41 protein-coding genes and 4 pseudogenes (2 of these 45 cut by a window edge) are annotated in these 57,671 nt (G+C 33.8%); 31 read left to right on the top strand and 14 right to left on the bottom strand.

What is annotated here, in order from left to right:
• A protein-coding gene (locus EKM05_RS06220; protein ID WP_126462455.1) for a DUF421 domain-containing protein crosses the window boundary here: on the top strand, positions 1-71 show its 3' end. It extends 445 nt beyond the left edge of the window; only the last 71 of its 516 coding nucleotides appear in the window; its start codon lies beyond the left edge, outside the window; the stop codon is at positions 69-71.
• Between the two features lie 229 nt (positions 72-300).
• Here the strand turns inward: EKM05_RS06220 and EKM05_RS06215 are convergent, their stop codons facing one another.
• The 3 genes from EKM05_RS06215 to hutH are packed head-to-tail and all read right to left on the bottom strand — an operon-like array spanning position 301 to position 3,825.
• A complete protein-coding gene (locus tag EKM05_RS06215) occupies positions 301-1,587 on the bottom strand; it encodes an inorganic phosphate transporter (RefSeq protein WP_126462458.1) in 1,287 nt (428 codons plus the stop codon).
• Between the two features lie 29 nt (positions 1,588-1,616).
• Positions 1,617-2,261: a DUF47 domain-containing protein gene (locus EKM05_RS06210; protein WP_126554173.1), complete on the bottom strand. Its 645-nt coding sequence runs from the start codon at positions 2,259-2,261 to the stop codon at positions 1,617-1,619.
• A 49-nt stretch (positions 2,262-2,310) separates the two neighbouring features.
• Positions 2,311-3,825: a histidine ammonia-lyase gene (gene hutH, locus EKM05_RS06205; RefSeq protein ID WP_126554171.1), complete on the bottom strand. Its 1,515-nt coding sequence runs from the start codon at positions 3,823-3,825 to the stop codon at positions 2,311-2,313.
• Between the two features lie 918 nt (positions 3,826-4,743).
• Here hutH and thrA point away from each other — a divergent pair.
• The 4 genes from thrA to EKM05_RS06185 all read left to right on the top strand — a co-directional run bounded on the left by thrA (position 4,744) and on the right by EKM05_RS06185 (position 11,713).
• Positions 4,744-7,191, top strand: coding sequence for a bifunctional aspartate kinase/homoserine dehydrogenase I (gene thrA / locus EKM05_RS06200; protein WP_126554169.1), 2,448 nt, complete (start codon positions 4,744-4,746; stop codon positions 7,189-7,191).
• A gap of 107 nt (positions 7,192-7,298) precedes the next feature.
• Positions 7,299-8,225, top strand: a complete 927-nt coding sequence (locus EKM05_RS06195; RefSeq protein WP_126462470.1) for a homoserine kinase — start codon at positions 7,299-7,301, stop codon at positions 8,223-8,225.
• Positions 8,226-8,349: 124 nt separating this feature from the next.
• A complete protein-coding gene (gene thrC, locus EKM05_RS06190) occupies positions 8,350-9,639 on the top strand; it encodes a threonine synthase (RefSeq protein WP_126554167.1) in 1,290 nt (429 codons plus the stop codon).
• A gap of 664 nt (positions 9,640-10,303) precedes the next feature.
• The gene (locus tag EKM05_RS06185) at positions 10,304-11,713 is read left to right on the top strand and encodes a hypothetical protein (RefSeq protein WP_126554165.1); all 1,410 of its coding nucleotides are present in this window, start codon (positions 10,304-10,306) and stop codon (positions 11,711-11,713) included.
• A 102-nt stretch (positions 11,714-11,815) separates the two neighbouring features.
• Here the strand turns inward: EKM05_RS06185 and EKM05_RS06180 are convergent, their stop codons facing one another.
• Complete coding sequence (locus EKM05_RS06180; RefSeq protein ID WP_126462479.1) at positions 11,816-12,724, bottom strand: SH3 domain-containing protein; 909 nt, start codon at positions 12,722-12,724, stop codon at positions 11,816-11,818.
• Between the two features lie 217 nt (positions 12,725-12,941).
• Here EKM05_RS06180 and EKM05_RS06175 point away from each other — a divergent pair, with 217 nt between their 5' ends.
• The 7 genes from EKM05_RS06175 (at position 12,942) to EKM05_RS06145 (ending at position 23,619) form a co-directional block, all read left to right on the top strand.
• Positions 12,942-13,241, top strand: coding sequence for a transposase (locus EKM05_RS06175; RefSeq protein ID WP_126554163.1), 300 nt, complete (start codon positions 12,942-12,944; stop codon positions 13,239-13,241).
• Between the two features lie 510 nt (positions 13,242-13,751).
• Positions 13,752-14,360: an RNA polymerase sigma factor gene (locus EKM05_RS06170; protein ID WP_126462483.1), complete on the top strand. Its 609-nt coding sequence runs from the start codon at positions 13,752-13,754 to the stop codon at positions 14,358-14,360.
• Positions 14,361-14,439: 79 nt separating this feature from the next.
• Positions 14,440-15,546, top strand: coding sequence for a FecR family protein (locus EKM05_RS06165; RefSeq protein WP_126462486.1), 1,107 nt, complete (start codon positions 14,440-14,442; stop codon positions 15,544-15,546).
• Positions 15,547-15,689: 143 nt separating this feature from the next.
• Entirely contained in the window at positions 15,690-19,256 is a 3,567-nt protein-coding gene (locus EKM05_RS06160) for a SusC/RagA family TonB-linked outer membrane protein (protein WP_233590886.1), read from the top strand.
• Positions 19,257-19,266: 10 nt separating this feature from the next.
• On the top strand, positions 19,267-20,697 hold the full coding sequence (locus EKM05_RS06155) for a SusD/RagB family nutrient-binding outer membrane lipoprotein (protein WP_126554161.1): 1,431 nt from the start codon (positions 19,267-19,269) through the stop codon (positions 20,695-20,697).
• A 16-nt stretch (positions 20,698-20,713) separates the two neighbouring features.
• On the top strand, positions 20,714-22,396 hold the full coding sequence (ggt, locus tag EKM05_RS06150) for a gamma-glutamyltransferase (protein ID WP_126554159.1): 1,683 nt from the start codon (positions 20,714-20,716) through the stop codon (positions 22,394-22,396).
• Between the two features lie 131 nt (positions 22,397-22,527).
• Positions 22,528-23,619 carry an alpha/beta fold hydrolase gene (locus tag EKM05_RS06145; RefSeq protein WP_126462497.1) on the top strand — a complete coding sequence of 364 codons (1,092 nt, stop codon included), beginning with the start codon at positions 22,528-22,530 and terminating at the stop codon, positions 23,617-23,619.
• Between the two features lie 231 nt (positions 23,620-23,850).
• On the opposite strand, the gene EKM05_RS06140 is transcribed toward EKM05_RS06145, so the two are convergent.
• Both EKM05_RS06140 and EKM05_RS06135 read right to left on the bottom strand, forming a co-directional pair.
• Positions 23,851-23,991, bottom strand: coding sequence for a transposase (locus EKM05_RS06140; protein WP_126554157.1), 141 nt, complete (start codon positions 23,989-23,991; stop codon positions 23,851-23,853).
• Positions 23,992-24,257: 266 nt separating this feature from the next.
• Positions 24,258-25,301, bottom strand: coding sequence for an NAD(P)-dependent alcohol dehydrogenase (locus EKM05_RS06135; protein ID WP_126462502.1), 1,044 nt, complete (start codon positions 25,299-25,301; stop codon positions 24,258-24,260).
• 183 nt (positions 25,302-25,484) lie between these two features.
• On the opposite strand from EKM05_RS06135, the pseudogene EKM05_RS14820 reads away from it, so the two are divergent.
• Positions 25,485-25,917 (top strand): annotated as a pseudogene (locus EKM05_RS14820) (DUF6526 family protein).
• 101 nt (positions 25,918-26,018) lie between these two features.
• Positions 26,019-26,588: a pentapeptide repeat-containing protein gene (locus tag EKM05_RS06125; protein WP_126462505.1), complete on the top strand. Its 570-nt coding sequence runs from the start codon at positions 26,019-26,021 to the stop codon at positions 26,586-26,588.
• Here the strand turns inward: EKM05_RS06125 and EKM05_RS14815 are convergent.
• Together EKM05_RS14815 and EKM05_RS06115 are read right to left on the bottom strand one after the other, a co-directional pair.
• Positions 26,538-26,714: an ATP-binding cassette domain-containing protein gene (locus EKM05_RS14815; protein WP_317125144.1), complete on the bottom strand. Its 177-nt coding sequence runs from the start codon at positions 26,712-26,714 to the stop codon at positions 26,538-26,540. The genes EKM05_RS06125 and EKM05_RS14815 overlap by 51 nt on opposite strands.
• Before the next feature lie 202 nt (positions 26,715-26,916).
• Positions 26,917-27,327 (bottom strand): OsmC family protein, encoded by a 411-nt coding sequence (locus EKM05_RS06115; protein ID WP_126462508.1) that lies wholly within the window; start codon positions 27,325-27,327, stop codon positions 26,917-26,919.
• A gap of 241 nt (positions 27,328-27,568) precedes the next feature.
• Between EKM05_RS06115 and EKM05_RS06110 the strand changes: the two genes are divergently transcribed.
• The 3 genes from EKM05_RS06110 to EKM05_RS06100 are packed head-to-tail and all read left to right on the top strand — an operon-like array spanning position 27,569 to position 29,107.
• Complete coding sequence (locus EKM05_RS06110) at positions 27,569-28,189, top strand: hypothetical protein (RefSeq protein WP_126554154.1); 621 nt, start codon at positions 27,569-27,571, stop codon at positions 28,187-28,189.
• 52 nt (positions 28,190-28,241) lie between these two features.
• Positions 28,242-28,625, top strand: coding sequence for a hypothetical protein (locus EKM05_RS06105; protein WP_126462513.1), 384 nt, complete (start codon positions 28,242-28,244; stop codon positions 28,623-28,625).
• 14 nt (positions 28,626-28,639) lie between these two features.
• On the top strand, positions 28,640-29,107 hold the full coding sequence (locus EKM05_RS06100; protein WP_126462516.1) for a PEGA domain-containing protein: 468 nt from the start codon (positions 28,640-28,642) through the stop codon (positions 29,105-29,107).
• 246 nt (positions 29,108-29,353) lie between these two features.
• Here EKM05_RS06100 and EKM05_RS06095 read toward each other — a convergent pair whose 3' ends face one another.
• Positions 29,354-30,412, bottom strand: a complete 1,059-nt coding sequence (locus EKM05_RS06095) for a sensor histidine kinase KdpD (RefSeq protein WP_126462519.1) — start codon at positions 30,410-30,412, stop codon at positions 29,354-29,356.
• Between the two features lie 634 nt (positions 30,413-31,046).
• Here EKM05_RS06095 and panB point away from each other — a divergent pair.
• From panB to EKM05_RS06045, 9 genes and pseudogenes are all read left to right on the top strand, one after another.
• Entirely contained in the window at positions 31,047-31,865 is an 819-nt protein-coding gene (panB, locus tag EKM05_RS06085; protein WP_126554152.1) for a 3-methyl-2-oxobutanoate hydroxymethyltransferase, read from the top strand.
• Between the two features lie 91 nt (positions 31,866-31,956).
• Positions 31,957-32,646: an RluA family pseudouridine synthase gene (locus EKM05_RS06080; RefSeq protein ID WP_197037243.1), complete on the top strand. Its 690-nt coding sequence runs from the start codon at positions 31,957-31,959 to the stop codon at positions 32,644-32,646.
• A 71-nt stretch (positions 32,647-32,717) separates the two neighbouring features.
• The gene (locus EKM05_RS06075; protein WP_233590885.1) at positions 32,718-34,058 is read left to right on the top strand and encodes a hypothetical protein; all 1,341 of its coding nucleotides are present in this window, start codon (positions 32,718-32,720) and stop codon (positions 34,056-34,058) included.
• A 26-nt stretch (positions 34,059-34,084) separates the two neighbouring features.
• Positions 34,085-35,413: an aldehyde dehydrogenase gene (locus EKM05_RS06070; RefSeq protein ID WP_126462528.1), complete on the top strand. Its 1,329-nt coding sequence runs from the start codon at positions 34,085-34,087 to the stop codon at positions 35,411-35,413.
• A gap of 200 nt (positions 35,414-35,613) precedes the next feature.
• Positions 35,614-35,931: a nitroreductase family protein gene (locus EKM05_RS14595; RefSeq protein WP_317125380.1), complete on the top strand. Its 318-nt coding sequence runs from the start codon at positions 35,614-35,616 to the stop codon at positions 35,929-35,931.
• Between the two features lie 32 nt (positions 35,932-35,963).
• Positions 35,964-36,746 carry a hypothetical protein gene (locus EKM05_RS06060; protein ID WP_233579304.1) on the top strand — a complete coding sequence of 261 codons (783 nt, stop codon included), beginning with the start codon at positions 35,964-35,966 and terminating at the stop codon, positions 36,744-36,746.
• 751 nt (positions 36,747-37,497) lie between these two features.
• A complete protein-coding gene (locus tag EKM05_RS06055) occupies positions 37,498-40,881 on the top strand; it encodes a PAS domain S-box protein (RefSeq protein ID WP_233590884.1) in 3,384 nt (1,127 codons plus the stop codon).
• Between the two features lie 126 nt (positions 40,882-41,007).
• Positions 41,008-41,268 (top strand): annotated as a pseudogene (locus EKM05_RS06050) (neutral zinc metallopeptidase); the annotation flags it as partial.
• Positions 41,269-41,494: 226 nt separating this feature from the next.
• Positions 41,495-42,775, top strand: coding sequence for a DEAD/DEAH box helicase (locus tag EKM05_RS06045; RefSeq protein WP_126515451.1), 1,281 nt, complete (start codon positions 41,495-41,497; stop codon positions 42,773-42,775).
• Positions 42,776-43,413: 638 nt separating this feature from the next.
• On the opposite strand, the gene EKM05_RS06040 is transcribed toward EKM05_RS06045, so the two are convergent.
• The gene (locus EKM05_RS06040; RefSeq protein ID WP_126515452.1) at positions 43,414-44,769 is read right to left on the bottom strand and encodes a RagB/SusD family nutrient uptake outer membrane protein; all 1,356 of its coding nucleotides are present in this window, start codon (positions 44,767-44,769) and stop codon (positions 43,414-43,416) included.
• An 11-nt stretch (positions 44,770-44,780) separates the two neighbouring features.
• Positions 44,781-47,801: a TonB-dependent receptor gene (locus tag EKM05_RS06035; RefSeq protein WP_126554148.1), complete on the bottom strand. Its 3,021-nt coding sequence runs from the start codon at positions 47,799-47,801 to the stop codon at positions 44,781-44,783.
• A gap of 667 nt (positions 47,802-48,468) precedes the next feature.
• On the opposite strand from EKM05_RS06035, the gene EKM05_RS06030 reads away from it, so the two are divergent.
• The 3 genes from EKM05_RS06030 (at position 48,469) to EKM05_RS06020 (ending at position 52,295) form a co-directional block, all read left to right on the top strand.
• A complete protein-coding gene (locus EKM05_RS06030; protein WP_126462544.1) occupies positions 48,469-48,684 on the top strand; it encodes a hypothetical protein in 216 nt (71 codons plus the stop codon).
• Positions 48,685-48,872: 188 nt separating this feature from the next.
• Entirely contained in the window at positions 48,873-51,401 is a 2,529-nt protein-coding gene (locus EKM05_RS06025) for a serine hydrolase (RefSeq protein WP_199749579.1), read from the top strand.
• Between the two features lie 42 nt (positions 51,402-51,443).
• Positions 51,444-52,295 carry a cyanophycinase gene (locus EKM05_RS06020; RefSeq protein ID WP_126554146.1) on the top strand — a complete coding sequence of 284 codons (852 nt, stop codon included), beginning with the start codon at positions 51,444-51,446 and terminating at the stop codon, positions 52,293-52,295.
• A 657-nt stretch (positions 52,296-52,952) separates the two neighbouring features.
• Here the strand turns inward: EKM05_RS06020 and EKM05_RS06015 are convergent.
• From EKM05_RS06015 to EKM05_RS14590, 3 genes and pseudogenes are all read right to left on the bottom strand, one after another.
• On the bottom strand, positions 52,953-53,738 hold the full coding sequence (locus tag EKM05_RS06015) for a pseudouridine synthase (RefSeq protein WP_126554144.1): 786 nt from the start codon (positions 53,736-53,738) through the stop codon (positions 52,953-52,955).
• A 128-nt stretch (positions 53,739-53,866) separates the two neighbouring features.
• Positions 53,867-54,580, bottom strand: a pseudogene (locus EKM05_RS06010) (YifB family Mg chelatase-like AAA ATPase); the annotation flags it as partial.
• Positions 54,581-55,407: 827 nt separating this feature from the next.
• Positions 55,408-56,451 (bottom strand): annotated as a pseudogene (locus EKM05_RS14590) (recombinase family protein); the annotation flags it as partial.
• A 473-nt stretch (positions 56,452-56,924) separates the two neighbouring features.
• Here EKM05_RS14590 and EKM05_RS06000 point away from each other — a divergent pair.
• A complete protein-coding gene (locus EKM05_RS06000; RefSeq protein WP_126554140.1) occupies positions 56,925-57,494 on the top strand; it encodes a hypothetical protein in 570 nt (189 codons plus the stop codon).
• 12 nt (positions 57,495-57,506) lie between these two features.
• Positions 57,507-57,671, top strand: the 5' portion of a protein-coding gene (locus EKM05_RS05995; protein ID WP_126554138.1) for a hypothetical protein. Its footprint extends 48 nt past the window's final position; 165 of the gene's 213 nt are visible here — the first part of the coding sequence; its start codon is at positions 57,507-57,509; its stop codon lies off the right edge, out of view.

Here is a 57,671-nt window from a genome sequence, read left to right as displayed (position 1 = left end):
GAGATGCTAATTTAAAACAGACCCATTACAAACGAAGACGCATTCATAAAAATTTGAGTGGAATAAATTAGACATAAAAAACTCAATATATATTCACGAAATTTATTTTCTTGAAATAAAGTGCTGTTAAAAAATTAAACACACCTATAAAATCACAAAATTTGACCTTAACGCCTTTTAATAAAAAACATATTTAACGAAAGAAAGACAAGATCTTCTGTTTTAAACAAATATATTTTTGGAGCATAAAAAAACCATTCTCAGTAAGAATGGTTTTTTATTATGATTTTTCTTTTAGTATTAAATAAAAATACTAAAAATATAGTAAATGATTGCTGCTAATATTGCTGAAATTGGAATGGTTAAAACCCAAGCCCATAATAAACTTACGGTCATTCCCCATCGCACGGCTGAAACTCTTTTAGTAAGTCCAACTCCAATTATAGATCCAGTAATAGTATGCGTTGTACTTACGGGCACTTTAAAATGCTCTGTAAAATATAAGGTCAGTGCCCCGGCAGTTTCTGCGGCAACACCTTCAAAAGAGGTCACTTTTGTTATTTTAGAACCCATTGTTTTCACGATCTTCCAACCGCCGCTTAAAGTCCCTGCTGCAATAGCAGAATAACAGGCAAGTGGAATCCAAGTTGGCATTTTAAAGGCTCCTTCGTCATTAGGAAGCACCACATCTAACCAAGCTGGAAGCGATTCCTGAGCAACACCACTGGTGTGAATATAAACCGCAACCGCTGCTGCAATAATACCCATTACTTTTTGGGAGTCATTCCCTCCATGCCCTAAACTAAAGGCTGCTGAAGACAGTAATTGCATTTTTTTTAACCAGGCCGTAGCTTGATTTAAATTTAAACTACTAAATATCAAACAGAAGGCGCTTATGGACAGAACGATGAATGCCACTAAAAACCATTTGATATTATGGGATTCAAACGCAACACTCCAAAAAGTAGACGATGGAAAACGAGGGTCTTTAATCTGGTCGTAATAGATCATTTGACTTTCTACAAACCAGATGGTCAAAATCATTAAAGAAGCTGTAAATATTTTAGGATAAATACTTTTTTTAGAGGCATTTAGCAACCAAATTGATATTAAATAAGACATTAAAGCGCCTAACAAAGGTGCCAATATAATAAATGCAATGATGATCAAAACACCCGAAGGCATTCCTCCATCTTTTCCAACATTGTACCAAGAAACTACTCCAAATCCGGCATGAGCGATAGCTGCTCCGGCAAAACCACCAATTAAGGTATGTGAAGAACTAGAAGGAATTCCTTGCCACCAAGTGAATAAATTCCAAATGATAGCGGCGATTACACCCGCTAAAATAACGACTAAATTAATATCCATCGTATTGGCTGTTTTTGCCACAGTATCTGCAACACCAAAACCAAAAACCCAATACGCCAAAAAGTTAAAAAAAGCGGCCCAAACAACTGCTTGAAAAGGAGTTAATACTTTTGTGGCAACAACGGTTGCTATAGCATTGGCAGCATCATGAAAACCATTAATGTAATCAAAAATTAAAGCCAGGACTATAATAACTATAAGTAGAGTAAATTCCATAATTATAATTTCAGAATAAAACGAATGAATTAAGAATGTTTTACAGAAATGGATTCTAAAACACTCGCTACACTTTTACATTTATCAGTAGCCGTCTCTAAAACTGACAATACTTCTTTGTACTTGATAATGTTTTTTGCATCCGTTTCATTTTCGAATAAATCAAGAACTGCTTTATCATAAACATTATCTGATTTATTTTCTAATTTGTTAATTCTGACGCAGGCATCCGTGATGTTCTTTATATTTTTTAAATCTCTCAATTCTCTTACCGCTACATCAATATTTTGACATGCTTCAAGATTGATTTCAGTCAATTTTCTAATGGATTTCGTGATTTTATCAACTTGATACAATTTCATCCTGCTCGCTGCACCATGAAGATTATCCGCTACATTATCAATTGAAGTGATTAGAGAGTGTATGTCCTCTCTGTCAAATGGAGTAATAAAATTTCTACTCAACTCTAAACTTGTTTGACGTGTTATATCCTCTCCTTTTTGTTCTAATGCATCAATTTTTCGAAAAAGATCCTCGCGCTCTTTTAAAGGAAGGTTTACAGCTTCGTGCAAATTTGTAGCAATTTCAATTAAATTACTTGATGCTTGTTCAAAAAGCGGAAAAAACTTTTTGTCTTTAGGAACCAAAAATTGGAAAAAATTATTTATGTTCATTTCATTAAAATTTAGTCCGGCAAAATTAATTCATTATTAATTGTTAATGTTAAGCCATTGTTAACAAATCATTTTCTATTTGAAAACTGTTCAAAAAAGAAACCGTCTTTTCAATATCATAATGCAAAATTCGATCTTCTTTAATCAAAGGAACTTCTTCACGATAGGCCTGTAAAAACATTTCAATAAAATCACTTGACAGCATTGGCCGTCTGTATTCAATGGCTTGCGAAGCATTCATCAATTCTATTGCTAAAATGCGTTCCAGATTATCCAAAACCCGCAATGCTTTAGTAGCAGCATTTGCCCCCATACTCACATGATCTTCCTGCCCGTTGCTGGAAACAATACTATCTACACTGGCGGGAGTTGCTAGTTGTTTATTTTGGCTGGCAATACTGGCAGCTGTATACTGAGGAATCATCAAACCAGAATTCAAACCGGGATTATCTACTAAAAATGCCGGAAGATTTCTAGTTCCGGAGATCAATTGATACGTTCTTCGTTCAGAAATACTTCCCAACTCAGCCAAAGCGATTGCCATAAAATCTAAGGCTAAAGCCAAAGGTTGTCCGTGAAAATTACCTCCGGAAATGATTTGGTCACTTTCAATAAAAATATTAGGATTATCAGTAACGGAATTGATTTCAGTCTTGAACACTTTTTTTACATAATCAATTGCATCTTTTGAAGCCCCATGCACTTGTGGCATACATCGGAACGAATATGGATCTTGGACATGATTTTTTTCCTGTTCGATAATTTCGCTCCCTTCCAAAAATCCTTTTATGCGGTTAGCAGTTACAATTTGCCCTTTGTGAGGCCTTATAAAATGGATCAATTCATTAAAAGGTTCTATTCTTCCATCAAATCCTTCAAGTGAAATAGTACCTATTAAATCTGCTAAATAAGAAAATTTGCTGACTTTCATTAAGATATGTACTCCATAAGCACTCATAAATTGTGTTCCGTTCAATAAGGCCAATCCTTCCTTAGACTGCAGTACTATTGGCTCCCAGCCAAAATGTTTTAGAACTTCGCTGGAATGCACTTTCTTACCTTCAAAATACACATCACCTTCACCTAATAAAGGCAATGATAAATGCGCCAAAGGAGCCAAATCTCCCGAAGCGCCAAGCGATCCTTGGGTATAAATTACCGGAAGAATATCATTGTTATAAAAGGCAATCAATCGTTCCACTGTTTGCAATTGAATGCCGGAATGACCATAACTCAACGATTGAATTTTTAGCAACAACATTAGTTTCACAATCTGAGTTGGTACTTCCTCTCCCGTTCCGCAGGAATGCGATTTGACTAAATTTTCCTGAAGTTTTGATAAATTTTCATTCGAAATCTTAACATTACAAAGCGACCCAAAACCTGTATTTATACCGTAAATGGGATCCGAATGTGAAGCCATTTTTTTATCTAGATAATCGCGACATTTTTGAATATTTATTTTTGCTTCATCGGACAAAGCCAATGATTTATGATGTGAGACAATTTCCTCTAGCGTTTCCAGGCTAAGTAACTCAGTACTAATGTAATGCGTATTATCCATTTTGATAGTGTTTAAAAGGTAAAATTGAATAAATCTTTATAAATACACAACATTTATTGCTAATAATTTACATTTCATAACCCGTTGGGTTCAATTAATTTTTGATGATAATTTTCGTCAGTTCGAGTGATCCCGCTTTTGGGCGGGATTATATCGAGAACTAGAAAATTAGTATTAAAAACGGTTCTCGATACATTTTTTGTTCCGTTTTTACTACACAAAAAAACACTCGAACTGACGTTTTGAATAATTACACCCAACGGGTATTTTATAGTTAAACAAAAACCAAATAATAGCTTTCAGATAACGATAACTATATGACTTTAACAGATCAAATTTTGATTGTTCCTTTCCTTTTCCTTAGAACATTAAAGCACTAATTCATAAAAACACAAACCCATTAACCTGCTTGGAATGCAAATTAAGGAGAATTAAATTCTTTAAGCACTACAAAAAATAGAACTTCAGCTGCACACAATTTTTATAAAATTTAGAGATTTATACGAATAGTTTTATCTGAGACTTGATATATAACACAATATTTCATAATCCGCAAATAGCTTCTCCTATTTTAAAATATTCGCAAAAACACTGTCAAACGCTTTGTTTTTTATAAAAAACTGTACTTTTGAAAGATCAAAATGGAAAACAACAAAGCTACATATCACGCTTCGATAACAACTCAAATCTGGGTTAGCACTGCTGTTACGTTTACTACAACAACTACAACTACCCCCTTGGGGTAAATTTTCAACATATAATCCTATTTATCATATTTTTTTCACAAGAAAGAAAGACCTTGAGTGTATAACAAACATTACATTTTTCAAAAAAAACAACACACACCATTAGATCTCCTGCAGGCAATTAATCCTGAAAATGGCGACTCCCCATTACATTAAAAACAAATAACTTGCTATGAAAGTATTAAAATTTGGCGGAACTTCGGTTGCCAATGCACAAAATATAAAACTGGTTTTAGCTATCGTTAGCGATAAAGCAAAAGAAGAAAAATTAATCGTTGTGGTTTCTGCTTTCAGTAAAGTTACTGATTTGCTTCAAATTGCCTCCCAAAAAGCGGCCGCTGGAGACGAAAATTTCAAAGTTATCCTTGCCGATATAGAAAAAAAACACTTAGATACCTTAAAAGAACTTATACCAGTAAGCGAACAAAGCAGTCTTTTGAGCCATATCAAAAGAATCATCAATCACCTGGAAACCTTATTGGATGGATGTTACCTTTTAGGCGAATTATCTCCCAGAACTTCAGATACTATTTTGAGTTTTGGTGAATTACTGTCCTCGTATATCATTGCTGAAGCATTAAAACAAGACCTAAAAAACAGCTGTTATAAAGACAGCCGAGAATTAATAAAAACCAATAACCATTTTGGAAAAGCAATTGTTAATTTTGATGCTTCCAATGAATTAATTGTTGCTTTTTTTACTTCGAATGAGAGTCAGGTAGTGGTTATGCCCGGATTTATTGCTGCCTCTTTAGACGGAATCAATACTACTTTAGGGCGCGGTGGATCTGATTATACAGGCGCTATTCTTGCAGGCGCTCTTGATGCAACTGACTTGGAGATTTGGACTGACGTCAACGGAATGTATACTGCAAATCCAAAAATTGTAAAACAAGCACAACCTATAGCTTACATTTCTTACCAAGAAGCCATGGAGTTGTCACATTTTGGTGCCAAAGTCTTATATCCGCCAACAATTCAACCGGTATTAAGAAAGAATATCCCAATTCTGATCAAAAACACTTTTGAACCTAAGGCTGAAGGAACCTATATTTCAAATCAGGTTTTTGCGCAATCCAATCCTGTAAAAGGAATCACACATATTGATGCTATTACCTTAATTACGCTTGAAGGCTCAGGAATGATTGGTGTTTCCGGTTCATCCAAAAGACTTTTTGAAGTATTATCCAATAAAAATATCAACGTAATTTTCATCACTCAAGCCTCCTCAGAGCACTCGATTTGTATTGGAATTCTAAATTCGGATGCCTATGTGGCGCAAGAGGCCATCAACAAAGCTTTTGAAGTGGAAATTTTACAAAATAAAATAGATCCATGCATTGTTGAAAATAACCTTTGCATCATTGCTTTGGTAGGCGAAAATATGAAAAACCACCAAGGATTGAGCGGTCGAATGTTCAGTACTTTGGGTAAAAACAACGTCAACATCCGAGCGATTGCTCAAGGTGCTTCCGAAAGAAATATTTCGGCAGTAATCAACGAAAGAGATGTGAAAAAAGCATTGAATTCATTGCACGAAAACTTTTTTGAAGAAAATACCAAACAGTTAAACCTATTTGTAATGGGCGTTGGAAATGTGGGGGAGAAATTCATCGAACAAATTCACCAACAAAAGAAATTCCTAAAAGAGAAGCTCAAGATAAACCTGCGCGTCATTGCGTTGTCAAATTCCCGAAAAATGCATTTTGATGAAGACGGAATCTCCTTAAAAGAATGGAAATTTGCTTTAGAAACTGGAGAACCTGCGGATAAAGAACAGTTTATTGCAAATGTAAAAGAGCTCAATTTACGCAATAGTATTTTTGTGGATATCACGGCAAATGAAAGTGTGTCTAAAACCTACGAACAGTATTTAAAAAGAAATATTGCCGTAGTAACCTGCAACAAAATTGCCTGCGCCTCCGAATACGACAATTATAAAAAACTAAAAAAATTATCCAGACAGTTCAATGCGCCTTTCCTATTTGAAACCAATGTGGGAGCTGGATTACCAATCATTGATACGGTAAAAAATCTCGTTGCCTCCGGCGATAAAGTCAATAAAATCCAAGCCGTTTTATCTGGAAGTTTGAACTTTATTTTTAATAATTTTGATGAAAATAACACTTTTCATGACGTTGTTAAAGAAGCTGGTGTACAAGGATTTACAGAACCTGACCCGAAGATTGATTTGAGCGGAATTGACGTTGCCAGAAAGATATTGATTCTGATACGAGAAAGCGGTTACAAAATGGAAATCGATGAAATCACAAACGAATCGTTCCTGCCAGCAGAATGTTTGAATACGACTTCAAATGAAGCATTTTTCGAATCTTTACAGACACATGCCGCTCATTTTGAAACTATTTATAAAGAAGCGTTAAGCAAAGAATCTCGTTTGAAATACGTAGCGCAATTCGAAAACGGGAAAGCAAATGTTGGGTTGCGATTCATTCCTAAAGACCACCCCTTTTACAATTTGGAAGGAAAGGACAACATCGTATTATTCTTCACAGATCGTTACGTAGACCAACCTTTATTAATAAAAGGTGCTGGTGCCGGAGCTGCAGTTACCGCATCAGGAATATTTGCAGATGTAATTAGAATAGGAAACGTATAAATTAGTCGTAAAGTCAAATGTCGTAAAGTCTGAAAGTTAGCCACTTGATTTTATGTTCATTCCTAAGACTTTACCACTTTATGACTTTAGACTTTAAGACTACTATTATGAATGAAATAAAAATATTTTGCCCTGCCACAATCGCCAATCTTTCTTGCGGGTTTGATGTCCTTGGTTTGTGTTTAGAAACTGCTGGTGACGAAATGATTATTCGGAAATCAGACATAAAAGGGATTCGCATCACTAAAATTGTGGGTGCCGACTTGCCTTTAGAAACCGAAAAAAATGTGGCTGGAGTATCCGCTTTGGCTATGCTGGAAGCTGTTGAAACGGAATTTGGATTCGAAATCGAAATCTACAAACACATCAAAGCCGGTAGTGGAATTGGCAGCAGTGCCGCCAGTTCAGCGGGAGCAGTTTTTGGAATCAATGAATTATTAGGGCGTCCATTTACACGCAAAGAGTTGGTTTTATTTGCCATGCAGGGCGAAAAACTAGCCAGTGGAAATGCTCATGCGGATAACGTTGCTCCTGCCCTTTTGGGTGGATTCACGCTAGTAAGAAGTTCCAATCCATTGGATATTATCAAAATAGAAAGTCCCTCTGAATTGTATGCCATCGTGGTTCATCCTCAAATTGAGTTGAAGACTTCGGATGCGCGATCGGTGTTGAAGCAAACAGTTTCCTTGAAAAGTGCGATTATGCAATGGGGAAATGTAGGCGGATTAATCGCTGGATTGTACACCAAAGATTATGACTTAATTGGTCGATCATTGCATGATGAAATCGTAGAACCGTTGCGTAGCGTTTTGATTCCGGGATTTGATTTAATCAAGCAAACTGCTTTAGAAAACGGAGCTTTAGGTTCCGGAATATCAGGTTCTGGTCCTTCTATTTTTGCTTTAAGCAAAGGAAAGGAAACTGCCGATAAAATTGCCAAAGCCATGAGTGTTATTTACGAAGAAATGTATTTACCATATGAAATTCACGTTTCTAAAGTGAATGATGAAGGAATTAAAATAATAGCCCCCTAACCCCCTAAAGAGGAATAAAAAAAAACAGCGATTTTAAAATTACAATAAATACATTCTAAATCCAGTTTCGTCTCCCTTCCCTTTGGGGAGGGTTGGGGTGGGGATTCTATAAATACTATACACAATGAAATATTACAGTTTAAACCATAACGCACCAAAAGTTTCTTTCAGAGAAGCCGTAGTACAAGGATTAGCCACAGATAAAGGATTGTATTTTCCGGAAACAATTACCCCATTAGCACCTGCTTTTTTTGATACCATCGAAAACTTAAGCCATGAGGAAATTGCTTTTGAGGCGATTAAACAATTTATAGGTGACGAAATTCCCACAGACACTTTAAAACAAATCATTGCCGAAACCCTGTGTTTTGACTTCCCCGTGGTCGAAGTCGAAAAAGATATTTATTCCCTTGAATTATTTCATGGACCAACAATGGCTTTCAAGGACGTAGGCGCGCGATTCATGTCGCGTTGTTTGGGGTATTTCAATAAAGATAACGTCGACAGTAAAAACACGGTTCTTGTTGCCACTTCCGGTGATACGGGAGGTGCTGTCGCCAGTGGTTTCCTTGATGTAAAAGGTGTGGAAGTGATTATCCTTTATCCATCAGGAAAAGTGAGCGACATCCAGGAGCGACAATTGACTACTTTAGGACAGAATATTAAAGCGCTTGAAGTGGACGGCGTTTTTGATGATTGTCAGGATATGGTAAAGAAAGCGTTCTTGGACGAAAGTCTAAAACATAAAAACTTAACATCAGCGAATTCAATAAATATTGCGCGCTGGTTGTCACAGATGTTTTATTTTTTCTTTGCGTACAAAGCATTAAAAAAACGAAACAAACCGTTAGTTTTCTCTTGCCCAAGTGGGAATTTTGGGAATATCTGTGCGGGGATCATTGCTAAGAAAATGGGCTTGCCTGTTCAACATTTTGTAGCGGCTACGAATGTAAATGATACGGTTCCTCGGTTTTTAGAAAACGGAATTTACTCCCCAAAACCTTCTATAGCTACTATTTCGAATGCGATGGATGTGGGGAATCCAAGTAATTTTATCCGAATTCAGGAAATGTATCACAATGACTTAGAGCAATTCAAAAAAGATTTCTCTTCGTTTACTTTTTCTGATAAAGAGACTTTAGAAGCCATGAATACCATCTATAATATATCCGGCTATATTGCTGAACCTCATGGAGCAGTGGGTTATTTAGGATTGAAAAAAGAATTACAAAATTACCCAAATGCTATTGGTATTTTCTTAGAAACCGCCCACCCTATTAAATTTTTGGATACGGTTGAACCAACATTAAACGTAAAACTCCCAATTCCTACCCAAATTGAAAGTGTTTTAGGAAAGGACAAAGTAAGCGTGAAAATTAAAACCTATAAGGAATTGAAAGCATTTTTGGAATAAAATTTTCTCAAAACAATTAAACTACTATGGCTTAAATATCCATAGATTTGGTTTGCCAGACTAAAGTCTGCAAGGTTAAAATGGGAACAAAAAAATCAAACCGCAGATTCGCAAATTAAACACATCAAAGCTGAATAAATAATTCGCATGTTCTTGGTGAAATTTTTAGAAGCGAAAGTGAAATGTACCAAAGTGCATAGTTTTAACTATATTCTGTATGAAATAATAAAAAACGACTTAGAATTCAATTTTAGTCATTTTTTATATCCAAATAAATCTGGTCTTAAGATGGTTCTAAACTTTTGTTTTAGAACACAAAAAAAACAATTCTACCAATTTAACGCATCAATTTTAAATATATAATTATGAGTAATTTACAGGAAAACAAAGCGATAAATTCTGTCACAGAAAAATAAAATTCAAGATCTAAAAATATAGCTTGAATATGACTTATTTAATACTTACTTTTGCAAAAAAATTGAGTTGTCTTCTTTAGGCCTTGTATGGGTATAAAAAACAACATCAACCCCATTAAAAAAACGAAGTATTTAAGAATCTGTTTCAATGTAACTAAAACAACAGATAAAAAACACTCCAAAAAAACTACCTGATAAAGTAGCTTCCCATATCAACATAATTTATTAAAAAAAGGAGAAAAAAGTGTATGACGGATCATAGCATGAATGCTGTTAGTTTTGAAATTGAATTATTGGATAAACACAAAGACTATAGAAATCATTACAGATCAAATGATTTGTATTGGGGCGTAGGAATTGAAAATGAATGCTATTTAGAGTTTGAAAACCATCGTGTGGTGGACAAAGATTTTTTGCTTACTAAAGGACTTCATGAAAAGTATAGTGTTAATCATTTTAAGAATTACAAAGAAAACATATACCAGAATTCATTGCTGAAAATATTATCCGATAAAGAATATTATTTGCCGGTACTGATGAATTCCCATTCGTTTACAAAAACGGACATTAACAACCAACATAAGACTTTTGATCCCATAGATAATGAACCAAATCCTGACTATTCAGGGGAAAGTATCTTTGAAATACTACAAAAAAACAATCCTTATTTTATAGACGAGCTTCAAAAAGAATTCATTTTTGATGGTGACACAGTTGAATTTGTTACGCAAAAATTTTACAAAACAGATGTTGACTCGGTTATTGCTGAATTAGCTACAATAAAACAAGGTTTCATACACCATTTACAAAACGCTTTTGATAAAGACAAAATCTTTACGGAATACGGCCCTGTAAAAATATGTGCTGTAAACCATCCCTTTGCCATATTTATTTCAAACGATACGAATTATTCTGTTTTTAATAATATGACCTATCACTTCAATTTAACTATTCCAACTGAGTTAAATAGTGATGGAGAAATTAAGGACAAATTAGGTTTTATAAAAAAACACCAGAGGGCTATTCGATTATTCCAATGGCTGAGCCCCTTGTTTATGATAAAATTTGGTTCTTCTGATTATTTGTCGCACAATGACAGCAGCGTCAATTTGACAAAAGCATCACAACGATGTGCTATGTCAAGGTACATTGGTGTGGGCACTTATGACACCAATGTGATGAAAACCGGGAAGATTGTCCAGATGAATTTTGATGAACATCCCATGCATGAAAATCCAATGTGGTGGGTGAACCGTTATTCTGAAATATCAGATTATGAAAAGATTGATAAAATTGGCCTAGACATCAATTTTCACAAGCACAAAAATCATGGTATTGAGTTTCGAATATTTGACTATTTCGACGAAAAACACCTACAAGAGGTTTTGAATTTTCTTGTTTTTATTCTGGATCATGCCTTATTAAACGAAATAGAAAATCCTATTTGCGATTTAGAATGGAATAACTTTGTTTATGAATCTATTATACACGGCAAAGAAACAGATGTACCAGCAAACCTTATCGCACTTTTAGAAAACATATTGTCTATTACAATTGAATCAAATGATCCTTTAGCAATTTACGAACAAATATACAACAGTTTACACGCTCGTTATTACGAAAATGGCTTTTGCAGTTCTTTACTAATTAAAAAGTAAGTACTGCAAATGCACTAGTGTCTTTATAGAAAAACCTGAAAGTATGTATACTTCTTAGTGACTTAACCCCACAAGAAGTAAACTATTTACAAGAGGTTTTAATTAATCATGATAATAAAAAATAGCAGAAGCATACCCACTTTCAGGATCATTATTACTCCACCAATCTTCTCTGATTTCTGAAAAATAATTATAATTATCAGCTCCTGCCTGAGACTGCAGCGGATAAATAACTTTGCCCTCTTTCCTGTAGGCTTTATCAGTATCTGTTTCTGGCACCACTACTACTATATGCCCGGATTTATTCAAAACAATTCTTTTGGCACAGATGATTCCTACACCACCATTAGCATTTACTTTCTCTTGAAGTTCATTAACATCAGCGATTCTTTCCCATCCAAACTCATTTCCGGATTGTAAAAACCAATCATAGATGTAATTTGAATAAAAAGGCCTTACCGTTTCATCAAAAATAACAGCCACTTCGTTCCCTTTCTCCAGTTGCTCAATTGCCTTATCCGTCCATCTCAATCTGGGAATATAGACCTTGGCAAAAAAGCAATAATCAAAAGTATAAATATTACAATAGGTATCCGATGCGTCTTTCTGATACCGAAAACTTTTTGAAACATCCAGTGCAGTGATGATATTGCGAATTGACGTCAGTTTAGACTCAAGACTAGTTAAATCCCTAAAAGGAATTGAAGGATCACCAATAGGTTTGTACGTTTCCTCTTTACTGTCCAGACTTGCTCGTGCACCCAGTTCAAAATTAGGCACTTCAATATCCGTACTTTTTTCAGTGGTTTCATCTACGAGCTCAATATCTTTTGATAATACAAAACCCTCTTTTTCAGTGTTCAAAAGCTTTACTTTCCACCAATCTGATGCAGTTTTTTCAATTAATTTAACGGTATGTCTAAACGGTATTTTTATTAAAATTTTGGAATTATCATGCGTTGCCGGAAAATCTCTTAGATTTAATGACGGGGTAGCTACTCTATATTTCATACTAATCAGTTTCTTATAAATGATTCTACTGCCAAAATACTAAAAACAACTAAGAAAGTATCACCAGAAGCCGTTAATTTAAGATTTTTTTTAGAAACTAATAGTCTCCAATAACAATAAGGAGCGCTATCTAGCCTGTAATAAAGAGTGTGCACATTCTGGACATGCTAACTTTACTAGCATAAAAAGCTAAGAATAAAAACCTTAATTTTAACTTATGAAACAAGTGCGAAAAATTTATGACCGAGTTCTTAAAGAGAAAGCAGTTCAATTGAGTTATGAGAGACATAATATCTCCGAACTTGCCAGAGAATTAGGTATAACTGCTTCACAGTTATATAAGTGGCGAAAAGAGTATGAAGAGTTCGGACAAGGAAGTTTTCCAGGTAACGGCAATTTAAAGCAAACGCCAGAACAGGAACGAATTTCTGAACTTGAAAGAAAACTAAAAGATGCGGAACTAGAGCGAGATATATTAAAAAAAGCAATTGGCATCTTTTCCAAAAACGGTCGATGATTTATACTTTCATCAGAAACAATGAAAAGATATTTCCGATTGAAAAGATGTGTAAAGTATTGCAAGTTGGTCAAAGAAGTTATTATCAATGGAAAAGTTTTATGAATGTAAAATTAAAAACAAACAATTATTCTTTTAAAACATTTTTTTAATTAAGTTATTATTAAGAGTTTTGTTAATAAAAAATTAATATTTAATAAAATTAATAAAATAATCAAACAATCTTAATAATGTAAAAGTATATGTTTTTTCTTAAAAAAATTACAACAAAAACTTATTTTTTTATTTAAAATGATACCCGTACTATTAATTAACCGTCTTGCAAAGAATATTTATAACATACAAAAAGTCATATTACAGTCATTTATAAATGTAGTTTTTAGGCAACCAATAATTAATTACGGCTTACTACTTATTAACTATCTTATTACCAAGACCTAAAAGCTGATTTAACAAAAACCTATGTTATAATTTTTATATAAAAACAATACTCTAACGCCAAAATTAATTTTGAATAGCCAAAAACTACTTGTTGATAATTTAGATGATTCTGTCCTTTGGAAAGCTTTAAAATCAGGAGACGAAAAGGCTTTTTCATCACTTTTTAAAAAGTATTACAGTCATTTAGTGCGATATGGGAATTCGTTTACTCCTTTTCCTGAAAAGGTACAAGATTGTGTGCAGGACGTATTTACAGACGTATGGGTTTACAAAAATTCCCTTAATGATAATGTTGTCGTAAAAGCTTATTTGTTATCAAGTGTCCGAAAACGTATTGCCAGACTTCACGAAAGAGACCATATTTTCAGAAAGTCCACTACTGTAGATTTGATTCCGTTTACTTTTGATTTTACCATCGAGGATATTCTTATCGCTGATGAATCTATGGCTATCAAAGTTTTAACACTCAACCAGCTCATCAATAATTTACCAGCACGACAGAAAGAGGCTTTATATCTGCGATACCATCAAGGACTAAGCGTTGAACAAATTGCAGAACTACTCGGAGTTAATTATCAGTCAGCAAACAATTTGATTCACAGGTCTTTACTAAATATTCGTAAAAATTGGAAAGAAAATAAGTCTCTTCTTTTTTTATTGTTATCTCAAGTATTTTAAATTTTTTGAAAAAATTTAGAATTAAGTGAGTATCAATTTAAAAAAATGTCCTCTTTCCTTTTATAACCCATTTTTATTCATGCAAAACCGTAATAATTATATTGAAATAGGCGAATTTTTGGCCGATGAATCCTTCAAAAGATGGGTACTACAACAAAACGACCAACAAAATTGGGAGCTTTGGACTTTGGAAAACCCCGTAAGAGCTAAATTAGTTGAAGAAGCGCGCGTATTGATTTTTGCAATGAAAGTTCCCGCAGACGATTTATCAGCTGATGCAGTTCAGACTGCTTTGGAAGCTACTTGGCATAAAATTGAGAATAAAAAGAAAACCACTCGCAAAACCAAAGTGTTGTTTTTAAGAAACAATTGGATTAAAGGCATTGCAGCAACACTTGTATTTGGGCTGATATCAACTTGGTTTTATCATAATTTTTTTAATGCCAATGATGGAGAGCTTAATTATAATGAATTAATTAAAGAGAATTCCGATGGCCTGTTAGAGCAAACAAACAACTCCAATAAGTCCCAAGTTATAATCTTGTCAGATGGCAGTTCGGTTTTATTACAACCAAAAAGTAAATTGAGTTATCCTAAAATATTTGTCGGAAACGAACGGAAAGTTTATCTGTCTGGTGAAGGTTTTTTTGAAATAAGCAAAGATGCTAAAAAACCGTTTTTGGTTTATTCAAATGAAATAATAACTAAAGTTATAGGAACAAGTTTTAGAATAAAATCCTATGAAAACGATTCTAATGTGGAGGTAATAGTTAGAACAGGTATTGTCAAAATCCATTCCAATAAATCTGCTTTTAATTCAACAAAGAAAGAAGTGATTTTATTGCCTAATCAAGCACTTCGTTATGGTAGAAAAACCCTTATATTCAATAAAATTACCAATATAACACAAGATGAATCATTAACTAGTGCTCTTGGTGACGTAGAAAAATTAAGTTTTGAATTTACCGATATTCCAGTAGTCCAAATTTTTAGAACTATAGAGCAAGCGTATTTAGTAGATATTGATTTTCCAGAAAATAAGTTGAAAGAATGTCATATTACTACTTCACTAACTGACCAGCCCTTATCTGAAAAATTAAAAATAATCTGTGAAAGTATTGGAAATAACACAACGTATCAAATGAATGGTAACCAAATTAGTATTCAATCAATTGGTTGCAACTAAATTACAATTTATATTAAATTAAAAAAAGCGCCGAAAATGCTGTAACATTTACGACGCCGTAAAAAATCAATTGATCTCCTGTAAAAGACAATTGTAATGTTTCGCTAATAACCAATTAAAGTATTAACCAAAAAACCAAAATTATGAAAAAAACTGTAGTAAAACAACGACGACGCTATCGTATCATAAAGTTAACATTATTCCAATTTGTTTTAGCTCTCATTTTTTCTAATGTAGTATTGGCAGATAGTGGTAAAGAACAAAGAAAACTTGACACTAAGGTGACAATTAGCATGACGAATGTGAGTCTGGATGATGCTTTATTTAAACTTGAGAAATCAATACACGTTAAGTTTTCTTATAATTCAAGAATGACTCAGTTAAAACAAAAAGTGGACATAGAAGCCACTAATGAATTATTATCCAGCGTACTTTCACGCATTTTAAAACCACTTAGCATTAAGTATGACGAAATAAACAATCTGATTGTACTACAAAGAGAGCGCATTTCGATGATAAATACAGCGACAGAAAGTTTGGATCAGACAGAAATTAAAGCAATAGCTGCTATTATAATAATAAAAGGAAAGGTAGTTGATGAAAAAGGATTAACGATCCCAGGAGCTAATGTTCACGTTAAAGGATCTACTATTTCGGTTCAAACAGACATTGATGGAAGTTTTGTTATTGAAGTGCCTTCTGTAAGATCCGTTTTAGTAATATCATTTATTGGGATGGAAACCAAAGAAGTTAATTTAGGAAGTGGTTTTCTTACTGTCGTTTTAAAAGAGGAAGGACAAAGCCTTAATGAAGTTGTAGTTACCGCTTTTGGTATTCGACGCAAAAAAAACACGCTTCCTTATGCGGCTCAACAAATAAGTGGTGATGATGTCAATAAAACGCAAGTAGGAAACGTTGCAAGTGGACTATCCGGAAAGATTTCAGGTTTACAAATAACTCAAGGTAACTCTGTAGGAGGATCAGTAAATGTTGTAGTTAGAGGAAATAAATCATTGACAGGAAACAATCAAGCATTATTTGTAGTAGATGGAGTTCCGGTGGATAATTCGAATACAAATTCAGCGTCGCAAAGATCAGGGGCAGGCGGTTATGATTATGGTAATGCAGCGGCTGATATTAATCCAAATGATATCTTATCGATTAACGTGTTAAAAGGAGCCGCAGCCTCAGCACTTTATGGTTCAAGAGCAGCAAATGGGGTAATAATGATTACCACCAAAAAACCAAAAAACGGGCTTGGAATTTCTGTAAATAGCGGAGTTACGGTTGGCAATATAGATAAAACAACATTTGTAAAATACCAACAAGAATATGGCGCTGGGCGTTCAATTCCTCAGGATAAAGATGGGTTTCTATTTTTTGATGCTAATGCTGATGGAATTAAAGACTTGGTAGTACCTACATTTGCGCCACGTTCGTGGGGACCACGTTATGACCCAAATTTATTAGTATATGATTGGGAAGCATTTGATCAGGCATCACCAAATTATCAAAAACCAAAACCTTGGATTGCACCTAAAAACGGACCGGACAGTTTTTATCAAACCGCTATTTCTACGAATCATAATGTTATGATTGATGGATTAGTTGCTGACAAAGGTTCTTTTAAAATTGGATATTCCAGAAATGATGAAAGAGGCGTATTACCAAATGCAAGTGTTTTAAAAAACATTGTAAATCTTAGTGCTAGTTATAATATAACAAACAAACTGGTGGTAAGTGGATTAGTAAATTATTCCCAAGTTGATGGCAAAGGAAGATATGGAACAGGTTATGATAGTGGAAGGAATGTGAATAGTAATTTCAGACATTTTAATCAGACAAATGTTGATGTTTTAGAATTAAAAGATGCCTATTTTAGAAATAGAAAAAATATTACTTGGAACTGGGCTGATCCTACAAAACTTACCAATTTAACTCCCGGTTTTTCAGATAATCCATATTGGGTTGTTTATGAGAATTATCAAAACGATACTAGAAACAGGGTCATTGGAAACGCAACAATCACCTATAAGGTTACCGACTGGTTAGACCTTTTAGGCCGAGTTTCTGTAGATACCTATTCAGAAATGCAACAGGAAAGAAGAGCCGTGGGAAGTGCTGGAATTTCATCTTATTCTCGTTTTGATAGAAATTTTAATGAAACTAATTACGATTTATTGGCAACAATAAATAAAAAATTAAATGACGATTTCAGTCTTAATGCCTTAGCTGGTCTCAATATTAGAAGAAATACAATAAGTTCAATTTTTTCTCAAACTGCAGGAGGTTTAGTTGTTCCAAAACTTTATGCCGTTTCTAATTCAAAAGGAACTGTCCCTGCAGCGATTGAATCGTATCAACCAAAAGCAGTAGATGGTGTATTTGGTGGCGTAACAATAAATTACAAGGAATTACTTCTTTTAGATGCAACCTTGCGTAGGGATAAATCTTCAACCTTGCCTGAAGAAGCAAATGCATATAATTATTATGCCGTTTCCGGCAGTTATATTTTTTATAATCATCTTCAAAATTTACCCTGGTTATCTTCTGGAAAGCTTAGACTAAATTATGCTACTGTTGGAAATGATGCCGCTTGGGGAAGTCTAAGAGATGTGTATGATAAGCCAAATCCTTTTGATAGCACATTGCTTTTTTCTTTACCTAATACTAAAAACAATAGTGCATTAAAACCTGAGAATACAATCAGTAAAGAAATTGGCTTAGAAATGTCCTTTTTTAATAACAGAATAGGTTTTGATGCCTCTTATTATCATACTAACACAGTAGATCAAATTATTCCTGTAGCTGTTTCTACTGCTATAGGTTACTCCAGCAAATTTATTAATGCCGGTGATATTGAAAACAAAGGTATCGAAGTTTCTATATTTGCAACTCCGGTAAAAGGCGCCGATTTCTCTTGGAATGTGAATTTAAATTTCACAAGAAATCGTAATAAAGTTTTATCCTTATACAACGACAGTAAAAACTTGCAATTAGGAACTTTCCAAGGTGGAGTTAGCTTAAATGCTTCGTTAGGTAAACCTTATGGCGAATTACAATCGGTGACTTATGAAATGTTAAATGGGGAACGACTTATAAAGGATAACGGTTTATATCAATTTACAACTACTACCTCAAATGTAATTGGAAATGTTAATCCAGATTGGATTGGTGGCTTGAGTAATAGTTTCAGATATAAAAATTTTAACTTAAGTTTTTTAATTGATGTAAAAAAAGGAGGTCAATTATTTTCTTTAGACATGTACTACGGTACAATGTCGGGTATTTTACCCGAAACTGTTGGACTTAATGATCTTGGAAACCCAAAACGAGATGCTGTTGCCAATGGAGGAGGTATAATTTTGGCAGGAGTTACAGCGAATGGAGAACCTAACACAAAAAGAGTTACTATAGTTTCAGGCACTAGTGGATATCTTCCTCAATCAAATTTTGTATATGATGCGAGTTTTGTTAAACTTCGCGAGGTAGCGATTTCATATTCTCTTCCAAAAAAAATAATGTCAAGAATTAAATCTATAAATGAAATAGAATTTTCGTTGACTGGAAGAAACTTATGGTTAATCCATAAAAATGTTCCCTACGCTGACCCTGAAGAAAACTTATCTTCAGGCAACATACAAGGCTATCAAAGTGGATCTTACCCTACAGTACGTGCTATTGGGTTAAACGTAAAAGTAAAATTATAAACTTACAATCATGAAAAAAAGATTTATTTCAATAGTAGTATTGGTGTTACTAATTAGCGCCTGTACAGACGACATTACTCGTTTTAATGATGAAACTAAACGGGCTAGTGAAGTCCCTCCGGGTAGTTTATTCTCAAATGCCGTTAAAACATTGTCAGATGGCTTAGCCTCAGCCAGTGTAAATGTTAACATCTTTCGACACTTTGTAAATCATTGGGCTCAGGCTGTTATTCAGGAAGAGGCACAATTTAATTATGTCACAAGGTCGATTAATGATGCATGGTGGACTAGAATGTATAGAGATGTTTTGAATGATTTAAAAGAAAGCTCCCGTATTATAACAAATGATGTTACTTTAAATCCAATTATAAAAACAAATCAATTAGCAATTATCGATATCATGCAAGTGTACACCTTTAACATTTTGGTGACTACTTATGGCGATATTCCTTACTCCAAGTCGTTAGATGATCAGCTACTTTTCCCAGTTTATGATGACGCCAAAACTGTTAACAAAGAATTAATGATCCGATTGGAAAATGACATAGCCAAATTAAGTATTAGTGCTCCTGGCTTCACATCGTCAGAAGATATTATTTTTCAAGGTTCTGTAGCAAAGTGGATTTCTTTTGCAAACTCTTTACAGGTAAGAATGGCTATGACAATATCTGACGTAGATAATTCATTAGCGAAAACAGCCTTTGAAAAAGCCAATCCAAATGCTATTAACGCGATATCTAATAATGGTTTTGTTAAATATTTTACCGCAATACCTAATAATAATCCGTTGTATGATCAACTGGTGTTGGCCAATCGCACCGATTATATTGCGGCAAAAGATTTAATGGATGTTCTGAATAGTTTTGAAGATCCACGTAAACCAGGTTTTTTTGGAGTGAATAATGTAGGCTTATACGTTGGAGGCATAATGGGCATCCCAAGTGATTATCCAAAAATGTCAAAGCCAAGTACTCGTGTAGCTGACCCTAGCGCGCCAAACGTATTAATAGATTACGTGGAAATGGAATTTTATAGAGCTGAAGCAAAAGAGCGTGGCTACAACGTAACTGGTTCTGCAGAATCTCATTATAATAATGCCATTAAAGCTTCAATACTATATTGGGGCGGTACTGAGGCAAATGCTGATAAATACTTATTAAGATCGGACGTTGCTTACACGACCGCTGCAGGTGGATGGAAACAAAAAATAGGTTTCCAAAAATGGATTGCATTATACAATCGCCCATTTGAAGGATGGTTGGAAGTTCGCAGATTAGATTTCCCAAAATTAACAATACCCGTAAATGCTTTTTCAGGTTATCCAAACCGGATGAAATATCCAGCAAATGAGCAACAGTTAAATGGAACTAATTACACGAACGCGGCTACAAAAATAGGTGGCGACAAAAGCGAAACTAAATTATATTGGGATATAAACTAATTAAAATCATACACAAATGAAAAATCGATTCCTCTTTTTGTTGCTGATATCAACAACATTTATACTTGCTCAAGACCGGTTAACGGGCAGGAATTTTGCTTCAAGATCTGAAGTTATTGGGCAACACGGAATGGTAGCATCCAGTCAACCCTTAGCAACACAAATAGGAATCGATATTTTAAAAAAAGGAGGTACAGCAGTGGATGCCGCAATAGCTGTAAATGCCGCATTAGGCTTGATGGAGCCAACAGGTAGCGGCATTGGTGGTGATCTTTTTGCGATAGTGTGGGATGCAAAAACCAAAAAACTCTATGGCTTGAATGCCAGCGGACGATCTCCAAAAGCACTAACTTTAGATTACTTCACTAAAAATAACATTACACACATTCCACCAAGTGGTCCCCTGCCAGTATCGGTTCCAGGTTGTGTTGATGGTTGGTTCGAATTGCATAATAAATTTGGAAAACTACCCATGCAGGACATCTTAAATCCAAGTATAAAATATGCTGAAGAAGGTTTCCCAACTACAGAATTAATTGCTTATTATCTGCAAGTCACGATAAATAAATATATGAAACAGTACCCTAATATCAAGGAAACTTATACTGTAGATGGCAAATTACCTCAAAAAGGAGATATTATTAAAAACCAATTTTTAGCTAATACCTATAAAAAAATTGCCAAAGGAGGAAGAGATGCTTTTTATAAAGGAGATATTGCCAGAGAATCTGCTAAATTTATTCAAGCTCAAGGCGGATTTTTAGCGTATGAAGATTTTGCAACACACCATTCGGATTGGATTGAACCTGTCTCAACAAATTACAGGGGGTATGACGTATGGGAATTACCACCAAACGGACAAGGAATGGCTACTTTGCAAATGCTTAATATTATAGAAGGTTATGATTTTAGTAAAATACCCTTTGGTAGCGCTCAACATTTGCACATTGTAAACGAAGCAAAAAAACTTGTTTTTGAAGATCGCGCTAAATATTATGCGGACTCAGATTTTATGAAAGTTTCTGTAAATGATTTATTATCTAAAGAGTACGCAACTGAAAGAAGGGATTTAATTAATCCTGACCGCGCAGGGACTTTTAAAGCTGGAAAAGAAAGCAATGGCGGTACAGTTTATTTGACTGTCGCCGATAAAGAAGGAAACATGATTTCTTTAATTCAAAGTAATTATAGAGGCATGGGATCTGGAATGGTTCCGCCAAAATTAGGTTTTATGCTTCAGGATCGAGGCGAATGCTTCAATTTGGCTGAAGGAACGCCAAATTCGTATGCCCCTCAGAAAAGACCTTTTCATACTATTATTCCGGGTTTTGTTACTAAAGATGGACAACCATTTATGAGTTTTGGTGTAATGGGAGGCGATTTTCAACCTCAAGGTCATGTTCAAATATTAATGAACCTGATTGATTTTGGTATGAATTTACAGGAAGCAGGAGATGCACCAAGGTTTGAACACATTGGTTCAACTGATTTTACGGGCGAGCTGTCAACAGGCAAAGGCGAAATCCTAATTGAAAGTGGTTTTGATTTTGAAGAAATAAACAAATTGATCAAGAAGGGACATAAAGTTGGCTTTGGCGGTTATTATGGTGGTTATCAGGCGATAATGTATGACGCCATAAGAAAAGTATATTTTGGCGCCTCAGAAAGCAGAAAAGATGGTGCGGCCGCAGGATATTAATTATCTTTTTTTAAGCAAGATCATACCTGAAACAACTTTTCTTTATTCGAATAGTCTCATCAAAATAAAAGAACAAATAATATAATTTATCCTGATCTTATTCCAAAATTATTAATTTAAATTTTAATGAAATGTTAATAAAAAACACATGTGCTTTTATTTTATTTTATATTTTATCTGTCCAATATGTTACTGCACAGACAGATTTTCCAGCACCAATTGAGGGAGATTATCTAATAAAAGATTTTACTTTTAAAAGTGGAGAATATTTAGACCAACTAAAACTACATTACACAACCATTGGGAAACCAACAAAAAATAAGAAAGGTCAAATTAACAATGCTGTTTTAATTATGCATGGCACCACCGGAAGCGGAAGCGCCTTTTTGAGCAAACAGTTTGGAGGCAATTTATTTGGAAAGGGTCAATTGTTAGACGCCACAAAGTATTTTATTGTTTTAACAGATGATATTGGACACGGAAAATCGAGCAAACCAAGCAATGGCTTAAAGATGGCATTTCCCAAATACAATTATGACGATATGGTTTTGGCAAACTATAAATTACTGACTGAACATTTGAAAATAGATCATCTTCGATTGGTAATGGGAACATCAATGGGCGGCATGCACACTTGGGTTTGGGGTTACACCTACCCTGATTTTATGGATGCACTAATGCCTTTGGCAAGCTTACCAGCAGAAATAGCCGGTAGAAACCGCATTCAAAGAAAAATGGCGATTAAATTAATCGAAATGGATCCTGAGTGGAAAGAGGGTAATTATATTCAACAGCCACAACAAGGAATGACTGGCGCTATATTATCTCTGATGTTTATGGTGAGTAGTCCGTTACAATGGCAAATTGCAGCCCCAACCAGAGAGAAAGCAGAAATAATGATGGAAAATACTTTAGCCCGATATTCATCAACATTAGATGCTAATGATCTGATTTATGCTTTTGATTCCTCAAGAGATTACAATCCGCAACCTTACTTGTCAAAAATTAAAGCCCCTTTAATTGCTATAAATTCTGCCGATGATCAAGTAAACCCTCCTGAACTCGGATTAATGGAGAAAGAAATTAAAAACGTTAAAAATGGAAAATATATCTTATTACCTATTACAGATAAAACCACTGGCCATGGCACACATTCCAATCCAAAAATATGGGGTAAATATCTTAAAGAATTACTTAAAAAATCTGAACCCAAAATTAAGTAAAATTCAAGCTTTTAATATTGTTTTCCAGAAATCAAAACTTACTAAGGTAGATTTTAAGTTTACGATTTATGTTTCTTAACGGAAAACAGGAAAACACTTTTATGTTGCCTCCAAATTAGCCATATTGATTTCAAGTGAGTGAGTGCATTTGTTAATAGTAAATTTTGTTAACTACTGAAAAAACAATACAAAATTTCCATTCCCAGAAAAACTTCTTTGTCAGAACTCTTCTTATTCTTTTCGCCATCTATACAACTGGGAAGCGGTAACTTCCAATTCTCTGGCTAGTTCAGAGATCTTATGTCTATCATAACTCAATTGAACGGCTTTCTCTTTAAAAGCTCGGTCATAAATTTTACGCACTTGTTTCATAAGTTAAATTAAGGTTTTTGTTCTTAACTTTTTATGCTGGTAAAGTTAGCAAGTCCAATATATCATCGGCAACGGCAAGTAGAGACTTAAAAAAGGGGGGCGCATTGAATCTCTTTGAAATCGTAGGAACTCTGAACAAAACAAAATACCTGATAAAATAATTATTGTCAACACTACTGTAGCATTCCTATTTACACATAAAAAAAGCCCCTAAAAAAGCCGAAATGTATCAGTTTTTTTTAGGGGCTTGGTTTTTAAACTTATTTTTACAATGTAGCCATGTCTATTACAAAACGATACCGGACATCTCCTTTTGTCATTCGGTCATATGCTTCATGAACATTTTTGATATCAATCATTTCTATTTCAGAAACAATACCATGTTCCGCACAATAATCTAACATTTCCTGAGTTTCAGGCAAGCCGCCTATAAGCGAACCTGCAAGACTTCTTCGTCCGCCTATGAGACTAAAAGCTTGAATTTCATAAGGTGTTGGTGGTACGCCCACACAAATATGCACGCCGTTTACTCTCAATAATGACAAATACAAATTTAAGTCGTGTGGTGCAGAAACAGTATCCAGAATAAAATCAAAAGAACCAGCTACACTTTCGAGTTGTTTGGCATCTTTAGTAACGATAAAATTATGTGCTCCTAATTTTCTGGCATCGGCTTCTTTATTTGCTGATGTACTTAACACGGTAACTTCAGCTCCAAAAGAAACTCCAAATTTAACCGCCATATGTCCCAAACCACCCAAACCAAGAACGGCTAATTTATGCCCTTTCCCAACTTTCCAGTGTCTCAATGGAGAATAGGTCGTGATTCCGGCACATAATAAAGGCGCTACAGCAGCCAAAGGCAATTTATCTGAAACTTGCAAAACAAAATCTTCATGTACTACAATGGTATTCGAATAACCGCCATAAGTAGGTGTTTTTCCGTCTTGTCCTAAAGCATTATACGTGTCGGTTCTTCCTTTCAAACAAAATTGTTCTAATCCCTCTTTACAGTTTTCACAACTTCTACAAGAGTCTACCAAGCAACCTGTCCCTGCTATATCTCCTATTTTAAACTTCTTTACATGACTTCCTACCTTTACCACTTTACCTACAATCTCATGTCCCGGAACCATTGGGTAAATTGAACCGCCCCAGTCATCTTTAATTTGGTGTAAATCACTGTGACAAACACCACAAAACAGGATGTCAAATTGTACATCATGTGGTCCAACTTCTCTTCTTTCGAAATCCCAAGGTGCTAAATCTGTCTTAGCATCTTGTACTGCGTATCCTTTTGTAGCTATCATTTTTTTTATATTTTCAATAAAATTATTGAATTTATCTTGAAAAACGAGTTATCGAAATGTTAAAGAAATCCAAAGAAATTATATAGGTCTCCTCCGTAAAAAAAAACCTCATAGTAATTGCATAGCCTTTAATGCTTTAAATCCATAGTTTAATTTATATTTAATTTTTTTTAAACTACATTTATGAAAGCACAATCTTATAAAAATCACATTCGGTACTATCCGCCTCATCATTTTATTCATTATCCAATAATCATGACATTGCTGCCTTCAGTATTTATTTTAGTTGTACCAAAAGAAGATTCTTTAATCTGGATATTTATTAGTGTACTCTTTGTCGTGCTTTTGCCTTGTTTTTATGTTGCGTCAACATTATGCGTTGATCCTACAAAACCGAATTGTCTATTTAGAACTTCGGTACCGTTATTTTTCTCTTACCGGAAAAACATTGGAAGATTTTTAACGTCATTTAAATGACGATCAGCTATTTGCGTTACGTTTTGCCTCAGATGATGAATTTCAAGCGTTAACTCTAAGAGCGCTGAATGAAAATCTTTCGGCAAAGGAAATTAAAAAAGCGATTCAGCACTGGAAAGCGGATTACGAAAGAGTTTAAAATTCCAAAAATAATAAGACTAATTTATCCAATTTAACAATTTCGAATTTTGTTTCTTTGTGATGAAAAGATAGCAATAAAACTGAATTTAAAACCACTAAATGCCCGAATATTTTCTAGATATTGAATACAAAGACATTACGTACAAGGAAGAGGAAGTCAATTTTAAGGAATTTGAATGCTGTACTTTTACAAATTGTAATTTCTCCCAATGCGTTTTTTTAGCGGTTACTTTCATTGATTGTACCTTCAATGACTGCACTTTTAGCAATGCTAAAATTAATTATGTGGCCTTTAGAACCGTAACTTTTAATCGGTGTGAAATCAAAGATGTCAATTTTGCCATGTGCGATAAATTAATTTTCGAAATCGCTTTTAAGGATTGTATTTTGGATTTCTCTAAATTTTACACTTTAAAAATCAAAGGAACCTCCTTCTCCAATTGTAGTCTTATTGCCGTTGATTTTATGAGCACTGATTTGACCGAAGTTGTTTTTGAAAACTGCGATTTATACCGTTCTGAGTTTGCAAAAGCAATTGCCAACAAAGCTAGTTTCAAAACAAGCTATAATTATACAATTGATCCCAAAACAACAAAATTAAAAAAAGCCGTTTTCGCTTTAGAAGGATTGAAAGGATTGCTCTATAAACATGAAATCATAGTAAAATAGTGCTTTATGAATCAATATCTGATCGTCATACTCCGTATCCATCGTAGAAAGCAAATACAACAACGTCGATTTTCCACAGCCAGATTTTCCTATGATTGAAACAAACTCTCCATGTTTGACACGCATATCCAGTGATAATTATTTAATGAAAGAAACATTAGTTTTATTTACAAGTTTTTAAATAGTTATTTTACTAATAATCAAAGAGTAATTATACGTTCATTAAGTAAAAAAATTTGTATTACTATTTTTTTGAAACATTCCTTTTACAGACATCAAAAAGGCTCGATTTAAAATTAAACCGAGCCTTTTTGATGTCTGTATATTTTTAAACTAAGGAAGCAGTCGAAGAAATTGCAGCATTCAAAACTTTAGAAATAGGACAATTTTTTTCTGCTTTAGTTACTAATTGTTGAAAAGCATCTTCTGTTATTCCGCTAATTTTTGCTTGAAGCATCAGGTGCGAGGTAACAATGGTTCCATCAACTAAATCAATGTCGCATTTGGTTTCGATACTTTCGATTTCAAACCCTTCTTCACTAATGTAGGCCGAAAGTTGCATCGTAAAACAGCCTGCGTGTGCTGCGGCGATAAGTTCTTCAGGATTAGTCCCCACTCCTTCTTCAAAACGAGATTTGAATGAATATTGGGTATCTTTTAGTGTGGTACTTTGTGTAGTTAGTTTTCCGGCTCCTTCTTTGAGTGAACCATTCCAGACTGCGGTTGCATTTCTTTTCATAATTATAAATTTTCTGTTTTCTCAAATTTAGTTCTTTTTAAAAAAAGAGTATAGTATATCCACTATTTTTAACTAAAATTTAAAATTAAATCAAAAAAAATTAACAAAAACGTGGTTAAAATAAATACTGTTTAATTTTAATAGTATCAGTAAATTCTTTATGTTTGCTTTTTGAAAAAGTATACTTTACTTACAAAAAAAACTAATTGACAACCAATAAAAAAAACTAATTAATCAGCAAATGAAATTAACTACAATTATTTTTTTATTATCGATTGTAATTTTACTAAATAGTTGTGCTTCAGTATACAAACCAATACAACCCGCTTCACTTAATTATATTTCGAACAACACACTTCATGGAGTAACGCTGGAATACAAATATGATTTATTAAATAAGAAATACGCAAAGAAAGAGACTAAAAAAGGGCTTCGACTAGTGGCTGTTAAAGTAAAAAACAATACTGAAAAAGATTTGGTTTTTGGAAAAGATATAAAATTAAATTTTGAAAGCGGAAATGAATTGTATCTATTGGAGAATGAAAGAACATTCAAATCTTTAAAACAAAGCCCAGCCTCCTATTTATTTTATTTATTACTATCTCCAATTCAATTGTTTACCAAAAAAACCAATTCAAACGGAATGACAGAGCAAACCAGCTCGACACCAATAGGACTGATTATTGGACCCGGATTAGCCTTAGGAAATATGATTGTTGCGAGTAATGCCAATAAAAAGTTCAAAACTGAGCTGAACGATTACTCCATTAATGGCAAAATAATAAAAAAAGGAGAAACTGTTTTTGGACTTATTACTTTTCAGTCTGATAATTATGGTGCTATTAAAGTTAGAGTAGAATAAAAATTACCCATAAAATAATAATAATAATAATAATAACCAATTCCATCTGACAATGAAAAAATTATCTCTTCTCGTTTTTGTATTTTTAGCTTTTAGCTGTAGTCCAAAAATCACTTCTAATTTTGAATCTTCAGAAAAACCACTAACAATTGAAGACCCCGTAGCCTTTCTTGATGTTCATCATGCAATTCCTGAAGGTGCCAAAAAAATAGGAAATGCCAGATATCAGGACAGTGGTTTCACAACCGATTGTGATTTTAACTCACACCTGACAAAAGCCCGAAAATTAGCCCGAGAAAAAGGCGCTAATCTTGTAAAAGTAACCGAAAAGAGAACTCCCGATATATGGAGTCTTTGTTATCGCATCAAAGTAGATTTCTATTATTATGACGGAGACGTAACCACAATCCCCCAATATAAATTACAACTTAATTAATTATACACACTCTAATGAAAAAAACAATCCTTATTTCTACATTATCCCTAGCGCTACTAATGAGTAGTTGTGCTACAATTGTTTCCGGCTCTAAACAAAAAGTAAATTTTAGAAGCAACCCTGCTGCTGCCTCTATTTTTATTGATGAAATCGAAGTAGGAAAAACGCCTTTTGAAATCAAACTGGAACGAAAAAAAGAACATCATGTGATGATTAAATTAGAAGGATACCAAACTTTTGAAACTAACTTGACCAAAAAATTCAATGCTTGGTATATTGGAAATATTTTATTTGGTGGCTTGATTGGTATCATTGTAGATCCTATTACTGGAGCAATTTACAACTTAACACCTAAAGAAGTCAATGCTGAAATGAATAAAGGAACTGCTTTCAAAGTAAATAAAAGTGAAGTGTACATCGCTGTCGCTTTAAATATAGATCCAAACTGGAAAAAAGTAGGTCAATTAGAAAAAATAAACTAATACTAAGTATTTACACCAAAAGCTAAGGTGGCAAAAATATGGTATTAGGTGTACTAAAAAGCACCGGTTTTGCCGTTCTATTTTTATCCCTGTCATAAACTAAAAGCTGTAACGCTATTCCAAATCAAGAATAGAATTACAGCTTTTTTTTATATTGCACCTAGTAATCTTGTTGTTTACAGTGCTTAAAATATTTTCTCAGATCGTAAGCCCTAAGAAGAACAAAAACACATTAGAAAACTATTTTTAGCCCTTTTTTGTATCAAAAACAATTGAAAAAGTAGCCCCTTTATTTGTCCCACTGCTTTGTGCATAAATTACACCGTTGTGTCGTTCTACTATGTTTTTGCACAAATACAATCCAATTCCTGTAGAAGGCTCATTTGAAGTGCCAGACATACTCATTTTAGTGAATTTTTTAAATAATTCGTCACTCTGTTTTTGAACAAAACCTACTCCTGTATCCTTCACTTTTAAATACAGTTTAGTGCCATCAAGATACACATGAACCTCAATTTCACTATTTGGGTAGGAGAATTTTATAGCATTATCAATTACGTTGACTAAAACTCGAATCAACAACTCGTCGTCAATTGATAAAAGTGCTTCCTGAACGTCAATTGATAAAACTAATTTAATGTTTTTGACCACTAATACCTGATCTAATTGTTTTGCCACCATAGAAAAAACAGGTGAAAATTGAATTAGGGAGTCCTGAGAATTTCTTTTTATAATTTGATCTTGTTCCTTTAATAATGTGATAAAACTTTCAATATAATGAAATTGTTCACCACTGGATTGAACTATTAACTCCGCTAATTCTTTTATATAATCCGAAGAATCCTCTTCTAAAATAAGCAATGCGGCCGATTTTGAATTTCCTACAAAATTTCTTAGATCATGCGAAAGCAAATAAACTAAATCTTGTTTTTCAGTAATGAAATTTTCGTTATCAGCTATTGATTCTTGAATATTACTCATTAACAACCCTGCTTCATCCGAAAAATTAGTTGGCAAAGAAGGTATTGTTCTGTCTTTTCTATAGGCAATTAATGACCTGGAAGCTACCTCTATTGGTTTAATTAGTTTTTTTAAAAAAAATAAAGTGACCGCTGTTGCTAATAAAGTAATAATCAGCGCAAAAATTAAAATAGAATCGGCTGAAATTGTTTTACTTGCATAAAGCACAAAAAATAACAATCCAATTAATGGAATGTGAATGCCTATAAATGCAACAAACAGGAATTTGAAGGCATAACTATTTTTGAGAAAACCAATCCGAGACAATTTTTCATACAACTGCATAAATTTATTTTTTTAAAATGCAAATGTATTAGTAAAAAATTACAGAACCCAAAAATTACAATTAATTTTTATCTTATTTGTAACACACAATGAATATTCTAAAAATAACTCATCAAACTACTTTCTTCGAGTGTCAATAAGATAAATAATTTTCCAGTGGTTGTCTTTTTTGAAAAGTGTAAACGCATTTACCTCAGTATGACTTAGTGTACCATTAACCTAAAACTCATACGTTGTCCAGACATGCGCCATGGCTCCGTTTATTTGAATGGAATACCTGAGAATTTTTTCTTGAAATTTTAAGCTATAGATTTATAAAATGCCCCCTGGTTTTTCATGAGAAAGCAAAGTGCCTTTTTCATTCTCAGCAATGGATTGCAATATCTTTGTATCATCACAAAGTAAATGCAATTGAGGTGAATCTCTGGCATGGAAGGCTTGAAAAAAGTATCAATTACGCTTTGAACTTCTTGATATTGAGCCTGCTAATATACTGAGGAGAGCAATAAAGTCAGTACTAGAATTTTTCGTATGATTACTTTTTTGATTAATTTGTATCCGATATAATATAAGTGCTACATTTTCAACCTAAAATTATACATTTTAGTACCTTTACACTCTCAAAAAAGGAAATATGTCTGTCGCAAAAAAAGATTATAAAAGAATTACAACAAAGTCATTGATTGAAATGAAGGCTAATGGAGAAAAAATTTCGATGCTCACCGCATACGATTACACCATGGCAAAAATCGTTGATACGGCAGGAGTTGATGTAATATTAGTGGGAGACTCCGCTTCAAATGTTATGGCTGGTCATGAAACTACATTACCTATTACGCTGGATCAAATGATTTATCACGCCTCCTCTGTGGTAAGAGCCATTGAAAGAGCTTTGGTAGTGGTGGATTTACCCTTTGGAAGTTACCAATCCGATCCTAAAGAAGCCTTGCGCTCTGCCATCCGAATCATGAAAGAAAGCGGTGGTCATGCCGTAAAACTAGAAGGTGGTAAAGAAATTAAAGACTCTATCAAGAAAATATTAAACGCCGGAATTCCAGTTATGGGACATCTAGGTTTAACACCACAATCCATTTATAAATTTGGAACCTACACCGTTCGTGCCAAAGAAGAGGAAGAAGCACATAAGTTAATCGAAGATGCTAAATTACTAGAAATACTAGGCTGTTTTGCCTTAGTTTTAGAAAAAATTCCAGCTCATCTAGCCGAAAAAGTAGCCCAAAGCATCTCGATTCCAGTTATTGGTATTGGTGCTGGGGGTGGTGTTGACGGACAAGTATTAGTAATTCATGATATGTTAGGAATGAACAACGAATTCAGTCCTCGTTTCTTAAGAAGGTATATGAATTTATATGACGGAATGACAACGGCCATTGGCCAATATGTTGCAGATGTAAAATCAAGTGATTTCCCTAATGCAAATGAACAATATTAAATTTGACTTCTTAGATGAGTAGCCTTTAAGAGAATTTGATTATTGTCGAATACTCTAAGAGTATTGGAAATCCAACAATCTAAAAATCCAAATGAAAATAATTTCTACTAAAAACAACCTTCAAATCCTTCACGAAGACAATCATCTTATTGTAATTAACAAACGTGTAGGAGATATTGTTCAAGGGGACAAAACGGGTGATAAACCCTTATCAGATGTGGTTAAAGAATACATCAAAGACAAATACAACAAACCCGGGGAGGTTTTCCTGGGTGTTGTACATCGCTTAGATCGGCCAACAACCGGAATAGTTGTATTTGCCCGAACCAGTAAAGCTCTGACTCGAATGAATGAATTATTCAGTACCCGTGAAACTCAAAAAACATATTGGGCCATTGTCAAAAACAAACCTGCCAAGCCCACTGATACACTCGTTCATTATTTAAAAAGAAACGAAAAAAACAATAGTTCAAAAGCGCACGAAAAAGAAGTCCCTGAAAGCAAATTAGCCAGTTTAGAGTATACAATTATCAAAGAACTAAACAACTACTATGCGCTTGAGATCAATCTTCATACTGGAAGACACCATCAAATAAGGGCTCAACTTTCAGCGATTGGATTACCTATAAAAGGGGATTTAAAATATGGTTTTGACCGAAGCAATCCGGACGGAGGAATCCATTTGCATGCTAGAAAATTAATGTTCATTCATCCTGTTACAAAGGAAAATATAAAAATAATTGCTCCTGCTCCAAATGATGTGATCTGGAATGCCATTTAATACTAAAAAAACAGTATTTTACTTTCAACCTTTCAATAACTCAATAATAAATATTCACAAAAACAAATTGTATGAAAAAACTACCTATTATTTTTTGTTTCATTTCGTTCTTAAACATGACCGCTCAAGACCATTTTTCAGGAATCAATATGTCTACTAGAGTCGGAATACTTAATGCCGGTATGAATCCTGCGGAACTGTCTAATTTAAGTTCAAAATATGAAATAAATATTTTTTCGGCCAGCGTAAATGCTTCTAATAATAAAATAGGATTTAGTGATATTGTTAATAGTGAAAACTTAGAAAATTTGTTATTTACAGGAAATACTCCTGTAAATATGCGCGTAGATGCTGAAATATACGGCCCAGGTTTTGCTATGAAAATGGATAAATGGGCTTTTGGTTTTACTACAAAAGCTGCTGCAAAATTAAATTTAATTGATATTGACCCACAACTTGGTGCGGCGATCAATACCGGAAATCTTATTGGTTCTTCATCAATAAGCAATGATTACAACCAACGTTTAAATGGAACAAGCTGGGGAGAAATAGGAATTTCAGCAGCCAGAAACGTATTTGAAAATGAAAACCATAAATTTAATGCGGGTGCTACCTTGAAATTATTATTTCCAGGCTCGTACACCAACTTAGGCCTGGATCAATTTCAGGGAACCATTAATACTATTGGTGCCGAAGCGTATTTAAATAATACTCAAGCGTCAATGAATATTGCGTATTCCGGGAACTTCAATGATGGTTTTACTGATTTTAATAATTACTCTGAATCCGTTTTTGGAAAACTAAACGGAGTTGCAGCTGATTTTGGTGTAAATTACCAATGGAAAGACCAAGACGGTTACAAAATAAATGCGGGTATCGCAGTGCGAAATATTGGTACGATGACCTTCAAGGATGATGCAAATTCCTCTACTAATTATGCATTAAACATACAGTCTACTTTTTCTAACCCAAATGGTTTGGCATTAAGCCAATTTCAAAACACTACTACTTTAAAGGAAGTAGAAACCATTTTAGTAAACGACGGATACTTAACTAAAACCACATCCAGCAAAAACTTCAAAGTAACCTTACCTACTGTTTTCTCCGCCTATGCAGATATAAAAGTAATACCTAAATTTTTTGTTGCGCTTTACACACAACAAAAATTAAAGGATGACACCAGCGATAATCAGGTGACAACACAAAATGTGGTTTCTATTACACCTCGATTTTCTTTGAAAAATTATGAAATTTATTCCTCTTGGTCAGATAACGAAATTTCCGGAATTACTGGTGGTGTCGGGTTAAGAGTGTATGGCTTTTATATGGGATCCAGTTCTATAGTGACTGCTTTGGCCAGCGACAGTAAACAAGCTGATTTTTATGTAGGCTACCGACTTGGGTTAAAATAATAAATCTGTACCTTTAAAATCATAATATGAAAAATGAAAATAGTGTAGACTACCGAAAAGAATCTTTAAAAAAACTATTGCATACCATCATAAAACAGGAACAAGCAATTATTAAAGCGCTCTACGATGATTTTAAAAAACCAGCCTTTGAAGCCGTTTTAACAGAAACAAATTATGTCATAAGTGATTTAAAAGAAACCATCAAAAACATTGATTCTTGGGCTAAACCCAAAAAAGTTCTCGCTTCTTTTTTGAATTTTCCATCGTCAGATTACATATATAGTGAGCCTTACGGAAATGTATTGATCCTTTCGCCTTGGAATTATCCGTTTCAATTGGCCTTATGCCCTCTGATTGCTGCTGTTGCTGCCGGAAATAAAGTAACCCTAAAACCCTCTGAACTTACCCCAAATACGTCTACTATAATAGCGAAAATTATAAATGAAACTTTCCCTGTAAAAGATGTCGTCGTCATTACCGGAGACGCGACTGTTGCTCAGGAATTATTAAAAAAACGTTGGGATTATATTTTTTTTACAGGAAGTGTTGCCGTTGGCAGAATTGTAGCAAAAGCTGCAGCCGAAAACCTAACTCCAGTTACGCTGGAATTAGGCGGGAAAAGTCCTTGTATTGTTGATGAAACTGCCAATTTAGAATTGAGTGCCCGCCGCATTGTCTGGGGAAAAATTATAAATGCCGGACAAACATGTGTTGCCCCTGATTACATAGTGGTGCACCATAAAATGAAAGCTACTTTCATAACTTTACTAATTCTGGAAATTGAAAAGGCACTAGGTCCAAATCCGGAAGAATCCCCTGATTACGCCAGAATTATCAATTTGAAAAACTGGCAACGCCAATTGCATCTATTGGAAAACCAAAAAATACTTTTTGGAGGTCAATACAATAAAGACACTTTATTCCTTGCTCCTACGCTATTGGACGAGCCAAAAATGGACAGTCCGGTGATGACCGAAGAAATTTTCGGCCCCATACTTCCTATACTCTCATACCATTCAGAGGCAGATATTGAAAAAATAATTTTAAGTTTCGAAAAACCATTATCGTTGTATTTATTCTCTCAAAACAAATCTTTTATTGCAGAAGTTTTACAAAAATATTCTTTTGGCGGTGGCTGTATCAATGATACCGTAATCCATTTAGCGAATAATCGCTTGCCTTTTGGCGGTGTTGGTACTTCAGGAATGGGAGCCTATCACGGAAAACGGAGTTTTGATACTTTTTCGCATAAAAAAGCCATTGTAAAAAGGGGGACATGGCTGGATTTACCCCTTCGGTATGCGCCTTACAAAGACAAATTAAAGACCTTTCAAAAAATATTAAAATGGATGTAACCCATGAAAAAACCGTCAGTGCATCCATAAAATACCGACGCTCAGTTCGGGTTTTTATAAATGAAACTATTGTGCGAAAAAAGTAAAAAAGTGTATTTACTTAGCCACAATATGGCAACAAGCTGGAAGCAGAATATTCAAAAAGAGAACAATTTGCTTTTCATCATTATCAAAAAATCGTTCCGTTGTTTTAATTTGATATCACAGGAATTATTGGAATAATCAAATTTATTGCATTTCAATTCATTGGGTTATTCAAACCCATATATAGACAGGTAAGACAAAGTGACATGCACATTGTAGCCCATAAAAGTGCCAGACTTGCGGCACAAAATTTCGTGATCAGCATGACTGCCATAAACTATGATACGTGCCAAATGGAAGGTTTTGATTCGCTACGAATAAAAATATTACATTTACCGGCATCATCCGAAATTAATATGCTACTGGGTAGCGGAAAAGGAGTGTACGGAAAACGATTCAGAGTTCCTTTTGAATACGTTTATTTTGAAAAATAACAGAATAATTAACCCACTAAAACGACCAACAAATGTTGAAAACTACACAAAACCGAATACACGAAATAGAAAAAAATGGATATCCTTTAGATTTTGGAATCGTTTTTAACCATGCTTTTGAAAATTATAAAAAAATTGCGATTTATGCCGGTTTAATTATTTTTGTGTTTTTTATACTGCTGATTGTTTTTGTATCAGTAATACTTGTTGCCTTTTTTGATTCTGCCATGATACTGGAAAAAATGAAACCGGAAAATTTACAACCGGAAAATTTAAGTTTAAACTTTATTTTAATTGTATCCGGGGTTTCTGTTTTACTATCGAGTTTATTTAGTCCTATTAGCGCCGGTTTAATCAAAATGGCGTATTGTGCTGAAAGAGATGAAGAATTTCATGTATCAACCATGTTTGAATACTATAAAATATCGTATTTCAAAGAACTCTTCATTGCTACTTTACTAATTTCAATTTTTAGCACCTTACTATCATCATTGATTGACTATGCACAAATACCCTTCATCGGATTTATTATCACAGTAACTATAACATTATTCACGATACTGACCATTCCACTTATTATTTTTGGAAACTTAAATGCTATTGAAGCTTTAAAATCAAGCATACTAATCGTGGTAAAACAACCGCTTATTTTGCTGGGTTTATTGGTAGTGGGTGCCATTTCTACATTAGTGGGACTCATTGGGTGTTGCATTGGTATAGTATTTACAGTACCCTTTATGTATTCTTTATACTATGCGATTTATAGTGAAATTATTGGTTTTGAAACTACACTAGAACCGGAACAAATGTTCTAATAAAACCGCTTTTTACTAAAAGCCAGAACATAATTACAAGCTGATTTTGGCTTTTTGTAAAAAATAATCTTATATTTATTTTTTACAAAAAGCCAAATCTAGTCTTTAAACCTAACAAACAGTTTCTATGGTGTTATACTGTAGCTTATTATTTACCATTGACTCAGAGTCAATTTTATTCAGCGTTTATAATTCTTTTGCAATCAATAATTTTTTGTGGATTGTAATTCCTGTTTTATTTGTTTTTCTAGTCTGTAAAATTTTTAAAATAAAAATACTATTAAGCAATTCCTTTATTAAATACTATAATGAAGAGGATAGTAAAAACATAGAAAACCAGCGCTATCTTTTATATTTGGGCATACTAATTCCGGTACTTGAAACCCTATTTGAAATTTTCAAAATAAGACCTGTAAGCTTACTGATTTCAAATCTTGGTATCGGTACTTTTTTACTGATTCTCTATTTTATCAGCAAAAAATCAGCTGTTGTGTTTCAAAACCTGGGAAAAATATTTATGATAGTGTATGTAATCTGTTTTAGTTACATATCAATAAATTTGATTTTCACACCCTCTGACAGCATACCTATAGCCGCTTTTGTACTAGCTTTATTCTTTTCGTATACCATCATCAAACCCACCAAACTATATTGGATTTTCCTTATGTGCGTATTTATCTTTTTATTTATACTGTATTTTTTTGAAATAATACCCTTACGATCAATCATTATTTTATCGAATTTCTCATTAATGATCCTAATTATAAACTACATACGGTACACCTCTTTATTAAAAATTACTGATAAACTACGTTTTACTAATGAAATTGTAAATAAAGGCAACTCTCTCATTCTTGCTACCAATAAAAAAGGAGAAATTGTATTTTGCAGTGAAAATGTAAAGACCATTTTAGGTTATTCAGTAAATGAAGTTATGGGATTGGGCTACTGGAAAGTTACTGAGGACAAAGAATTTTATGGTGAAGAGTATCATATTAATTTTAAGGATGATCAGTTGTTTACCAGCAAAGTAAAATGTAAAAATGGAGCATACAAACACATTCAATGGAATGATAAAAAATTCTCAGATGATTTGATCATTGGGATAGGACAGGATGTAACAAATGAAATTAAAATACAAAACCAATATAAAAATTTAATTGAAAATGCTATTGATCTAATTTTTGAAGTCGATAATGACGGAGATTTTATATTTGTCAATGATTATACTATTAAATCTTTGGGATACAAAATAGATGAAATCATAAATCGAAATTATTCAGAATTTATACGAGAAGATTACCTTATCAGTATCAAAGATCTCTACCAGAATTTATTAATAAATGAAAATTATTTTTCTACCATTGAATTTCCATTGATAAAAAAGGATGGGCAAGAATTGTGGGTTTCCCAGAAAGTGATTATCCGGAGAAATGAATTTGGAGAAGTGGTAGCTTATTCTAGTATTGCCAGAGATATCACTAAGTTTAAAGACATAGAAAACGATATTAAAATACGTCAGGAAAAAGTAGAGGAATACAATGAAGCTGTAAAAAAACTATCAACAACCAACTTTAGTAATTACAAAAACCTGGATGTTAGTGTGATGCAAATAATTGAATTAGCTGCTAAAGTATCAAAGTGCAATCGGGTAAGTTATTGGAAATATACCGAAGATACAATTACCTGTGAAAATTTATATGACTTGGACCATAATTCTTATTCTAAGGGCTCCGTTTTAGAAAAGAAAAATTATCCTATTTATTTTGAGTCCATCAAAAACAAAACACAAATCAGTGCTCCTGATGTTTTTAATAAATATGAAATATCTGAATTTATAAATGACTATTTTTTAAAAAACGATATCAAATCACAACTTGCCATTCCCATTTTCATAAATGGAGACTTATCTGGAACCATTAGCTTTGAAACAGTAAAAACACAACGATACTGGGACAACGAGGACATTATTTTTGCCCGAACCATCTCGGATATTATATCGTTGACTATGATTTCTCACAGTCGGTATGAAACAGAGAAGAAATTAGAATACAAGAGTGAACTTTTATCTGCTATGGCACTTTGTACAGAGAAATTTTTGAACAGCAATGACATCAACGATATTTTCTCAGATGTACTCATTATTATGGGTAAAACTACAAAATCCCATAGAGCGTATTACTACGAAAATGATAGTAATACAGGTTTTATTAGCCAAAAATACAGATGGATAATTAACAATCATAAAATAACGAAAAACAATATTAAACTTCAAAATCTACCACATGTGTTTTTTGAAGAATTGTTGATACCGCTTTTAAACAACAAAGTTTACGATGCAATAATTTCAAAAATTGAGAATCCTTCCTTAAGGAATAAATTAGAAAATCTTGATGTTGTATCAATAATCCTTTTTCCAATTTTTATCAAAAATAGGTTTCGTGGCTTTTTGGGATTTGATGATACTCAAAATGAGAGATGTTGGTCCGAAGATGAGGTCAATATTTTACAAACATTAGCTAGGAATATAGCCTCATCAATAGAACGTATTACGAACGAGACCGCGATATATGAAAGTGAAGAGAAATTTAGATTATTAGCCAATAATATTCCAGGAACCGTTTATTTATCAAATTATGATGAAAACAACACAAAGATCTACATTAATGATGAGATTGAAAAGCTTACCGGATATCCAAAAAATGATTTTCTAACGAACCATTTATCCTTTATTGATTTAATTCATCCCGAAGACAAATTAAAAACCATTGCTACTCAAAAAAATGCAATAGATACTAAAATTCCGATTCATATTGTTTACCGGATTATACACAAGAACAAAACGGTTGTATGGGTGGAAGAATTTGGTGATACCATATACAAAGATGGGAAAATTGCATTCTTGGAAGGAATTTTTATTGATATTACAGCAAGGAAACAAACCGAAACCATAGTCAAAGAAAAAGAACTAGCAGAAGCTGCCAATAAAGCAAAATCAGAATTTCTGGCCAATATGAGTCATGAAATAAGAACACCGTTAAATGGGATTATTGGATTCACAGATTTGTTAATGAAAACACAACTTGGCTCAACCCAAGAAAAATACATCAATACAGTAAAACAATCCGCATATTCCTTGCTGGATATCGTAAATGACATTCTTGATTTTTCAAAGATTGAAGCCGGAAAACTAGATTTACACATTGAAAAATATAACGTAAAAGATGTTCTGGGTCAGATTATTGATTTAATATTATACGAATCCAACCAAAAAAATCTAAGTTTAAAACTAAATATATCGTCTGAAATTCCTGAATATTTTTGGATAGACATTGTCCGATTAAGACAAATTTTAATTAATTTATTGTCAAATGCTGTAAAATTCACAGAAAAGGGTTCCATTAAATTAAATGTTTCTGTGATTGAAAAAATTGATGCGTCGCATGTTAAGATTCGATTTGCAGTGATCGATACAGGAATTGGAATATTAGAAAAAAACAAATATAAAATTTTTCAGGCTTTTTCACAAGAAGACAGTTCTACGACAAGAAAATATGGAGGAACAGGATTAGGCCTGACAATTTCAAACCAATTACTTGGTATAATGAACAGTACCCTGCAACTGGAAAGCACCATCGAACTGGGAAGTACTTTTTATTTTGATTTAGATTTAAAAACCAGCAACGAAACTCCAAAAAATAGTACTGATCCTGAAATAGATCTAGATAAAAAAATACCTATTACAACCGTCAAAAATGCTAAAAAACTAAGAAGCGTTATGATTGTAGAGGATAACAAAGTAAACATGTTACTGCTTAAAACCATTATCAAAAATTTATTTGTAAATCCAATAATTTTCGAAATAGTCAACGGCAAAGAAGCTATCGAAAAATTTGAAATACTCCGGCCTGATCTTATTTTTATGGACATTCAAATGCCCGAAATGAATGGTTACGAAGCAACAAAAATAATAAGAAGCTTGAGTTCGGGTAAAAACCTGCCTATTATTGCAATAACTGCGGGCACCGAAAAAGAAGAGAAAGAAAAATGTCTCGCTGCAGGAATGAATGATTATATTTCAAAACCTATAGTCAAAGGAGTCATTGAGGAAACAATTGCTAAATGGATACTGTAGCCAACTATTTTTCTTTTAATTTATGTACATTTTATTTAAGTACATGACAAAAAGCTAAACAGATTGTTTTCTAAAGACTTAAATCCTGTCAAAAGAAATTTTGACAAGTAATCTAATCCGATAGCGGATTTGCAAGCTGATTTTTATGCGGGCGTATGAACACATTACAATCAAAAAATGAATGATTTACAGGAGGAAGGTGATATTGATGAAGCTTTAAGTGCAGCACATGCAGTTGGTGATGATGCGATTCAAGCTAAAATTCAAGGACACATTGTTCCGGAATCCTTTACACACGGAAGTTCCGCACAACGGAAAGTCTGGTTTATGAAAGGGTATCAATCTGGAGATATTACTCAAGGCGATACTTTTGTAGGAATTAATTAAAAAAGTGTTTAGTCTAATATGAATACTGAACTTTACATTATTTTCCTTTTTTAACTTAGATAATTGGTACCACCAAAGCTTTAGTATAGGAACGGATTAAAAATAACGTACTCGCTTTAAGTAAACAAAGTTAAACAATAAAACCATAACAGGGAAATTAGCAGTACCTTTGCGCCAAATTAAAGGAGTAAACTAAATAATAGTGTTTGCTTCATAAACACCATTTATGTCATTTAACTCATTAGGCTTATCGGATGCTTTACTTAAAGCCATCAGCAAAAAAGGATACACAACCCCTTCTCCAATACAACAAAAAGCAATTCCACCCATTTTAGAAGGCAAAGATGTATTAGCATCCGCACAAACGGGAACAGGAAAAACGGCTGGTTTTACACTGCCTATTTTACAATTATTATCGCAAGGGCAACAGTTGCGACAAAGGCCCATTCGTGCTTTAATATTAACGCCAACCAGAGAATTAGCCGCACAAATATTAGCCAATATAAAAGAATACAGTGAATTTTTAGACTTAAAAAGCACCGTTATTTTTGGAGGTGTAAACCAGAATCCACAAGTTACCCAACTGCGTCAGGGTATCGATATTTTAGTCGCCACACCAGGTCGGTTAATCGATTTGCAAAACCAAGGATTAATATCGCTTGCCAAAGTTGAAATCTTAGTTTTAGATGAAGCGGATCGCATGCTAGATATGGGTTTTGTACGAGACATTGAGCGCATTATAAAAGTATTACCTGCAAAAAGGCAAAATTTGATGTTTTCGGCAACCTTTTCAACAGATATAAAGAAATTGGCCATGGGCATTTTGCATCATCCCGTTCATGTGGAAGCAACCCCAGAAAATACAACCGTGGATGCTATTACTCAAATAGTGTATCCTGTTGCCAAAGAGAAAAAAACAGAACTCATCATTAAATTGATTACAGAGGGAAACTGGAAACAAATTTTGGTTTTCACCCGTACGAAACAAGGTGCTAATAAGCTGACGGAAAGCATGATTAGTGCCGGAATTAAAGCAGCTGCTATTCACGGAAATAAAGGCCAGGGAGCACGTACCAAAGCCTTGGCGGGCTTCAAAGACGGAAGCCTGACCGCGTTGGTCGCTACAGATATTGCGGCCAGAGGTCTGGATATACCATTATTACCACATGTGGTCAATTTTGAATTACCCAACATTCCAGAAGATTACGTTCACCGCATAGGCCGTACAGGAAGAGCTGGAGCTAATGGAGAAGCTATTTCATTATTCAGTCCGGACGAAACAGTCTTTCTACGTGATATAGAAAAATTAGTGGGTTTGAAATTACCTAAAGAAAACATCAAAGGTTTCGAGCCAGATCCTAACGCTTCCAAAGAACCTATCAAACAAGGACAAGGAAGACAACAACGCGATTCAACTCCGCGAAAACCAAAAACAGAGACCACAAACCGCACCAGCAATAACAGTTTTGGTCCAAGACGCCCGAGTCAAAATAATGATCGACGTTAAACTAAATAATAGTTTAAGAAAATACATTTTTTTTAGGAGCAGAACGAGTTCGTTTTTTAAGAACGTATTTCCCGCTATACACTACAATCTTTACACCCTGTCAGAGTTTTGAACCCTGACAGGGTGTAAAGGATTTTCATTTCTATCGGGGCTATTTAGATCGTTTTTATTTTTATCATAGCATTTTGTATTTAACTCTTTGAAAAACAAAGTCGAGCTCGTTTCCCGCTGCGCGCTGCGCAAAGTCTCCGACTTTGAGTATGTGTTTTTCAGTCTCCGACTGATCTTAAAACCCCGATAGGCGGATTTGCAATGGGGCTATTCAAACCGCTTAATCGGGGCTCAAAACTACTCTTGTTGGTTTCAACTATATCCAAAAGCACAGCTATCATTGACCATCAGCAGATTGTTTTTCTTATAAGACAATAACTATTTATAAAAATTCTGCAAAATCAGAAAATGTTTAAAGAACTTTTATTAAAAGAATGGCTGAATGATATTTATTTCTATTAATAGTTAATTTTATATTAGCATTCAAAACACAATACTTGATCCAATTAATTTAAAATTTTAAACGTAAAAAAGGAGCTCTGCTATACAAACAGAACTCCTTTTTAACTTTAAAACTAAATTTTTATTTAATACCCATCATTTTGAGTTAAGTTTTTATTTACATCTATTTCTCTTCTCGGAATAGGTAAAATTAAATTATTGGCATCGTAAGGAAGAGATCCAATATTTTGTTTTAATCGTTTTGCATCAAATAAAGCAAATCCTTCAAAAGATAATTCTCTTTTTCTTTCCATTAAAATAGTAGCCAAATCAACAGTGATAAATAGAGCTGCACCCGAACGTTGGCGTAGTATATTAACATCATTAACAGGAGAAAGCCCTGTAACCGTTCCTAGTCTAAAATTAGACTCAGCCCTTGTTAAATACATTTCAGCTAGACGTAGCATTGGTATATTCGCAAATTGGCTTTTCCATTTTGTTGTACACCACCATTTTGCTTTGTAAAAGAAATCGGCTCTCTTATCATTCGGATCATCATAAATATCCCAATGCTGTGATAAAATTTCCACATCTGGATTTCCCACGCGACCTCCAAAAGCAGAACCGGCCCAAAACACATTAAAATCATTAGAGCTAGCATCCTGACTCGTTATTTGCCAAGCAAATAAATCTTCATTTGAATTTTCTAAATTATTAAATGCTTGTGCAAAAGTAGTCGTTAAAGTCGCGGAACTTTCATTAATAACGATATCAGCCATATTTCGGGCATTGGCATAGTCTCCTTTTTGCAAATAAACTCTAGCAAGAAGTGCCGCTGCACTGTATTTTGTTGCAAAAATATCATTCGATGCTGGTAACAAAGTGTAAGCATCTTTTAAATCCGCAATAACCTGAGTGTATACTTCTTCTAAAGTGTTCCTTTTAGGAAATTCAATCTGACTAGGATCCAGCACCCCTCTAAGAACAATAGGAACTCCAAGCTGACTATTTACGGATCCCGAAACATAGGGTTTCGCAAATAATCGTGCCAAATCAAAATATACCAGACCTCTAAGGAATTTTGCTTCTCCTTCGGTAACATCTTTATCAGCCACGTCAGTGATTACAGCTAAATTATCAAGTACGATATTAACGTGATTACTAATTCCATATCCGTTTAGCCAAATACTTGCAACAAAACTATTGTCCGTTAAAATAGCTTTCTCATTATATTCTCCTGGTTGAATATAAGTTCCGTTCCAATAAAGATCACCATCATTGGCCAGTAATTCTGAAGCTAGTGCGATTCCACCGCCATAACTAGAACTGGACCTCGCAACACCGTAAGCATTGATTAAAATCTTATGTATGTTCTCTGGAGTTGAAATGGCTACCTCTTTTGAAATGGCTTGTTCCGGCTTAATATCCAAGTTATCATCACAACCCACAAAGAAGATAGTAAGTAATGACATTAAAATTATTATGTAGTTATACTTTTTCATAAATGTTTTATTTATAGATCAATATTTAATCCAATAGTAATTGTTTTAGCAGGAGGAGCGGAATAAAATGCAATTCCTTTTTGAATATTAGAATCGCCATTATTATCAAAAGAGGCTTCTGGATCATATCCACTATAATTAGTAAAGGTTAGCAGATTGACTCCTGTTAAGTAAAGTCGTACCCTGTCGACAGACAATTTTTGAATGAGTGTTTTAGGAAGCGTATATCCTAAAGATAAATTTCTTAATCGAACAAAATCAGTTTTTTCTAAATAACGTGTTGAGGCTTGTTGCCCGTTTGTAGAATACATTCTGGCTTGAGGTACCATAGTAATATCCCCCGGATTTTGCCATCTATTTAACTGATCCGTTGTTTGATTGTCTTCATATCGGGCATTCCCTGATTGGAATTTCCCACCTTCATTATACATAGAAGATCCCCATTCGCCTTGAAAAGTAAAAGAAAAATCAAAATTTCTAAAAGATACCGTATTGGTCATTCCTGTCATAAACGTAGGATATGGACTTCCTGAAATTACTCTTTGTGCTTCACTATAATTATTAGTTGTTGATTTATCTAAACTACCATCTGGATTTGCCGTATTTCGATAAAATAAAGCATCTCCATTTGCGGGGTCAACCCCAGCATATTCCACTATATAAAAAGAGGAAATGGTTTCACCTACCCTAACAATATTATGTCCAGCTACAATATCTCCACCAGGCAAAGCAGTCACTTTATTATCTAAAGTCGAAAGGTTTAAAGACGTTTTCCAATTAAAATTAGTTGTTTTGATATTGGTAGTATTCAATACAAATTCAAACCCTTTATTAGTCAAAGATCCTACATTACGAGTTAAAGAACTCCAGCCTGAAGTTCCCGGAAGTGGTTCATTTAATAAAAGATCATTTGTTTTTTTAACGTAATAATCAATTTCACCGCTTACTCTGCTATTCAATATTCCAAAATCAATTCCCACATCAAATTGATTTGTCTTTTCCCATTTTAAATCTTGATTTACCAATTGAACTGGATTAATTGCTGATCGTTGATTATAGGAGGATCCTTCAAAAAGACCTAAACTAGCAAAGTTGCCAATACCTGCATTTCCCGTTACTCCAAAACTTCCTCTAACTTTTAATAAGTTGATGACACCACTGTCTTTCAAAAAATCTTCTTCAGAAATAATCCAACCTGCAGAAGCAGCAGGAAATACTCCGTATCGGTTTGATACTCCAAATCGCGAAGAACCGTCATAACGTATGCTTCCTTTTAAGAGGTATTTATCCATAAATGAAAAAGTAGCTCTACCAAAATAGGAAAGAAAATTATACTTTGTTCTACTTGAAGATCCAGCTATTATTTCAGAAGCACTTTCTATAGTTTGCAGCGCATCTGACGGAAATCCTGTTCCCGCAACATATTGCCTGCTTCGAGAACTTTCTTCAAAGCTCATTCCTCCAACAAACTCTACGTCATAATCCTCATTAAATGTTTTAGCATAAGTAAAATAATTATTAATACTGTACTTATCTGACTGAACTGCATTGGCATCTGCATAACCATTAGTAGAAACAGATTCCGTCAGACTTCCTGAAAAATATTCTTCCGTTTGATTGTTATTATCATAGCCTAACTCTGTTTTAAAAGTCAATTCAGGCAAAATTTTATATTCCAAATAACTATTCATTAAAGTTCTAAAAATATTTACTCCCCAACTTCCATTGAATTCTTGCATTAAAAAATTATAATAGATGGTAGATTGATTGTTAGGTGTCACCCCATCGTCTAAATAAGCGGGAGATAAAGGGGATTGTGCCACCGCTTGCAATGGAGTTGCAAAAGAATTATCTGCTCCAATTCTTGCAATATTTGTTTTACTTAAACTCGTATTAAGTCCCACTCTTAATCTATCGGAAACTTTATGATCTAAATTCCCTCTATAAGAATAACGCTCCATACTGTTCCCTCTAATAATTCCTTGCGTGTTATTATAACCACCTGAAATAAAGAATACCGTTTTTTCATCACCTCCTGATATAGAAAAGGTATGGTCTTGAACTGATCCTTTTACCAAGGCTAAATCTTGCCAATCCGTATCAACTTCATTAATTCTCCAATTTTTACCATTCCCCTGTTGATCAAAAACACCTCCAGGTTCCGTTAACCATAAATCCGCAGCTCCATAACTATTTGCAGAAGCTTCGGTAAAAAGCTCCGTATATTGTGCTGTATTTAACCAGCTCATTTTATTGGTTGCTTCGCTCCAACCTGCAGAGGTGTTCAAAGAGATTTTCGTTTTCCCAGATTTCCCTTGTTTAGTTGTAATCAAAACAACTCCATTCGTTCCTCGAGCTCCGTAAATGGCGGCAGATGAAGCATCTTTTAATATTTGAATAGATTCAATATCATTAGGATTTAATGAAATTAAAGGATTAATAGGGGCGCTTCCCGTACTTTCATTATCATTTATCAATGGCAACCCATCGATTACGTATAAAGGCTCTTGAGACGAAGAAATACTAGAAATTCCTCTTATTCTCATTTTCACACCACCTTCTACTTTACCATTTATTTGAGTAATTTGGACACCCGCAGCTTTACCAACAAGTGCATTTTGCAAATTTGCTACTGGAATTTGATTAATTTGATCAGAAGAAATAGAAGCGATGTTATCCGTTAATTTACGCTTGGATTGTTTTCCAAAACCAATTACTAGAACTTCTTTTAGCTCAGCCGAATCTTCTTTTAAAATTAAATTTAGGGTACTTATCCCTGCTACACTTAATTCCTGAGTTTTTAATCCAATGTAACTAAAGATTAAAACGGCATTAGAGCCAACATTTTTAATCGTAAAATTTCCATCCATATCTGTAAGTACGCCATTGGTTGTTCCTTTAACTAAAATAGTGGCTCCTGGAAGGGGACCATTAGAATCCGACACTCTACCAGAAACCTCTTGTGAATAGGTCATAGTAGTACAAAACATCGTTAGAAACACCATCAAGCCTTTGAGTAGACTATTTTTCATAAATAATAAATAAGTTAGTTAATACCTGTTGTTATTTGTTATAATTTTAACAAATATACACAAATAAGTTAAGAAAATATTAATTGATAACTGATAATAATCAAAAGAGAAGGAATTAAATTTAAAATAGGAAATCATTTACCAAGCGTTAAAGAGTATCGCTTTGAATGAAAAAATTTAAGCAATAAAGCCTAAAACATTAAAAATCATAACTTTAGAATACAAAACAAGGAGGTGATAATTTGTTTTTAAAAGGTATAAAAATCTTAAAAAATTATACTCATTTTTAAAAAAAATAAATAAAATATAGGTTAGCACGTGTTAAAATAATAAAATATGAAATTAAAATTTGGTATTCATACAAAAAAAAGAAAATATCGTTTACATTTTTTTACAAAAAACAAAGTACTATTAAATAGTAAATTTCCGTTTTTCCGTGAGAATTCAGAACAAGAGAATAATCAGTCATAATGTAAATCCCTTTCTTTTTGAATCGATTGCAAAACTGACTGTATTCTCTAATTTATTTTTAATTTTATGCTCTACAAAACCATAACTCTTATACTCTTTTGGAACATAAACCAGAATTAAATGTTTTTTAAAGCGAATAATCTCTGTTGTTTGTTTTAAAACGGAAATATTTATTGCCTAAACCAAAAGATATCGGATGCCTTACATCCAATACATTTTCTATGACTATGCCGATGAAAGTGGACATTCTATAACATCTCCACGAATTGAGGCTGAAATGGTTGTGTTTTTTGCTTTTTTACAAACTGCAAAACGCTATTTTAATTTCACATCGAATCCTGTTTTTTTGATTACTTTTATCATTTTCTCATTCGAAAAGAATCAATGCAGGCTTTTAAACTTGGAGGAATAGAATCCAATAATTACAAAAAAAATAAAATATAGAAAAAATAATGTTCACTTTCTTTAAATATCAGTTTTTCTACTTGAAAGCTAGTCTTGTATTAAATTTAAAAGTCTTGTATTAAAAAATAAATTGTATTTTGGATCAATTCGATAGTTAATCCCATAGAAATTAATTGTAATTTTTTAACTAAAAAGATGAAAAATGTTGTAATAAACTCGATACTGATTATGAAAAAACTGTTATTCCTTCTACTGTTTCTTGTTCCCATTATCATTTTTTCACAAGAATCCAAAAAAATTGCTCATATTGATTCAGTACTGAATTATTTGCATCAACGACAACTTTTTAACGGCAGCCTATTGATTGGAAAAGAAGGAAAAATCCTTTATAAAAAAACATTTGGCAATGCAGACCCAAAAAATGACACTCCCTTAAATAATTCTTCAGCATTCAACCTTGCTTCTGTCTCCAAGCAGTTCTTTTCGATGATGATTATGATATTAAAAGAACAAGGTAAATTGAATTATGACGAATCTGTACAAAAATATTTACCAAAATTTCCATACAACAACATCAGCATTCGTCAACTGATGAATCATACTTCGGGACTTCCCGATTATTTCGAAATAGCGAAAGGCGACATGACATTGCTCGATACACTCAGCAATAAATCGCTGTTGGAATTACTAGCCCTCAAAAAACCAAATCTTGTTTTTCAGTCAGGAGAAAAATGGCAGTACTGCGATACTAATTATGCCATACTTGCCTCCGTCCTGGAAATGGTTTCTGGTAGCACGTCCGACAAATTTTTTCAGCAATATATAGCTGCTCCACTTAAAATGAACAACAGTTATGTCTATCATTTGAAGATGAAATCCTATCCGCCATCACGCGTTTTTGGTATGCGATATGAAGGAGGAAAATCATTGTCTAATGACCTGATTCGTTTTGATGGCGTAGTTGGCGATGGCAATGTATATGCTTCGGCAGAAGATCTATATAAATGGGATCAGGCACTCTACACCGGAAAAATTTTAAACAAATCAAGCTTCACAGAAGCGATCACATCCGGGAAACTAAATAATGGTGCCGAAACTAAATATGGTTTTGGCTGGGACATAATAGAGCCTGGAAAAACGGTGGCACATACTGGCAATTGGGTTGGTTTCAATGCCGCCATCATTCGATACATCGATAAAAATCAAACACTAATTATACTTGACAATTCTTCTAATTCTTATGCAAACAAGTTGATCCCGAATATTTGGGAAGAAAAACCCATTGCACTTCCACAAACCCAGCTTATTACCAATATAAAAGTAATTGATGGAACGGGCCTTCCGGCTTATGCCGCTAATGTTCGCCTTGTGGATGATCGCATACAAGACATCGGATCACTAAAGGTTTTCAAGAATGAAAGTACTACCGACGGAAAAGGAAAAGTACTGGCTCCTGGTTTTATTGACAGCCATAGTCATCATGCCTCAGGACTTGATGAAAAACCTGAAGGAATCGCAGCAACAAACCAAGGTATTACAACTATTGTAATAGGGCAAGATGGAGAATCAGTACCCATCGACACAATACTTTCATCGATAAAAAAAATCCCCGTAAGTATAAATATCGCTACATACACCGGACAGGCTTGGTTACGCGAAAAAATAATGAAGGATGATGTAGGTAGAAAAGCTACTACTCTTGAAATTGATGCTATGAAAATTTTGCTAGCATCTGAGATGGATAAAGGTTCGCTTGGACTTAGCACTGGACTTGAATACGAGGCAGCTTATTACAGTAGTCGCGATGAAGTAGTTGAACTTGCCAAAGTAGCTGCCTCCAAAGGCGGGCGTTACATTAGCCACATTCGCAGCGAAGATATGCATCTCGATGAAGCTATTGATGAAATTATTGATATTGGAAGAGAGGCAAAAATTCCTGTTCAAATCTCTCATTTAAAAATTGCCATGCGTAGTAGATGGGGCAATTCTGGTCTTATTCTTAAAAAATTACAACAGGCACGACTCGAAGGTATCAATATCACAGCCGATGTATATCCTTATACCATGTGGAATTCTACGCCGAGGGTTTTATTTCCAGAGAAAGATTTTGACAATCTCGCCAGTGCTGAATTTGCAACACAAGAATTGTTTGATCCTGCTAATTCAGTAATGGTCCGTTACGCACCAAGTCCTACTTGGCAAGGAAAAACGGTGACCGAAATTGCTGCAATAAATAATGAAACTGCTGCGCAGGCGCTCTTGCGCATCATTCGCGAGACATCAGCAATCGGTCAGGATGGAACTATTGTGGCAAAATCAATGAGTGAAACTGACATCAGCAATTTCCTCAAGTGGCCTTTTAGCAACGTCTGTTCTGATGGGTCGATGGGTGGACATCCTCGTGGACATGGTTCTTTCTCCCGAGTGCTGGGTCGCTATGTCCGTGAGCAAAAACTGATACCACTAGAAACGGCCATACAAAAGATGACTAGCTTATCTGCAGAAAACGTAGGCATAAAAAATCGCGGACTCATTGCCCCAGGTTACTTTGCCGACTTAGTCTTGTTTGATCCTAATACTATAATGGATAATGCCACAGTAAGCAATCCTACGGCTCTTTCCACAGGAATACAGAGCGTATGGGTAAATGGAAAACTAGTTTATAACGAGCAAAAATCAGTTCCGAATTTTACGGGTAAGTTTATTAAAATGGAAAAAAATTAAATACAAAAAAGCAATCAAAATAATTATAAAACACCTAAAACCATGAACAAATCTATTTCAATTTCTAAATTTCATTTTATAATTTTTCTATTATTGGCCTTTTGTTCCATTCAAGCTCAAACTCCAAAAGGAACCTTATTTATCATTGGCGGTGGAAACAGATCAGATAAACTGATGACCTGTTTATTGTCCCTTTCTAAATTAGAAGCAAAAGATTATATCGTCGTATTACCCATGTCCAGCGAAGAGCCAGACAGTGCCTACATTTACTTCAATGATCAGCTAAAAAGGCTAACGTCAAATCCCATAGTGATGCTCAATTTTGATAAAAAAACCGCAACTAATCCAAAATGGATTGACTCTCTTCAAAAGGCAAAACTCATTTTTATAAGTGGAGGCGACCAAACCCGATTCATGGATATCGTCAAAAACACTCCCATTAAAACAGCCATTCATCAAGCCTACAAAAACGGAAGTACCGTTGCCGGAACAAGTGCTGGAGCAGCGGTAATGTGCGAACACATGATCACCGGAAATCAAAAATTAAATCCGGTATATACTGGAACTTTTGACAACATACGCCACAATAATCTCGAAACAACAGAGGGTTTAGGCTTAATGAAAAACGTGATTATTGATCAGCATTTTCTAAAAAGAAGTCGATACAACCGTTTATTATCTGCTATGGTAGAATTCCCTTCTCACGTCGGAATAGGAATTGATGAAGCCACAGCTATCATTGTTCAAAATAAAACTATAGAAATTACAGGAGAAAGCGAAGTTATCGTAATCAAAAATCCAAAAGGGATTCAAAAGTCAGGTACAAATAATCTTATATCCATAGAAAGTCTGGAAATGAGTATTTACAATAATGGTCAAAAATTTAAAATATAAAATTATTATCCAATTATAAAAACGGTCTGAAATTTATCTTACTTACGCTTATGTAAACTCTCCGGTATTTATCAGAATTCCAACTACTAAGAACACAACACCACAAACCGCACCAGCAATAACAGTTTTGGTCCAAGACGCCCGAGTCAAAATAATGATCGACGTTAAACTAAATAATAGTTTAAGAAAATACATTTTTTTTAGGAGCAGAACGAGTTCGTTTTTTAAGAACGTATTTCCCGCTATACACTACAATCTTTACACCCTGTCAGAGTTTTGAACCCTGACAGGGTGTAAAGGATTTTCATTTCTATCGGGGCTATTTAGATCGTTTTTATTTTTATCATAGCATTTTGTATTTAACTCTTTGAAAAACAAAGTCGAGCTCGTTTCCCGCTGCGCGCTGCGCAAAGTCTCCGACTTTGAGTATGTGTTTTTCAGTCTCCGACTGATCTTAAAATTCAAAGATTCAAAAAACAAAATCGGTTAAAAACCGAAAGGCACTTCCTCAAAATCCGAGATTTTGTGGAACGTTGTGATAAACATCTGAAATTAAAAATTGTTGATCAAAAACCCCAACTCTGCTCCACTTTACACTGAAAACTGTTGTTTCCAAATACAACAATAATTTAAAGCTTTATTTTACAAATAAGTATTCTATTCATATGTAGATAATATTTGTTTTTTATAGGAATATGGTATCGCCAGATCTTCATTGGTGTTTGCGACAGCTTCTGTCATGGCGATTTCATACGTATTCAAATCTAGCTTAAGAATAGTACCTACTCTGCTAAACTCTTCATTAATCTTTGCATTCAAGATTAGTTGTTCATTTGTTATTGGATGATTAAAAATTAACTGATGTGCATGAAGCATCATTCCTTTCAGTTCAAAATTCTCCAACCATAATTTATTTTGCTTGTTACAACCATGTGGCCGACTTCCTAAAATGGGATGAAAAATATGTTTGAAATGTTTTCGTAATTGATGCATACGTCCAGTTTCAGGAATCGCTTCTACCAAACAATATCGTGACGTTGGTTGATTGTTAAATTCTAACTCAATTTCGGTAGTTTGCAATCGATGAAAGTAGGTTATTGCATTTTGTATAACACCATCATCATTGGTTAAATCATAATCAATCGTTAGTTCTTCGGGTGACCAACCACGTAAAATTGCTAAATACTTTTTTTCGACTTCGCGCGTGGCAAAACGATCATTCATAATTTTTAAAACCTTTTTATCCAACGCAAATAACAAGACACCAGATGTTTTGCGATCTAACCGATGAATAGGATAAACGTGTCGCCCTCCTATTTGATTTCTCAATTCTTGAATAGCAAAAACTTTTGCATCACGCGCATAGAATGATTTGTGAACCAACAAGCCACTTGGTTTATTAATTGCTATAATATATTCGTCTTGGTAAAGAATTTCTAACATTTGGCAAAAATAAAAGAGATTTCTATCGAAATCTCTTTTTTAACTTATTTATTTCTATTCTTTTCTTTTTCCCCCGCTAGCGCGAAGGTATTCTCATTTTTGCAGCCGTGAAACATCTGAAATCTATTTTAGCCCAACCACCCATCACGATCCAAACTTCTATACTGAATCGCTTCAGCAATGTGGCTGGAAACCACTATTGGAGCCGCATCAAGATCAGCGATCGTGCGTGCAACCTTCAAAATACGATCATAGGCTCGAGCCGATAAATTTAATCGTTCCATCGCTGTTTTCAATAATTGTTTTGAAACATCGTCCAAGGCACAATATTCCCGAATGTGTTTGGTATTCATTTGGGCATTGTAATGGATATTTTCCATTTGCTCAAAGCGTTCGGTTTGAATTTCTCGAGCCGCTGTCACTCTTTTGCGAATGTCTACACTACTTTCTGCTTTTTGATCATCCGATAATTTTTCGAAAGGGACTGGTGTCACTTCGATATGAATATCAATTCTATCTAATAAAGGTCCTGAGATTTTACTCAAATACCGCTGCATTTCATGTGGTGAAGAAGTTTGTGGCGAATCCGGATCGTTGAAAAAACCACTTGGACTCGGATTCATACTTGCCACCAGCATAAACGAGGATGGATAAGTAACTGTAAATTTAGCTCTGGAAATAGTCACTTCTCGATCTTCCAGTGGTTGGCGCATCACTTCCAGAACATCGCGTTTAAATTCCGGCAATTCATCCAGAAACAAAACGCCATTGTGCGCCATTGAAATTTCGCCGGGTTGCGGATAACTGCCACCGCCAACAAGCGCCACATTGGATATGGTATTAATTGTAGGGGTGATAAATCAACCTCTAAACCATTAATATTAAAGTCTTTAATTAAATTTATTGTTTGGTCGAAAATATTTTTTGTAATTGAAAAATTATTAGTTGTTTCAGTATAATCAGTAGTGGTAATTTCATCTTCATTGGATTCTTTTTCATTTACTTCACTTTCATTACTGAAATTTTCATCTAAATCTTCATATTCATCAAAATCATTAAATTCTTCAACCTCATCGTTATTATCTTTATATAATTTCGGTTTAAAAAGATCATACGTTGGTAATGAGGTTATATAATTCCAATTATCATTATTGTACTCCTCATCATTATCATAAGTCCTAAAAAGTGATTCTTTTTTGTCTAACAAAGAAATAGATTTCGGCAAGTCGATTTTAAATTTTATATCAATTTTATATTCACCTTTATCAATTAAATAACTTATGTTGATATTACTTATAAAATCATTTATAATTTCTTTTTTCTTTTCAAATGTGGTGACCTTAGAAAAGCTTTCAAATTCATTTTCATACTTCGTCATAATTTTATTTGATGACTCCAAGGCAAACATCTTTTGTTTATTTTCACCAATGATTATATTATTCTCATGAATCTTATAATCAATATCTCTTAAAGTATCAGTAATATCATTTTCAGAAATTATTCCTTTTATTACCAATTCAATAGCTCTTTTACGTTCAGTACCTAAAATTTCATTTCTTTTATCCAATCGTTTGATCTTATCGGCCAACTTATTCACCTCTTTGACATCAAACGAGAATTCTTGATCCATTTTATCCCGTAAACCGTGGTCATAAAATAATCGATGCCAAATAAAATATTCTATTTTATCAATATTAATAGATCGATTTCCACAATTTTCACCTTTAATTCTTTTACTAGAACACATATAATGATTGTCGTGCTTGTCCAGTCGTTTTTTGCCGTACATATTGCGACCACAAACCCCACATCTAAGCAATCCTTTCAATAAATAACGGTAATCTACTTTTTTACCAGTGTTATTTCTATTTAATGGTAAATGATAATTCACTTTATCCCAATAAATAGGGTCAAAAATCGCTGGTACTTGGGTAACAATCCCAGAATAAAGTCTTTCACCCTTGTAAATCGTATTCTTTATTATGTTCGTAATGGTATTTGGGGCCCATTTAACGTCCTTTTTCTCTTTGGTTGACACAATACCCGTATATTTATTTTTAACCGATACAGTGCCAGTTTCCATTGTATTATATCTCGTTGGAATGCCTTCATCATTCAGGGCCACCGATATGGTTCTAGTTCCAATACCTTCTAATGACATAGCAAAAATCCTTTTTACGGTAACCGCTTCAATTTCATTAATAATCATCATATCATTTACATCCTTGGTGTAACCATAAGGTAAGATACCACGGGTCTTACCCTCTTTAACTCGTAACCTCAACGCTGATTTAACTTTTAATTTGGTCGTGGTTACGTGAAACTTATTAATCACTGAAAGAAGGTCACCAAAAAATTGTTGTTGTGGATCGTTCAGATCTTCAACCCCACCCATAGCTGTTATAAATGTAATATTGTTTTTCCTGAACAAATCAGTAATTACAAAACGCATTTGTGGGTTTCTTTCCAAACGTGATTGATCATAACAGAAAACGTGAGTTAGGTTTCCAGTTGAAACATCACCAAGCAATCTTTCAAATTCAGGTCTATCACTTATTTTTTCAGCTGCACCAGAAATTCCTTCATCAATGTATAACACAAATGGTATGTTTAATTCATCAGCTTTTGCAATTCCTTTTTGCTTTTGATCTTCAATTGACAAATCGTTTCCATCTTTTATTCGTGAAATCCTACAATAAATACCTATTTTCATAACATGAGATCAATTAGCCCGTAAATATACAATAAGTTTGTATTTTTTTCATTGTGGGGGTAATTTCAAATGAGCGATAAAACACATTATATTAAAGGGTGCAAAGGTTTAACTTTAGATAATAATAAAAACTACTTAGGTATTTGAAATTTTTAATGGACCAGCTAAATTTTAATTTCGTCACAACTTTTCCGAGTTACCTCAACTTCATCATATCAATTTATTATTTAATACACTGGTAAAACTCTATATGTACAGAGATTTATATCAATCTGAAAAAATAATTTATTTTTCTATTTCGTTTTTTTCATTATCGATTATACTATTTTATATAAATAAACGACCAAAACAAAAAAAAAACGACCAAAACTAAAAATAAATCGTCTTTTGAGTTTTGCACTGATATTTATAATTATAGGGCAAATTGGATAAAACCTCTCTTGTCCTTCTTATGTAAAATAAATAAATAAAATATGATAGAAGAGTATAGTAATGTAATTAATGAAATTAATAAAAGTAAAGTCCAAATATACTACAGGCTAAATCAACTAGGTAGCATGACTGGATTGAAGGATAGAGCATTGAAGTATAGGATGAAAAAAGTTAAAGAAGATTATAAACACATACCTAATTTGTTAAGGTTTGTTGGGAGAGCTTGGGAAATACATTATACACTAATAGATCAGTTTAGGCCAAAATATAAAAGAAAAGAAACAACCGTATCTAATCATAAATGGGAAACGTTGTTGACGTGGAACCTTCTAGATGATTACGACGTGAAGTATCATATTCAATTAATCGAAGAAGTAAAAGAACTTCTACCTACCGTAAATATAGCTTATTGCATTGAAAAAGATAGAAGAGGTTTTAATCACATTCACGCATTAATCGATGACGATAAAGAAAAGGTTGAGGTTTCCGTAGCCAAAGTATTAAGTAAGTATCTGAATAAAAATTATTATAGAACTCAGGTTGAAAATATATATAATTATTATAGTGTTACCAGCTATATTCAAAAAAGTGGTGAAATAACAATTATCTAAAAATTATAAAAGATGAATGAATTTAAAATTACGGATCTGAAAAACAATCCAATCCTGAAGCAATTATTGATTAACTATTGTTTCCTAAACTATGAAGAAAATGCAATAATTGATGATTATCATTTGGAAGCTGAATATAATTTATTATCTCGGAATAATGAATTAGAACTACTTTTT

It is taken from the genome of Flavobacterium sp. GSP27 (genome assembly GCF_003970395.1).
Classification (GTDB): domain Bacteria; phylum Bacteroidota; class Bacteroidia; order Flavobacteriales; family Flavobacteriaceae; genus Flavobacterium.
The sequence above is the reverse complement of the archived record's forward strand: the minus strand, read 5'-3'. Positions and strand labels throughout refer to the sequence as shown.

Coding starts and splice junctions, on each gene's coding strand:
- EKM05_RS06165 (WP_126462486.1), top strand. CDS start 14,440: ATGCAAAACCGTAATAATTATATTGAAATAGGCGAATTTTTGGCCGAT.
- EKM05_RS06020 (WP_126554146.1), top strand. CDS start 51,444: ATGAACAAATCTATTTCAATTTCTAAATTTCATTTTATAATTTTTCTA.
- EKM05_RS06095 (WP_126462519.1), bottom strand. CDS start 30,412: ATGCAGTTGTATGAAAAATTGTCTCGGATTGGTTTTCTCAAAAATAGT.
- EKM05_RS06025 (WP_199749579.1), top strand. CDS start 48,873: ATGAAAAATGTTGTAATAAACTCGATACTGATTATGAAAAAACTGTTA.
- EKM05_RS06000 (WP_126554140.1), top strand. CDS start 56,925: ATGATAGAAGAGTATAGTAATGTAATTAATGAAATTAATAAAAGTAAA.
- EKM05_RS06125 (WP_126462505.1), top strand. CDS start 26,019: ATGCCCGAATATTTTCTAGATATTGAATACAAAGACATTACGTACAAG.
- EKM05_RS06070 (WP_126462528.1), top strand. CDS start 34,085: ATGAAAAATGAAAATAGTGTAGACTACCGAAAAGAATCTTTAAAAAAA.
- thrC (WP_126554167.1), top strand. CDS start 8,350: ATGAAATATTACAGTTTAAACCATAACGCACCAAAAGTTTCTTTCAGA.
- EKM05_RS06030 (WP_126462544.1), top strand. CDS start 48,469: ATGCCTTACATCCAATACATTTTCTATGACTATGCCGATGAAAGTGGA.
- EKM05_RS06145 (WP_126462497.1), top strand. CDS start 22,528: ATGTTAATAAAAAACACATGTGCTTTTATTTTATTTTATATTTTATCT.
- EKM05_RS06045 (WP_126515451.1), top strand. CDS start 41,495: ATGTCATTTAACTCATTAGGCTTATCGGATGCTTTACTTAAAGCCATC.
- EKM05_RS14815 (WP_317125144.1), bottom strand. CDS start 26,714: ATGCGTGTCAAACATGGAGAGTTTGTTTCAATCATAGGAAAATCTGGC.
- EKM05_RS06080 (WP_197037243.1), top strand. CDS start 31,957: ATGAAAATAATTTCTACTAAAAACAACCTTCAAATCCTTCACGAAGAC.
- thrA (WP_126554169.1), top strand. CDS start 4,744: ATGAAAGTATTAAAATTTGGCGGAACTTCGGTTGCCAATGCACAAAAT.
- EKM05_RS06115 (WP_126462508.1), bottom strand. CDS start 27,327: ATGAAAAGAAATGCAACCGCAGTCTGGAATGGTTCACTCAAAGAAGGA.
- ggt (WP_126554159.1), top strand. CDS start 20,714: ATGAAAAATCGATTCCTCTTTTTGTTGCTGATATCAACAACATTTATA.
- EKM05_RS06175 (WP_126554163.1), top strand. CDS start 12,942: ATGAAACAAGTGCGAAAAATTTATGACCGAGTTCTTAAAGAGAAAGCA.
- EKM05_RS06105 (WP_126462513.1), top strand. CDS start 28,242: ATGAAAAAATTATCTCTTCTCGTTTTTGTATTTTTAGCTTTTAGCTGT.
- EKM05_RS06075 (WP_233590885.1), top strand. CDS start 32,718: ATGAAAAAACTACCTATTATTTTTTGTTTCATTTCGTTCTTAAACATG.
- EKM05_RS06180 (WP_126462479.1), bottom strand. CDS start 12,724: ATGAAATATAGAGTAGCTACCCCGTCATTAAATCTAAGAGATTTTCCG.
- EKM05_RS06035 (WP_126554148.1), bottom strand. CDS start 47,801: ATGAAAAATAGTCTACTCAAAGGCTTGATGGTGTTTCTAACGATGTTT.
- hutH (WP_126554171.1), bottom strand. CDS start 3,825: ATGGATAATACGCATTACATTAGTACTGAGTTACTTAGCCTGGAAACG.
- EKM05_RS06185 (WP_126554165.1), top strand. CDS start 10,304: ATGACGGATCATAGCATGAATGCTGTTAGTTTTGAAATTGAATTATTG.
- EKM05_RS06060 (WP_233579304.1), top strand. CDS start 35,964: ATGTTGAAAACTACACAAAACCGAATACACGAAATAGAAAAAAATGGA.
- EKM05_RS06135 (WP_126462502.1), bottom strand. CDS start 25,301: ATGATAGCTACAAAAGGATACGCAGTACAAGATGCTAAGACAGATTTA.
- EKM05_RS06140 (WP_126554157.1), bottom strand. CDS start 23,991: ATGAAACAAGTGCGTAAAATTTATGACCGAGCTTTTAAAGAGAAAGCC.
- EKM05_RS06100 (WP_126462516.1), top strand. CDS start 28,640: ATGAAAAAAACAATCCTTATTTCTACATTATCCCTAGCGCTACTAATG.
- EKM05_RS06195 (WP_126462470.1), top strand. CDS start 7,299: ATGAATGAAATAAAAATATTTTGCCCTGCCACAATCGCCAATCTTTCT.
- EKM05_RS06055 (WP_233590884.1), top strand. CDS start 37,498: ATGATCCTAATTATAAACTACATACGGTACACCTCTTTATTAAAAATT.
- panB (WP_126554152.1), top strand. CDS start 31,047: ATGTCTGTCGCAAAAAAAGATTATAAAAGAATTACAACAAAGTCATTG.
- EKM05_RS06210 (WP_126554173.1), bottom strand. CDS start 2,261: ATGAACATAAATAATTTTTTCCAATTTTTGGTTCCTAAAGACAAAAAG.
- EKM05_RS06040 (WP_126515452.1), bottom strand. CDS start 44,769: ATGAAAAAGTATAACTACATAATAATTTTAATGTCATTACTTACTATC.
- EKM05_RS06215 (WP_126462458.1), bottom strand. CDS start 1,587: ATGGAATTTACTCTACTTATAGTTATTATAGTCCTGGCTTTAATTTTT.
- EKM05_RS06015 (WP_126554144.1), bottom strand. CDS start 53,738: ATGTTAGAAATTCTTTACCAAGACGAATATATTATAGCAATTAATAAA.
- EKM05_RS06160 (WP_233590886.1), top strand. CDS start 15,690: ATGAAAAAAACTGTAGTAAAACAACGACGACGCTATCGTATCATAAAG.
- EKM05_RS06155 (WP_126554161.1), top strand. CDS start 19,267: ATGAAAAAAAGATTTATTTCAATAGTAGTATTGGTGTTACTAATTAGC.
- EKM05_RS06110 (WP_126554154.1), top strand. CDS start 27,569: ATGAAATTAACTACAATTATTTTTTTATTATCGATTGTAATTTTACTA.